We start from the raw sequence: 56,250 nt of genomic DNA, 5'->3' as shown, positions 1-56,250 counted from the left end.
TCGCCAATCGCCGCAGTCCTGCGCTGGCCGGCCGCATCAGGCCCACCGTGCCGAGGATCGGCGCGGCGATCACCGCCCACCGGAAGATCAGGAAGCCCAGCAGCACCAGCAGCGAGGCGGTCAGGTCGAACATCGCGAAGAGCACGGCGGCCAGCACCGCGATGAACCCGGCGCCCACCCGGTCCATGTCCCGGACGCCCTGGAGATACTCGTACGCCTCCGGATCCTCGGTCTCGATCTGCTGCGCGACGCGCGCCCACTGCTGCTGCTTCGCCTTGATGGTGGCCTCTCGCGTGGCCGGATTCGACCGGAGCTTCGCCGCCTCGTCCCAGGAGAGCGACTTCGCGTCGTAGAGCGCCGGCCCGTACTTCTTCGCGGTCTCGCTGTCCGCGGAGCCGAGCACGCCTCGTAGCCAGTTGCGGTAGAGCATGGCCTCCGTCGCCGTGTCACTGGCCCGAACGGCGGGCGGACGCTTGTCGATGCAGGCATTCGGATTGGGCAGTGCGCACTTATCTGCGGGAATGTCCTTGGTGGCGGGGCCGACCGCGTCGTGGACCACGCCCAGAGTGGTGACCAGGGTGCCGTCGGCGATGTTGGCCGACTTGACCGGCCAGGCGGCCAGGGCGGTCACCGCAACCATCACCAGCAGGGCCCAGCCCGCCGTGGTCATCGCGTTGCTCATGTCCGACTGGCGGGAGCGCCAGAGCAGATACAGGCCGACCACGCAGAGAGTGACGATGCCGAAGACACTGAACACCTTCTGGTAGACGGCCTTGGTCGCCTGGTCCACCAGCGGGTCGGCCCAGCCCCACATCGAGCCCGGATCCCAGGCGCGTTCCCGCAGCGCGTTCGAAGCGCCCACGATCGCCGTGGCGATCATGAACTCGCCGTTGGCCACCGTGTTGGTGAACTTGTAGTCGGGATGCAGCACCGCGGTCGCGCAACCGCTGTCGACGTCGTACGTGGAGTAGCTGTATCCGGCGTAGCCGTAGTCGCTGTAGAGGCCCTTCGGGCCCAGTTGCTTGGCCGAATCCGGGCGTGACGCGAACCAACCGGCGAGCCCGGAGTCGGGGGTGCCGGGAGTCGGAGCGTTGCGGCACTTGACCTCGGAGTCGGCGACTTCCTTCAGTTTGGCGACGCAGGCGCGGAAGTCGGCCTGCCACTCCGGGGTGGTGCAGAGGCCGGCGTTCGCCTGGGCCGTCAGCGGCGCGGGCGCTGCCGCCGTGGCGCCGACGGCCGGCCAGCCGATCGTGGCCCCGGCGAGTACGCCGACCGCGAGCAGGAACGCCGCCAACCGTGCCGGGGCCCGCGCCATGTCACGCCTCCATGTTCGGCAGGATGGCCGGCAGCACCCCGGCGGCCGCAGCGATCGCGGCGGGGGTGGTGTCGAGGTGGTCCAGCAGCCCGTCGACGTACGAGACGTCGACCCTGACCTTCTGCACCCGGCCGTCGACGTCCCGCATGACGAACTCCCGGAAGCCGAGCCGGGTAGCGCTGGTGGCATCGGCGGTGGAGAGGGAGGCCAGGGTGGCCTCGTAGCCGTCGTTGACCGGTACTCGCAGCAGGCGGAGCGCTTCGGAGGCGATCTCCGCGTCCTCGGCGATCCGGCCGACGAAGACGGTCGAGACGAGGTTCTGCACGTCGAGGCCGAGGATGTCGCGCGGGTTCTGCGAGGCGACCAGCGCGGCGAGGTTCCACTTGCGGGAGTCGCGCGCGAGCCGCACCAGGAACGACCGTCCGGAGCGCCATCCCTCCATGAAGTGCGCCTCGTCCAGGCCGACCAGCTTCCGCGACGACATCGAGCCGCCGTAGCAGCGGCGTACGGCGAGCCGGTGCGCGGTGTGCAGCATCGGCAGGGCCAGCGACTCCTCGGCGGACCAGTATTCGCGCTCGATCTTCAGGTCGGGCAGTCGGAGCCCGGCCATGGTGATCACGGTGAGGGCGGCGTCCGCGCCGAGCAGTCCTTCCGGCGGTCGGCCGAAGAAGAGCATGGCCAGCGGCATCTCGGCGGTGTCCAGCAGCAGGTTGGCCAGTTCCTTGCCGGCGTCGTCGTCGAGCTGGCTGAGGCAGGCGACCACGTCGTCCAGGGTGGAGGTCTCCTCGGCCGGCACCTGGCGTACGGCGTGGCGGAAGAGGGTGGCGGTGGACGCCTCCCGGGCGACCTGCGGGGGCACCAGCATCATGCAGATGTCCTGCACCAGCATCCGCCGCTCGGCGCGGGCGTTGGAGACCGCGATCTCGAACTCCCGGTCGCCCGGGGCCCCGGCGCCGAACTCGCTGCGCAGCGGCGTCGGAATGAGAGAGTACGGGGCCAGGGTGCCGTGCTCGGAGCCGGTCAGGTTCAGCACCCGCGCGTACGGTCGCAGTTCCGGCATGGCGCAGAGCCGGGCGAGCGGGCCGGACGGGTCGAGCAGCGTCACCTGGACCCCGCGCCGGGCGGCGAGGTAGCCGAGCGCGCCGAGCAGGGTGGACTTGCCGCCGCCCGGTTCGGCGACGAAGACGGCGAGCCCGGAGCGTTCGCGTACCTCCATCGGGAAGTGCAGGTCGAGGAAGACGGGCCGGCGGCAGGTGCCCGCGGTGCGCCCGATGAGGTCGCCGCGTCGGTCGCCGACGGTGGAGGCGGCCTGGGGGAGCGCGGCGGCGAGCAGGTTGACCGGCATCCGCCGGACGTAGCCGGTGTTGGCGATGGGCTCGCCGGGGATGAACTCGCGGGCCAGCCAGTCCTGGTTCTTCGGGTGTTGCAGCGAGATCCGCAGCTCGCGGGCGTAGAGCTGGATGAGTCGGCGGGCCCGCTCCAGGCACTCCTCGCGGTTGCGGCCGCCGACGGCGATCCGGTGCCAGCCGTGCGCCCGGGCGGAGTCGACCGGCAGCCCGGTGGTCATCTCGTCGCCGATCACCAGGGCCCGCTTGGCCAGCCGCTCCAGCTCGGGCGGGGCGTCGATGCCGTGTTCGGCGTAGTCGAGCTGCTGGGAGCGGATCATCCGGAGCCGGTGTTCGAGGTTACGGAAGGAGTCGCCGGAGCCGAGGATGTCGACGCGGGTGGAGAGTTCCATCGGCCACGGCAGCCGCTCGTGGAAGTGCAACCAGGGCTCGTGCCGCTCGGGAATCTCGAGCGGTTCCATCCGGCCGACCGCCAGCACGGCGACGTGCCGTTCCTCGCCGGTCATCCGGTTGACCAGCTTGACGGTCGAGCCGTACGGGGTGCGGTAGCGCTCGACCTGCTCGGTGAGGGCGAGCAGGTCGCCGCGTTCCCACCGCCCGTCGGTGAGCGGGGAGAGTTCCCCGGGCGGCGCCATGCAGAGCGCCACGGAGCGGTAGAGCAGCCACTCCAGCTCCTGCGCGGTGACCCGCCGGCCACGCATGCCGAACGCCCCCAGCACCTCGTCGAACTGCTCGACGGTGCGGCCGAGCTTGCGGCGCTCGCCCTCGGCGACGCCCCTGCCGAAGGTGCGCAGCAGCCGCTCGGTGAGCGAGTCGCCGAGGGACCGGCGGGCGAAGGTGACGCCGAGGTAGGTCTGCCCCTCGGCGTGGTTGACCGAGAGCAGGTGCCGCTGCGCGGCCACCAGGTGGTCGCCCCAGCCGACGGTGCCGGCGACGTCGGGCAGCGGCGCGCGGGTGTGCGCGTCGATGGTGCGGGCCCACTCGTCGGCCGGGAAGGGCCGGGTGGTGCGTCGCAGGTGCAGCCGGAAGCCGGCCAGCCCGGCGTACTGCTCGGAGATCGCCGAGAGCAGCGCCTCCCGTTCCGCGTCCGGCCGGAACGCCCAGCGCACCTCCGGCAGCCAGTACCAGGCGGTGACCGTGTTGGGGGTGAAGGTGAGGTGGCCGGCGATCTCGGTGATGGCCAGCTCGACCGCCGGGTCCCGGTCACCGAACTTGATCTTCGGCGGTTTCACCCGGACGGGCTTGGTGGGCTGGTTGTGGCGGCCGGCGGAGCGCTGCCGCGGCGGCACCACCTCCCGGCCGGTCCGCTCCGTCGGACGTTCCCCGCTGCGGCCGGACGACGGCTCGGACACCGGTTCCGGGGCGGGCGGTTCGAGTGGCGCCGGCTCCGGAGGTGCGGGGTGGGACGGCGGCGCCGGCACGAGGGGCGGCGCGGCGGCGGTCGCGTCCTGCGCCGGTGGGCGGAGCGTGGGCAGCCGGTCCCCGGGCTGGTGCGGCACGCGGGACCTGGCCGGGCGGGCGGGCTGCTCGTAGGCGGCGGCCGGTGGCTGGTCGGCGGCCGGTGTCACCTGGGAGGGCGTCCGGTCGGCGGCGTCGCCCGGGTGGCCCTCGTCGGTCCGGTGGCCGGCCCGTACCGGCGGCGGCGGTGGCGGGGGAACGGGAGCCGAGGGGAGCGCCGCCGGGGCGGCCGGCTGCGGGGCGGTGGCGTGTTCCCGCCCGCTGGTCCGCTGCGAGGGGGCCGCCGGCCGGCTCGCGCCGGGGCGCGTACCACCGAACAGGTCGAGGAAGGGCGAGTCGATGTCGGCGCTGTCGCCGGCGGCCTGCGGCTCGGCCGGCGGCATGCGGCGTGGTGCCGGCCGGGGTGCCTGGAAGACACCCACCCCACCGTGCCCGGGTGTCGTCACCAGCGCCGGGTCGAGGGCGACCTCGTCGGCCTCGGGATCGTCCGGGTAGTCGAACGACCGCGCACGGTTACCGTGCGGGACGATCGGACGCCCTGCCGGGGAACCCGGCGTGGAACTGCGATTCATGCGACCGCCTCATCCGCGTCGTTCGACTGCCTGGTCGGGGTGCGACCGGTCATGCCAGTTCCTCCCGGATCCTGATCCGACTGCCGACCAGGCGGGGGTCCCGCTGCTCCGCGGCCGGCTCCCGGGTCCGCCGCCAGTCGGTCAGCGCGGTGCGGATCACCATGCGCGCGGGCCGGTCCGGGTCGACGTACCGGAAGATGAACGAGGTGCTCACGATGGCGAGGGCGATCTCCCAGGCGGGGAAGAGCTCGACCTGCAACGTGAACAGCCAGTGGATGAACATGTAGAGGGGGACGAGCAGCATGAACAGCCCGTACTGGGCGTACGGCAGGTGGACGGGAAGGGTGTAGCCGGGCGGCCCGAGGTAGACCAGGCGAGCCCGGTAGATGTCGTCGTCGGTGCGCAGCCGCATCTCGTGCCCGCGCCTATTCGAAGATCAGGTCGATCAGGTAGTCGCCGATGAAGAAGAGTGTGGCGGCTCCGGCGATGAAGGCGAGCCCGACGATCGCGATCGCCGAGCTGGTGAGGACCTTGGAGATCTCACCCCGGCTGGCCCGTCCGATGAAGATGACGCCCAGCACGGCCAGCAGGATCGGTGCGATCTTGCTGGCGAAGAACGTGACGACACCCTCGGTGTCGATGCCCTTGGGTGCGGGCTCGGCGAGTGGAGTCGCCGCCAGAGCGGAGAGCGTGTGGGCGGCGGCGGACGTCGCCGTCTCCATCAGCTCGATGGCGATCACTGGAACCTCCCCAAGTCGCGGCCGGCGGCGCCGCGGTGGTGCAGTAGGCATGTCTGGCGGGAACGGTGCTCCCTGTGCGCAGCGTCGGCGACCCTGCGTTCGTTACCCACCACGGAGGGTGGTGAGCTTTGGGCGGATTTTCCCGCTTTGGCCCCTCCCTCCGGGCTTCGCCATCTCGATGCCGGGCAGTTCCAAAGCGTACGGGCACCCACTGTTTGCGACAAGCCGCGAGGACTCTGCCCGATTCGGCGCAGGCGACCGATCGTACACCTGTTCGAATGCGCATGTCACCGCCCTCGACCCGGGCCGCTCGGGGCGCTGCGGTCGACCGGTACCGTCAAGCCGTGACCGATCTGGTACGGGCCCCGGCCCCGGTGGTGATGGGCGTCCTCAACGTCACGCCCGACTCCTTCTCCGACGGCGGACGGTACGCCGACCTCGACGCCGCCGTCGGACACGGCGTGCGGCTGCGGGCCGAGGGCGCCCACCTGGTGGATGTCGGCGGCGAGTCCACCCGGCCCGGCTCCGACCGCGTCGACGCGGCGACCGAGACGGCCCGGGTGGTCCCCGTCATCCGGGAGCTGACCGCGGCCGGCGTGCCGATCAGCATCGACACCACCCGCGCGCGGGTCGCCGAGGCGGCCCTCGCCGCCGGCGCGGCGGTGGTCAACGACGTCTCCGGCGGCCTCGCCGACCCCGACATGGCCCGCGTGGTGCGCGACGCCGGCTGCCCCTGGGTGCTCATGCACTGGCGGGGCCACTCCCGCGAGATGGGGGAGTTGGCCCGCTACGCCGACGTGGTCGCCGACGTACGCGCCGAGCTGGGTCGCCGTGTCGACGAGGCCCTGCGGGCCGGGGTCGCCGCCGACCGCATCGTCGTCGACCCCGGGCTGGGCTTCGCCAAGACGGCCGCGCACAACTGGGAGTTGAGCACCCGCCTGTCCGAACTGCTGGACCTCGGCTTCCCGCTGCTCTTCGCGTCCAGCCGCAAGTCCTACCTGGGGCGGCTGCTGGCCGGCCCGGACGGCACCCCCCGCCCCACGGACGAACGCGACGTGGCCACCGTCGCCACCAGCCTGCTCGCGGTGGCGGCCGGCGCCTGGGGGGTTCGCGTGCACGACGTCCGGGCGACCGTGGACGCCCTCGCCGTCTGGCAGGCCACCGGCGGGCCCTGCCTGGCACCCGCCGCCACGGGCGGGGCCCGGCCGACCCACGCGAGCGCCGGCCGGCCGGACCGCACCGCCGAGCACGGAGGAGACCGATGACCGACCGGATCCAGCTGACCGGCCTGCGGGCGCACGGCCGGCACGGGGTGTACGACTTCGAGCGCGAGCGGGGGCAGGACTTCGTCGTCGACGCCGTCCTGGAGCTGGACCTCGCCCCGGCGGCCCGCTCCGACGAGGTGGGCGACACCGTCCACTACGGCGAACTCGCCGAGCGGCTGGTCGCGGTGGTGACCGGCGAGCCGGTCAACCTGATCGAGACGCTCGCCGACCGGCTGCTGGCGGTCTGCCTGGCCGACCCCCGGGTCGAGGTCGCCACGGTCACCGTGCACAAGCCGGAGGCGCCCGTCCCGCACGCCTTCACCGACGTGGCCGTCACCATGACCCGGCGGCGGGACCGGTGACCCGCGCCGTCCTCTCCCTCGGCAGCAACCTCGGCGACCGGCTGGCCCACCTGCGCTGCGCCGTCGCGACGTTCGGCGACAGTGTGCTGCTGGTCTCCGGTGTCTACGAGACTCCACCGTGGGGGGACGCGGACCAGCCCGCGTACCTGAACGCCGTGCTGCTCGCCGAGGACCTGACGGCGAACCCGTACGACTGGCTGGAGCGGGCCCGGGCGGCGGAGCGCGCCGCCGGACGGACCCGCGACCCGCAGCGGCGCTTCGGGCCACGGACCCTGGACGTGGACGTCATCGCGGTGTGGACCGACGGCGACGAGCCGGTGCTCAGCGACGACCCCGAGCTGACCCTGCCGCACCCCCGGGCCCACCTGCGGGCCTTCGTGCTGCGACCGTGGATCGATCTCCAGCCGTACGGGCGGCTGCCCGGGCACGGTTGGCTGACCGACCTGCTCAACACCCGCCCCACGGCCGACGACGCGTTGGATCTGCGCCCCCGGCCGGACTTGGCGATAGAGTCGACGGCATGACCCAGCGGATCCGGCCGGCATGACGCAGGCGCAGTCCCCACGACCCGGCGGGACGGGCCCCGAGCGGTCCCGGATGGGTCCCACCCGGATCTCCACCCTGCTGGTGGCCGCCCTCGCCGCCGCCGCGGTGGCGTGGTTGCTGATCAGCGCCCTCTACTACGACTACCTGCCGGAGCTGCCCTGGCTGCCGGTGGTCACCCTCGCCGCGCTGGCCGTGCTGGAGGCGTACGCCGCCGTGAACACCCGGGGGCGCATCGAGCGCCGGCCGGGCCGCGACCCGGTCAACCCGCTGCTGGTGGCCCGGTTCGTGGTGCTGGCCAAGGCGTCGGCGCTGGCCGGCGCGATCTTCGTCGGCTTCTACGCCGGGCTGACCGGCTGGCTCTTCGTGGAGCGCACCGACGCCGCGATGGACGACCGGCCGATCGCGGGCGCCGGCCTGCTCGCCGCGCTGGCGCTGGTGGTGGCGGCGCTCTGGCTGGAGCGCTCCTGCCGGGTCCCCGAGCAGGAGGACGACGAGGACCGCGAGCCCGGCGGGCGGGAGGGCCGCCCCAACCGAGGCTGATCCCGGGGGGTTACGCCCGGCCTTGCACGCGGGTACGGTGCCTGCGACCGGAGAGCAACGCCGCCCCGGTCCGCCCGCGCGTCGGACCCGGCTGTACGGGCGGCCACGTGGGAGGCGGCGTCATGCGGTACGACGAACCGGGGCGTGAGTCGTCCCCCGAGCCCTCGTCCGGCATCCCCGCCTCCGTCCTGGAGAACGTCTTCGACGACCCCGCGCACGGCGAGCCCGGCCGCGACCGGTTCTCCGTGCACGTCCTCTGGGAGTTGCTGCTCCTGATCGGGCTGGGCTTCCTCACGTACCTGCTCTGGGCGGAGGACCCGGCCGCGCTGCGCGGTGGCGGGCTGCGCTCCCTGCTCCTCGACGCCGTCGTGCTCGGGCTGCTCGCGCTGGCCGCCGGGCTGACCCTGCGTACCGCCGCGGTGAACCTGGCCGTCGGCCCCGTGGCGGTCGCCGCCGCGCTGCACGTGGCCGAGCAGGGCGACCGGGGAGTCAGCGCCGCCGCCGGCCCGGCCCTGCTGGTCGCCGCGCTGGGCGGGCTCGCCCTGGCGCTGGTCGTGGTGGTGCTGCACGTCCCCGGCTGGGCCGCGTCCCTCGCCGGCGCGGCCGGGGTGGTCGTGTACGTCGAACAGCGTTCCGCGGCGGTCCTGCCGCAGGGGGACTACGACCCGGAGCGCGGCGCCCTGCACCTCTTCGTGGGGTTCGCGGCGGTCGCGGTGCTCGGCGGCCTGTTCGGCTCGGTGCGGGCCGTCCGCCGGGTGGTCGGCCGGTTCCGCCCGGTCGTGGACCCGGCCCGCCGCCGGGGCGCGGTGGCGGCGGTGGTCACCTCCGGCGCGCTCGTCGGCTCCACGGTGCTGGCCGCGCTGGCCGGCATGCTCACCGCCAGCCGGGACACCGCCCCGGTCGCGCCGGACCCGGGGCTGGACTGGACGGTGCTCGCGGTCGGTCTGGCACTGCTCGCCGGCACCAGCGCCTTCGGCCGGCGGGGCGGCGTCTTCGGCACCCTGCTGGCGGTCTGCCTGGTCACGGTCTTCCTGGCGTACGCGGGGGAACGGGGCTGGACGGTGAGCCGATGGGCGGTCGGCGCGGCGGTGCTCGGCGTCGGGCTGCTGGCCACCCGGCTCGTCGAGGCGTACGGACGGCCGGCGGCCGGGGCGGCGGCGGAACCGGTTCCCGTGGGGGACGCCCGGATCGGCGCGGGCTGGACGGCGTCCCCGGGGCACCCGGTCGGCGACTGGCCGCCCGCCGTGCCGAGGCGCTCCTCGGAGAGCCCCGTGGACCCCTGGAGCGACCCGGGCTGGGAGAGCGGCCCACGCCGGTGGGACGCCGGCGAGCGGTGAGCCGGCACCGCGTCCACCGAGCCGGGAGTGATCTCGCCGGTTAGGCTCGGCGGCATGACCGACACACCATCGACCTCCGCCGGCCCGTCGTTCGAGGAACTCGACGCGCTGTCCACCGAGGAGCTGCGGGAGCGGGCGTTCGCGGTCGCCCGGGAGCGCCGCGACGTGCGCTTCTTCTGGTCCGTGCTGCGGCACCTGCCGAACGCGGACGAGGCCGCCGTCCTCGACGGCGCGCCCAACTCCGTCGGGCCGACGATCGACGAGGCCGCGGCGCTGTGGCGGCAGCTGACCGGGCACGGTTACGGGGAGTCGGCGCCGCTGCTGCGGGCCGCGTTCATCGACTACCTGATGAAGCACCGGTGACGGGGACCGCCGGCCCCGGGCAGGTTTGTCTCCCGCGGTCCGCCGGGAACTGATCCGATCATGGCGCTCACCAACCCGTCACGGACCGGCGGTCGCTACGGGACGGCGGCGGGCACGGGCGCGCTCGCGGCCCTCCTCCTGGTCGCGGTCTGCGGCAGTCCGGCGTACGTCGGCTGGGCCGCCGGCACCGACCCGAACTCCGCCGGCGGCTGGTACCTGCAACTGCTCTCCTGGCCGGCGTGGCACTTCAGCGGCAACGGGGCCACCGGCGGCCTGTTCGTGGCGAACCTGCGGGCCGTCCTGCTGGTCATCTTCGCGGCGATCTTCCTCTACCTGCTGCCCGCCTCGCAGGTCGCCCGGGTGCAGGGGTCGCAGACGCAGTTCTTCTCCGGCTGGGCCGCTTACGTCCTGGCCAGCGGCTTCGCCTCGCTGCTCGCCGCCGTCCTCGGCCCGGAACCGTCGGTGCTCACGGCGATCCAGGCGGGCGGCGCCGGCGCGACGTACGGCTTCCTCGCCGGCTGGATCATCGGCACCGCCAGCCTCGGCGGCCGCGCCTGACCGGGCCGCCTCTCGCCGCTCCGGGCCGGACCCGGTCGTCCCTCACCCCTCGGGGTCACCCAGTTCGAGCAGCCGCGACCGGCTGAGCACGCCGACCGCCCGACCCCCGTCGGTCACCACGACCCGGTCGGCGGCCGAACTCAGCAGCACCCCCAGCGCGTCGTACGCCGAGCCGCCGAGCGGCATCGTCGGCAGCCCGGTCACCCCGGTCTCCGGCAGCGGCTCGACGGCCTCGCCGGTGACGGGGGTGACGGCCAGTCGGCGGATGCCCCGGTCGGCGCCCACGAACTCGCGGACGAAGGGCGTGGCGGGCGTGCCGAGCACGGCGGCAGGGGTGTCGTACTGCTCCAGGTGCCCGCCCTCGGAGAGCACCGCGATCCGGTCGCCGAGCCGGACCGCCTCGTCCAGGTCGTGGGTGACCAGCACGATGGTCTTGCGCATCTCGGCCTGCAGGCGGAGGAACTCCTCCTGCAACCGGGTGCGCACGATCGGGTCGACGGCCGAGAACGGCTCGTCCATCAGCAGCACCACCGGGTCGGCGGCGAGGGCCCGGGCCACCCCGACCCGCTGCCGCTGCCCGCCCGAGAGTTCGTGCGGGTAGCGGCGGCCGAACGTGGCCGGGTCGAGCCCGACCAGTTCCAGCAGCTCGTCGACCCGACGACGGCTGCGCTGGCGGGGCCAGCGGAGCAGCCGGGGCACGGTGGCGACGTTGGCGCTGACCGTCTGGTGCGGAAAGAGTCCGACGTTCTGGATCACGTAGCCGATCCGGCGGCGCAGCCGGACCGGGTCGACCCGGGTGACGTCCTCGCCGCCGAGCAGGATCCGGCCGCCGGTCGGCTCGATGAGGCGGTTGACCATTCGGAGCACCGTGGACTTGCCGCAGCCCGACGGTCCGATCAGCACCGCCAGCTCACCGGCGGCGATGTCAAGGCTCAGCTCGCGTACGGCCTCGGTGCCGTCCGGGTAGCGCTTGCGGATGCCCTCCAGCGTGATCGACGCCGCACGCGGTTCGGCGGGGGCGGTGCCCTCCGGGGTAACGTCCACACATGTCCTTCCGCCTGAGCTACCGGGCCGACCCGGGTAACCCCTGGTTCTCCTGGCAGTACGTGCGGGACAACTCTGACACGATCCTCGCGGCCGTGCGTGAGCACGCCTCGCTGACCGTACGCGCGGTGCTGATCGCCGCCCTGATCGCGCTGCCGCTGGCGGTGGCAGCGTACTGGTACCGCTCGCTCGCCGGGCCGGTCATGGCCCTCACCGGGGTGCTCTACACGGTGCCGTCGCTGGCGCTCTTCGCGTTCATCGCCCCCTACCTCGGCATCGGCGCGCTGACCGCGCTCAGTGTGGTGGTCCTCTACGCGCTGCTGGTGATCGTCCGCAACGCCGTCGCTGGGCTCAACCAGGTGCCCCCCGAGGTCCGCGAGGCGGCCGAGGGGATGGGGTACGGCCGCTGGGACCGACTGTTGCGGGTCGAGTTGCCGCTGGCCCTGCCGGGCATCCTCACCGGGCTGCGGCTGGCCACCGTCTCCACGGTCGCCCTGGTGACCGTGGGCGTGGTGATCGGGCGCGGCGGTCTCGGGCAGCTCATCTTCGCCGGCTTCCAGAACAACTTCTACAAGGCCCAGATCATGACGGGGACGCTGCTCTGCGTGCTGCTCGCCCTGGTGCTCGACCTGGCCCTGGCCGGCGCGGGACGGCTGCTGACCCCCTGGCTGAAGCGGGCCCGGTGAGCGCGAGGAACGTAGCGCAGCGGAGTCCCGTAGTCGTGAACGGAGAGGTGGCTCGGTGAGCGCGAGGAACGTAGCGCAGCGGAGTCCCGCAGTCGTGGACGGAGAGGTGGCTCGGTGAGCGCGAGGAACGTAGCGCAGCGGAGTCCCGCAGTCGCGAAGGGAGGGCGGGCCCGGTGAATCCGGTCGAGGCGGCGCTGGTCTGGCTCAACGATCCGCTGAACTGGACGAACCCGGGCGGCATCCTGGAGCGGCTCGGCGAGCACCTGTCGATGTCGGCGGCGGCGGTGGCGCTCGGCTGCCTGATCGCCTGGCCGATCGGGCTCTGGCTCGGGCACACCAACCGGGGCGGCGGCCTGGTGGTGCTGGTGTCCAACGTGTCGCTGGCCGTCCCCACGCTCGCCCTGCTCACCATCCTGCCGCTGACCTTCCTCGGCTTCGGCCGGCCGTCGGTGGTGGTCGCGCTTGCCGTCTTCGCGGTGCCGCCGCTGCTGGCCAACGCGTACACGGGGGTGCGGCAGGCCGACCCGGAGGCCCGGGACGCGGCGCGCGGGATGGGCTTCTCCGGCTGGCAGTTGCTGCGCCGGGTCGAGCTGCCGCTGGCGGTGCCCTACCTGGCGGCCGGGTTCCGCACGGCGGCGGTGCAGGTGGTGGCGACCGCGGCGCTGGCGTCCTTCGTGAACGGCGGCGGCCTCGGCCAGATCATCCGGGCGGGCTTCGGGCTGGACATCGCGGCTGGCGGCGGTCAGATCATCGCCGGCGGTGTGCTGGTGGCAGGGCTTGCCATCCTGCTGGAACTGGTGCTGGCCCGGGTCGAGCGGCTGGTGACGCCGCACCCGCTGCGGGCCGACCGCCGTCGGGCGCGCCGCCGGGCGGCGCAGGCGGTGGCCGGCGGCTGAGCGGGTCCGCCCGCCCCGACGCCGCGCGGACGGCGAATCCGGCTCACCTCTGGTGACGATCCGGTGACAAACTCCGCCCCGGGTTGTCGGCCCCGCGTGGAAAATGTTGGGGTGGGAATCCGGGCGGTCGCAAGCGGGCCGTCCGTGGGACACAGCGGGCGGCCGGACCGGAGATCGCCCGTCGGACACGCGGCCGGCCCGGCAGGGCCGCGCCGGGACACGGAAGGCGGGCATCGATGCGCGCACGTAGAAGCCTGGTCGTCGGTGCGGTGGGAGCCCTCGCCGCGGCGGGGCTGCTGACCGGCTGCGGCGACGCCGGTTCCTCCGGCACGGACGCCCCGGAGCAGGCGGCCTCCGGGGCCGGCTGCGCGCCGGTCGCCGGTGACCGGCTCGTCGTCCTCGACGACGACAAGAAGCTCCAGAACACCGACAACGTCATCCCGGCGATCAACGCCGACGCGGCCAACCCGCAGTTGATCGCGGCGCTGGACAAGGTCTCCGCCGCGCTCGACACGCCAAAGCTGGTCCAGCTCAACAAGGCCGTCGACGTCGACCGCAAGACGGCGCAGAAGGCGGCCGAGGAGTTCGCGGCGGCCAACGGCGTCACCGCGGGCATCGCCAAGGGGCCCGGCGGGCAGATCGTGATCGGCGCGGCCAACTTCACGGAGAACCAGATCCTGGCCGAGCTCTACAAGATCGCCCTGACCGCCGCCGGCTACGACGCCAAGGTGCAGCAGATCGGCAACCGCGAGCTCTACGAGCCGGCCCTGGAGAAGGGCGAGATCCAGGTCGTCCCCGAGTACGCGGCGACCATGGCCGAGTTCCTCAACACCAAGGAGAACGGCAAGGACGCCGCGCCGGTGTCCTCGCCGGAGCTGGAGAAGACCGTCGCGGCGCTCAAGACGGCCGGCGACAAGGTCGGCCTCGTCTTCGGCACGCCGGCCGCGGCGCAGGACCAGAACGCGTTCGCCGTGACCCAGGCGTTCGCCGACAAGTACGGCGTCCGCACGCTCTCCGAGCTGGCCGACAAGTGCTCGGGCCAGGCGACGGTGCTGGCCGGGCCGCCGGAGTGCCCGCAGCGGCCGAAGTGCCAGGCGGGGCTCGTCCAGGTCTACGACTTCAAGGCCGGCTCGTTCAGCTCGCTGGACCAGGGCGGCCCGCAGACCAAGAACGCGTTGAAGACCGGGGCCGCGAGCGTGGGCCTGGTGTTCTCCTCGGACGGCGCGCTGGCCGTCGGCTGATCCCCGGCGGGGCCCCGTTCACCCTTTCCCGGGCGGCAGGAGTCTCGGTAGGCTGCGGACCCATGCCAGCCCCGGTCGCTTCCGCCGACAAGCGCAGCCTGTCGCTGCTCACCGTGCTCTTCTGGGTCGGTGTCGCCCTGGCGCCGGTGGCGGCCTTGATCCTGCTCGTCGCCGACAGCAACGGTCCGCTGCGGTTCGCGGCCGTGCTCGCCATTCTGGCCGTCGTCCTCATCGGCCTGTCGATCGCGCTGCGCGCCGACGGCGCGGGCCCGGCCCGGACCGACGAACTGCTGGACGAGATCGAGCACCTCCGCCGCGAGTTGCGTGGCGAGATCGTGGCCGCCGCCCAGCGCGGCAACCAGGCACTCGACCACGCCCAGCGGGCCCAGGAGGAGGTCACCGCGCTGCGTCGGCGGCTGGACGCCAGCAGCGCCGCGCTCGCCGGGGTCGACGCCCCGGCCGCCTCCGGCCGGGCCCGGGCGTCCGTCGACGACGCGGTCGCCGGCCGGAGGCGGGTGCCGGACCAGGACGACGCGGCACCCCGCCCGGGGCGTACCGACCGGGACGACGAGGAGCCCGCCCGCAGGCCGCGGCCGGCTCCGCGCGCCGAACGGCCCGCGCCCGGCCCGGCCGGCGGGTACGGCGCGGACCGGCCGGCCGGGGGAGCGGCTGGCGGGTACGGCGCGGAGGAGCCGGCCCCGGCACCGGCCGGCGGGTACGCGCACCGGCCGGCGGCCGGTGGCAAGGCCGGGGTCTACGGGGCGGCCCGGCCGGCGGAGCCGGGAAGTCAGCCCGTGGCCCGCCCGCTCGGGGTGGTGCGGCACACCGAGACCGTGCACGTCACCACCCGGCACACCGTCGTCGACGGTGCCGCGTCCGATCCCGGGGACCGGGGCGCGCGGTACGGCGGCGGGTACGCGGGGCGCTGGGCGCCGACGCCGGAGGAGCGGCCGTGGTCGGGCGAGCCGGACGACCGGTCCTGGGCCGGCCACGGGCCCGCCGACGCGGACGACGGGCCCCGTCACGACGACCGGCCCCGTCACGACGACCGGCCCCGTCACGACGACCGGCCCCGGGACGACGACCGGTCACGCCGGGACGACGACGGGGCACGGCCGGGGCCGGGGGGCGCCCCGGACGACCGGGCCCGTTCGGACCAGCCCGGTGACGCGGAGTGGTCGGTCCAGCGCGACGGCCGGGGGTGGTCCACCCCGCCCGGTGCGCGGGAGTGGTCGGCCCAGCGTGGCGACCGGGAGTTCCCGGGCCGGCACGACGAGCGCGGGCAGCAGTGGGACGCCCCCGCACGGGGCAGCGCGGGCGGACCGGGCTGGGGGGCGCCGGCCGGACCGCCCGGGCGCGGCCGGTCGTACCCGCCCGACGAGGCGGGGGCGGAGGGCGGGGAGTACTGGTCGCAGCTGCGCGCCGGGGACCGGTGGGCCGCCGTGCGGGACGACGAGCGGGGTCGTGAGCTGCGGGTCGGGGAGCGGCGTGCCGAGGTGCACGCGGACGACAACGGCACCGAGTACCGGGTCGCGGGCCGTTGGGCGACGGTCCGGCGGGACGAGCCGCGCCGGGGCCGGGACCGGGCGGACGACGGGTGGCGCGGCGGCTGGCCGGAGCCGGACGACGCCCCGGCCCTGCCGGCCGGCGGGGTGCCGGTGCCCGACGAGTGGCGCCCGCCCCGCCAGCGGGAACTCCAGCCCGAGGGGCGGTACGACGCCCGCCAGCCCGAGGCACGCCACACCCGCCGGGCGGAGCCCGAGCCGGAGCGGTACGGCCGGCGGCAGGACGAGCACTACGGCTACCCGCCGCAGGACGACGAGCCCTCGGCGGGCGGCGTCCGCTCCGCCGACCGCTGGCGTTGACCGCGCCGGCCGCCCCGGGCGGGGATCACTTGTCGATGTCGCCCACCACGAAGAACATCGAGCCGAGGATGGCGATCAGGTCCGGGACCAGGCAGCCGGGGAGCAGGGTGGCCAGCGCCTGCACGTTCGCGTACGAAGCGGTGCGCAGCTTCAGCCGCCACGGCGTCTTTTCGCCCCGGGAGACCAGGTAGTAGCCGTTGATGCCGAGCGGGTTCTCCGTCCAGGCGTAGGTGTGCCCCTCGGGAGCCTTGAGCACCTTCGGCAGCCGGGTGTTGATGGGCCCGGTGAGCCGGTCCACCCGGTCCAGGCACTGCTCGGTGAGGTCGAGTGAGGCGTACACCTGGTCGAGCAGCACCTCGAAGCGGGCGTGGCAGTCGCCGGCGGTCTTCGTCACCACCGGCACGTCCAGCTGGTCGTAGGCCAGGTAGGGCTCGTCACGGCGCAGGTCGAGGTCGAGGCCGGAGGCCCGGGCGACGGGCCCGGACGCGCCGAACGCGGCGGCGTCCGCCGCGGAGAGCACCCCGACGCCGACCGTACGGGCCAGGAAGATGTCGTTGCGCCGGATGAGGTTGTCCAGGTCCGGCATCCGTCGGCGGACCTCGGCGATGGCGGCCCGCACCCGGCCGGTCCAGCCGGCCGGCACCTCCTCCTTGAGCCCGCCCACCCGGTTGAACATGTAGTGGATCCGGCCGCCGGAGACCTCCTCCATGACCGCCTGGATGGTCTCCCGTTCGCGGAACGCGTAGAACATCGGCGTGATCGCGCCGATCTCCAGGGGGTAGGAGCCGAGGAACATCAGGTGGTTGAGCACCCGGTTCAGCTCGGCCAGCGCCATCCGCAGCCAGGTGGCCCGTTCCGGCACCTCCATGCCCATCAGCCGCTCCACGGCGAGCACCACGCCCAGCTCGTTGGAGAACGCCGAGAGCCAGTCGTGCCGGTTGGCCAGCACGATGATCTGCCGGTAGTCGCGGACCTCGAAGAGCTTCTCCGCGCCCCGGTGCATGTAGCCGACGACCGGCTCGCAGGCCACCACCCGCTCGCCGTCGAGCACCAGCTTCAGTCGGAGCACGCCGTGCGTGGAGGGGTGCTGCGGCCCGATGTTGAGCACCATGTCGGTGCCGAGTTGCTCCCCGCCGGCCCCGGTGCCGACGGTCAGCTCGCGGAGGTCGCCGGCGTCCGTGGTCATGACCGTCATCGTGCCATGAACCGCCCGGGGTCGACGCCGACCGGTTGCCGCAGCCACCAGTGCCCGCCCAGGCCGGCCGGATCGGTCAGCTCGGCCACCGCCGACGCGGCGGCGAGCGCCCGCACGTAGCCGGCCGGGTCGCCGACGGCCAGGCTCAGCGGCGGTCGCCCGCCGTCGGCCCCGAGCGCCCGCAGCGCCTCCCGCTGCGACACCAGGTCGTACGCGCACCGGGCGACCGTGGCACCGGCGGAGGCGACCGAGTCGACGGCGACGTGCGCGGTGACGTCGCGGCTCCCGTCCGGCACCGGCGGCACCTGCCGCCCGCCCCGGTACCCGGTCAACGTCCCGTCCACGGGTCGGCCGTCGCGCAGGTGCCCGTAGTCCACGGCCAACGCCAGCCCCCGGTCGACCCTGTCGACCGCCTCGGCCCAGGCGTCGTCGCGCGTCCGGCCGATCTCGGCCCGCACCGCCGCAGGAGGTTCCGGGCAGCCCGACCCGGTCGGACCGGTCCCGTCGACTCCGGCCGCCGGCACCGGCCACCATCGGGCCAGCCAGTCCGCGTCGGCGGGGTCGACCGGGTCACCGACGGTCTCCTCGCCGGTGGCCGGGTCGACCAGCAGGTAGCGCCAACCCTCGGCGGTGTGCACCGCGACGTCGAGCGGCACGTTGTCCAGCCACTCGGTGGCCACCAGCAGCCCGGTGATCCCGGCGGGGATCTCGTCAAGCCAGTCGATCCCGTCGGGCAGGTCGACCGGTCGGGAAGCCTTCTCGACCGCGGTGAGGCGTACCCGGAAGGCGAGCGGAACCGACGCGGAGGGAGCGGGACCGGCGGACGACGGGCCGGACGGGGCCGAGGGCCGGGCGGCGGCCGGGGGAGTCCCCAGCGCGGCGGAGAGCGCGCGCAGCAGCTCACCGCGGCCGGCACCCACGTCGACGACGTCGAGCCGGTCCGGGTGGCCGAGGGCGGCGTCGACCTGCCCGACGAGCCGCAGCAGCGCGGCGGCGAAGGCCGGCGACGCGTGCACGCTGGTGCGGAAGTGGTCGGCCGGCCCCGACCCGGCGACGAAGAAGCCGCCCGGCCCGTAGAGCGCCCGTCGCATCGCGTCCCGCCAGCGGATCGACATCGGTTCCTTCCTCGTGCGGCGTGCGTCACCCCGGGCCGACCCTACGCAGCCGCCCGGGGTCGACCGCCCGTCCCCGGGCCGGCGGTGCCGTCGGTGAACGTTTTCACACATCCTTGTCCCGCTTCCGTGGCCCCGGCGCATACTTGCGATCGACCGGTACCCCTTCTCGAGGACTGGATCGTCGCCATGAGCGCAACCCCGCGCCCGCGCCCGGCCGCCCCCCACGGGGCCGCCGCACCGCCGGCCGCCACCCCCCGTTTCCTCACCGCCGGCGTCGTCGGCTCCGGCCGGGTCGGTGCCGTACTGGGCGCCGCCCTCGTCGCCGCCGGCCACCGGGTCGTCGCCGCCACGGCCGGCTCCGGCGCCTCCCAGGCCCGGGCGGCGCTGCTGCTTCCCGGGGTGCCCCGCCGCTCCGCCGACGCCGTGGCGCGGGCGGGCACCGACCTGCTGCTGCTCGCCGTGCCCGACGACGCGCTCGCCGGGGTGGTCGCCGCCCTGGCCGGCTCCGGCGCGCTGCGCCCCGGGCAGGTGGTCGCGCACACCTCCGGCGCGCACGGGCTGGCCGTGCTCGCGCCGGCCGCCGCGGCGGGGGCCCGGCCGCTCGCCCTGCACCCCGCGATGACCTTCACCGGTACGCCGGACGACCTCGCCCGGCTGGCCGGCATCTCGTACGGGGTGACCGCCCCGGCGGAGCTACGCCCCCTGGCCGCCCGGCTGGTCGCCGACCTCGGCGGGGTGCCGGAGTGGGTCGGCGAGGCGGACCGGCCGCTCTACCACGCGGCGCTGGCGCACGGCGCCAACCACCTGGTGACCCTGGTCAACGAGGCGGCCGACCGGCTGCGCGACGCCGGGGTGACCCAGCCGGAGAAGGTGCTCGCCCCGCTGCTGCGGGCCGCCCTGGAGAACGCGCTGCGCCTCGGCGACGACGCGCTGACCGGGCCGGTGTCCCGGGGCGACGCCGGCACGGTCGAGCGGCACCTGGTCCGGCTCGCCGCGACCGCCCCCGAGTCGGTCGCGCCCTACCTGGCCCTGGCCCGTCGTACGGCCGACCGGGCCATCGCGGCGGGCCGGCTGCGGCCGGTCGACGCGGAGTCGCTGCTCGGCGTGCTCGCCGGCGACCGGCGGGAGGTGGCGGCGTGACCGGGCCGACGGTGGACGGAGGGGACCGCGTGACGGAAATGGTGCACGGCCGCGCCGAGCTGGCGGCGGCCCGGGACGGGCTGAAGGGCACCGTCGGCGTCGTGATGACCATGGGCGCGCTGCACTCCGGGCACGAGGCGCTGCTGCGGGCGGCCCGGGAGCGGGCCGACCACGTGATCGTCACGATCTTCGTCAACCCGTTGCAGTTCGGCCCGAACGAGGACTTCGACCGCTACCCGCGCACGCTCGACGCCGACCTGGAGATCTGCCGGCGGGCGGGCGCGGACCTGGTCTTCGCCCCCTCGGTGGCGGACATGTACCCGGACGGCCAGCCCCGGGTCCGGGTCGACCCGGGCCTGCTGGGGGAGGACCTGGAGGGGCAGAGCCGCCCCGGGTTCTTCCACGGGGTGCTCACCGTGGTGCTGAAGCTGCTCCAGCTCACCCGCCCCGACCTGACGTTCTTCGGCGAGAAGGACTACCAGCAGCTGACCCTGGTACGGCGGATGGCCCGGGACCTCGACGTGCCGGTCGAGGTGGTCGGCGTGCCCACGGTTCGGGAGCCGGACGGGCTGGCCCTGTCCAGCCGCAACCGCTACCTCTCCCCGGCCGAGCGGGCGGCCGCGCTGAGCCTGTCGGCGGCGCTGCGCGGCGGGGCCGCGGCGGCCGACGGGGGCGCCGACGCGGGGGCGGTGCTCGCCGCCGCGCACGCGGCCTTCGGCACCGGTACGCCCGGCGTGCGTCTCGACTACCTGGTGCTCACCGACCCGGACCTGGAGCCGGGGCCGGTCTCCGGGCCGGCGCGGCTGCTCGTCGCCGCCTGGGTGGGCGCCACCCGGCTGATCGACAACGCGGCGATCCGGCTCGCCCCCCGTTCCTGAACCTGGCCCCCGCCACCCTCCGCGAAAGGCACCCCGATGCTGCGCACCATGCTCAAGTCGAAGATCCACCGCGCCACGGTGACCCAGGCCGACCTGCACTACGTGGGCTCGGTGACCGTCGACGAGGACCTGCTCGACGCCGCCGACCTGATCCCCGGCGAGCAGGTGGCGATCGTGGACATCACCAACGGGGCACGGCTGGAGACGTACGTGATCCCGGGCGAGCGGGGCAGCGGCGTGATCGGCATCAACGGCGCCGCCGCCCACCTGGTGCACCCGGGGGACCTGGTGATCCTCATCTCGTACGGGCAGATGGACGACGCCGAGGCCCGGTCGTACCGGCCCCGGGTGGTGCACGTCGACGCCGACAACCGGGTCGTCGAGCTGAACACCGACCCGACGACCGCCGCCCCCGGCACCGCCGGCGCTCCCGTCCCGAACCCCCTCGCCGCCGCGGTCTGACCCGGGCGCCCCGCCACCTCGCGCGGCGTTCTGTGGCCGTTCGTCCATTTTCGTGCCCCTGGAGGCGGCCGATCGCCGAAGTGGGCGTGCGTGCGATCTGTCACCGGAAGGTCGTCCCTGGGTAGTCTGGTTGCCCGTCGACAGACGCGGGTGGCTGGGGGAGGCCGCGATGCGCCGTGCGATGAGTGCCCTGCTCGCTGCCGTCGCCACGGCCTCGCTCCTGGTCGGGTGCGCCGACGGCGGCGGGCTGGACGGCGACCTGGTCGACGACTGGGCGGCCCCGCCCGCCGCGGGGCCCTTCACCCCGGCCGCCGGGGTGTGCCAGGTCGCCGACTTCGTCGAGGTGGTGACCCTGGCGGCGTACGCGCCGGTGGACTGCGCCGCGCCGCACCGGGTCGAGACCGTGCACGTGGGCGCCTTCCCGGCCGGACGGCCCGCCCCGCCGCCGGGCGGCTCGGCCGAGTTGCGGGGCGCCTTCGCCGACTGCGACACCCGGGCGACCGGTCACGTGGGCGCCGACTGGCGGGCGGGGCGGCTCCGGCTGGCGGTGGCGGTGCCGTCCGGGGCGGGCTGGGCGGCCGGCGCCCGCTGGTACCGGTGCGACCTGACCGAGGTGAGCACCGTCGAGGCCGCCGCCACGGTGGTGGTCCGCACCGGCAGCCTCCGGGACGCGCTGCGGGGTCCGTCCCCGCTGCGCCTGGGCTGCCAACGGGCCCGCTCCGGCGGCGGGTCGGTACGGACGCTGCTCCCGGTCGACTGCGCCACCCGGCACGACGCCGAGTTCGTCGGGGTGTGGCGGGCACCCGACCGTCCGTACCCGACCCGGGCCGCCGACTGGGCCCCGCTGTACGCCGGCTGCCGCTCCGTGCTCGGCCGCTACGTGGGGGTGCCCGACGACGCCGACCTGCGCTTCCGCAGCGGCGTGGTGGTCCGTCCGCCGGGGGCCGGCCGGTGGCGCGTCGGCGACCGGGGTGTCCGCTGCTACCTCTGGCTCGACGACCGTACGGTGACCGGCTCGCTACGGGGCGCGGGGCCGGCGGCCCTGCCGGTCCGGACGAGGTAGCGCCCACCGGGCCGGACCCCATGGCCCAAACCACTCGTCCCGCCCCCGCCGCCCCTCGCGAGGGCCCTTCGGGTTGACTGTGGGCATGGAACTTCCGACCGTCGACCTGCCGGCGCTGCCCAGACTGCTGGCCGCCCCCGCGCCCGGCTGGGTGGAGACCACCGACGTGATCGTGGTCGGTTCCGGGGTGGCGGGCCTGACCGCCGCGCTGCACCTGCGCGAGGCCGGGCTGCACGTCACCGTGGTTACCAAGGTCAACATCGACGAGGGGTCGACCCGTTGGGCGCAGGGCGGCATCGCCGCCGTGCTCGACCCGCACGACACCCCCGCCGCGCACGCCTCGGACACCGAGATCGCCGGGGTCGGGCTCTGCGACCCGGCGGCGGTGCGGGTGCTTGTGGAGGAGGGCCCGACCCGGCTGCGCGAGCTGATGCGGATCGGGGCGGAGTTCGACCGCAACGCGGACGGCTCGCTGATGCTCACCCGGGAGGGCGGGCACCGGGCCGACCGGATCGTGCACGCCGGCGGCGACGCGACCGGGGCGGAGGTGCAGCGCGCCCTGCACGCCGCCGTGCGCCGCGACCCCTGGATCCGGCTGGTCGAGCACGCCCTGGTGCTGGACCTGCTGCGCGCCCCAGGGGAATCCCCGGACGGGCTCGGCCCGGCGTGCGGCATCACCCTGCACGTGCTCGGCGAGGGCAGCGAGGACGGCGTGGGCGCCATCCTGGCCCGCGCGGTCGTCCTGGCCACCGGCGGGATGGGCCAGATCTACGCGGCCACCACCAACCCGGCGGTGTCCACCGGCGACGGGGTGGCCCTCGCGATCCGGGCCGGCGCGGCGGTGACCGACGTGGAGTTCGTCCAGTTCCACCCGACCGCCCTGATCACCCCGGCCGGTGCCGGCGTGCCCGGCGCCGGGCACGCCCAGCAGCCGCTGGTCTCCGAGGCGTTGCGCGGCGAGGGCGCCCACCTGGTCGACGGCGACGGCAGGCGGTTCATGGTCGGGCAGCACGAGCTGGCCGAGCTGGCGCCCCGGGACGTGGTGGCCAAGGGCATCCACCGGGTCCTGCTGGCGACCGGGGCGGAGCACGTCTTCCTCGACGCCCGGCACCTGGGCGGCGACTTCCTGGCCCGGCGCTTCCCGACCATCGTCGCGTCCTGCCTGGCCATCGGGGTCGACCCGGCGACGGACCTGATCCCGGTCGCCCCGGCCGCGCACTACGCCTCCGGTGGCGTCCGCACCGACCTGCGCGGCCGCACCTCCATCCCCGGGCTGTACGCGTGCGGCGAGGTCGCCTGCACCGGCGTGCACGGCGCGAACCGGCTGGCCAGCAACTCGCTGCTGGAGGGGCTCGTCTTCTCCCGGCGGATCGCCGAGGACATCGCGGCCGGGCTGCCCGAGCAGGCCCAGCCTGCCCCGACCGGCGCCTGGGTGGGTGGCGAGGGCTGGGTGGTGCCGGCCGATGCGACGCCGACCCTGCAACGGGCGATGACCCGGGGCGCGGGCGTGCTCCGCTCGGCGGACACCCTCGCCGGGACCGCCGGTGTGCTGACCGGGCTCGGTGAGGGCCGGGGCCGGCCCCGGACGGCCGACTGGGAGGCGACGAACCTGATCACCGTGGCGTCGACGCTGGTCGCCGCCGCGTACGCCCGCCGGGAGACCCGGGGCTGCCACTGGCGGGAGGACTTCCCGGCGGCCGACGAACGGTGGCACGGCCACCTGGTCGGCGCGGTCGGGGCGCAGGGCCGGCTGACGCAGACGTGGGAGGGGACCCGATGACGGAGTCGACGCAACGGGCACTGCGGGACGCGGGACTGGACCCGGCGCAGGTGCGGCGGGTGATCTCCGACGCGCTCGCCGAGGACCTGGGGCCGGACCTGCTCGACGTCACCAGCGTCGCCACCATCCCGGCCGGGCAGACCGACACGGCCGACCTGGTGGCCCGCGCCGACGGCGTGGTGGCCGGGCTGGCCGTGGCGGCGGCCGTGTTCGAGCTGGTGGGCGAGGCGACCGGCGCCGGCCGTACGGCCGAGGTGTCGGTGGTGGCCCAGGACGGCGCGCGGGTGGCGCGCGGCGACGTGCTGGCCACCGTGACCGGCCCGACCCGGCTGCTGCTCACCGCCGAGCGGACGGCGCTCAACCTGCTCTGCCGGATGTCCGGGGTGGCCACCCACACCCGGGCCTGGGCGGACGCCCTGGCCGGCACGAAGGCGATGGTGCTCGACACCCGCAAGACCACGCCGGGCCTGCGCGCCCTGGAGAAGTACGCGGTCCGTGCGGGCGGCGGCACGAACAAGCGGATGGGCCTGCACGACGTCGCGATGGTCAAGGACAACCACAAGTTCGCGGCGGGCGGCATCACCGCGGCCTTCCGCCGGGTCCGGCAGACCTTCCCCGACGTGCCGGTGCAGGTCGAGGTCGACACGGTCGCCGAGGCCGTGGAGGCGGTCGAGGCCGGGGCGGACTTCCTGCTGCTGGACAACATGACCCCGGAGATGCTCACCGAGGTGGTCGCGTCGGTGGGGGACCGGGCGGAGCTGGAGGCCACCGGCGGGCTGACCCTCGACGTGGCGGCGCGCTACGCGGCGACCGGCGTCGACTTCCTGTCCGTCGGGGCCCTGACGCACTCCTCGCCGATCCTCGACATCGCCATGGACCTGCGCACCGGGTGAACCGGCGGTCGGCCGTTGTCTAGGCTGCGTGCGTGCTGCTCTGCATCGACATCGGAAACACCAACACCGTGCTGGCGACCTTCGACGGCGACAAGCTGGTGCACTCCTGGCGGATCAAGACCGATGCGCGCTCGACGGCCGACGAGCTGGGCCTGAAGTTCCGCGGGCTGCTCGCCGGGGACGCGGTCGAGATCACCGGGGTCGCGGCCTGCTCCACCGTGCCGGCCGCGCTGCGCTCGCTGCGCACCATGCTGGCCCGCTACTACGCGGACCTGCCGAGCGTGATCGTCGAGCCCGGGGTGCGCACCGGGGTGCAGCTCGCCATCGACAACCCGAAGGAGGTGGGCGCCGACCGGGTGGTGAACACCCTGGCCGCCTACACCCTCTACGGCGGGCCGTCGATCGTGGTCGACTTCGGCACCACCACCAACTTCGACGTGATCAGCGGCCGGGGCGAGTTCCTCGGCGGCGCCTTCGCCCCGGGCATCGAGATCTCCTTCGACGCGCTCGCCGCCCGGGCCGCCCAGCTGCGCAAGGTGGAGGCGACGAAGCCCCGCTCGGTGATCGGCAAGAACACCGTCGAGTGCCTCCAGTCCGGCCTCTACTTCGGCTTCGCCGGGCAGGTGGACCGGATCGTCGAGCGGATGATCGAGGAGTTGGGCGAGGTGAGCGCCGTGATCGCCACCGGCGGGTTGGCCTCGCTCGTGATCAACGAGTGCCGCACGATCACCCACCACGAGCCGATGATCACCCTGATCGGCCTGCGGATGGTCTACGACCGTAACGTCTGAGCCCCGGCCGCCACCGGGTCGGGCACCGACCGGGCCGCGGCGCCGTCGGGCCCGACGCACGGACGTTCGGTACGGCGACGAGGTCGCGCGGGACGGCCGGAAGTGGGGCCGGTCATGCGGGCCGGTCATCCCGTAACGCCCCGCGAGCGCCTTGAGTACGCTCGGGGCCTGACCCCGCCCGAAATCTCCTCCTGAGGAAGCGTGCCGTGACCGAGCAGAACCCCGTGCCAGTCGATCCCGCCGACGACCTTCCCGAGCAGATGAAGGTCCGCCGGGAGAAGCGGGACCGGATGCTCGCCGAGGGCGTCGAGCCGTACCCGATCGGGTTCCCCCGCACCAGCACGCTGGCCGACATCCGTGAGAAGTACGCGGAACTGCCCACCGACACCGCCACGGGCGACCGGGTCTCGGTCACCGGCCGGGTGATCTTCGTACGCAACACCGGCAAGCTCTGCTTCGCCACCCTCCGCGACGGCGACGGCACGGAGTTGCAGGCCATGCTCTCCCTCGACCGGGTCGGCGCCGACCGGCTCAACGACTGGAAGCGCCTGGTCGACCTCGGTGACCTCGTCGGGGTGACCGGCGAGGTGATCACCAGCCGGCGCGGCGAGCTGTCCGTGCTGGTCGAGCAGTGGGCGGTCACGGCGAAGGCGCTGCGCCCGCTGCCGGTGGCGCACAAGCCGCTGAGCGAGGAGGCGCGGGTCCGGCAGCGCTACGTGGACCTGATCGTCCGGCCGCAGGCCCGCCAGATGGTGCGCACCCGGGCCGCGACGGTGCGCAGCCTGCGCGACTCCCTGCACGGCCGGGACTTCATCGAGGTGGAGACCCCGATGCTCCAGCTGCTGCACGGCGGCGCGGCGGCCCGGCCTTTCGTGACCCACAGCAATGCACTCAGCACCGATCTGTATCTGCGAATCGCGCCGGAACTGTTTCTCAAGCGGGCCGTCGTGGGGGGCGTCGACCGGGTCTTCGAGATCAACCGCAACTTCCGTAATGAGGGTGTCGACTCTTCGCACTCGCCCGAGTTCGCGATGCTCGAGGCATACGAGGCGTACGGCGACTACGACACGATGGCCGAGCTGACCCGGAATCTCGTGCAGCAGGCGGCGATCGCGGTCGGCGGGTCGACCGTGGTGACGCACGCCGACGGCCGGGAGTTCGATCTGGGCGGCGAGTGGCGCTCGGTGACCCTCTTCGGGGTGCTTTCCGAGGCGCTCGGCGAGGAGGTCACCGTACGCACCGAGCGCGCCCGGCTGGTGGCGTACGCCGACAAGGTGGGGTTGGCGGTCGACCCGAAGTGGGGGCCGGGCAAGCTGGCGGAGGAGCTGTTCGAGGAACTGGTCGTGCCGGGCCTCGATGCGCCCACCTTCGTCCGTGACTACCCGGAGGAGACGAGCCCGCTGACCCGGGCGCACCGCAGCGAGCCCGGACTGGCCGAGAAGTGGGACCTCTACGTGCTCGGTTTCGAGCTCGGCACCGCCTACTCCGAGCTGGTGGACCCGGTGGTGCAGCGGGAGCGGCTGGTGGCCCAGGCCCAGCTCGCCGCCCGCGGCGACGACGAGGCCATGCGGCTGGACGAGGACTTTCTCCGGGCGATGGAGTACGGAATGCCGCCGGCCGGGGGTATGGGAATGGGAATCGACCGGCTGCTGATGGCGCTCACCGGCCTGGGAATTCGGGAAACCATCCTCTTCCCCCTGGTTCGCCCGGAGTAGTCGCGCATCTCCACCGGGTCGTTACCGCATCCTATTGACGCGGCAAGCGTCGCACGGGTTATTGTGCTTGCAGTTTGCAGGAGCACCCTGCTCGAAAGGAATGTGCGACGTGGCCAAGCAGATCATTCATAAGCTGGTCGATGACCTGGACGGCGGGGACGCTGACGAGACGGTCAAGTTCGCGCTCGACGGCGTTCAGTACGAGATCGACCTGTCGAGCTCGAACGCCGAGAAATTGCGCGACGTATTCGCTTCGTACATCGCCCACGGCACCAAGGTGGGCAGGGGCGGCGTCGTCGTCGGCGGTCGGGCCGCACGCGGTCGGGGTGGCGCCACCGCCGACCGGGAGCAGAACAAGGCGATCCGCGCCTGGGCCAAGAAGGCCGGCAAGGACATCTCCGACCGGGGCCGGATCCCCCAGGAGATCGTCGACGAGTACCACGCCAAGGCCGGTCACTGACCGGGACCAGTGACGGGCGACACCGACGCCGGACCGGAGCGCGACTCCGGGCCGGCGTCGCCGTATCCGCCCGGGACCGCGCCCGAGGGGGAAGAATTCCGTCCCGACGGTCGTTGTCCACAGCCGGTGGAGAGTCTGTCCACAGCCTGTGGACAGGCTCCCGGGCGGTCCGGATCCGGGCCGTGTCGGCGCTGGCGCGACCCCCGTGACGGGTTCCGCGACCGTGCCGAATTTCGCTCTGCGCGTACAGGTAGGGGTACCGGAACACCCCCTGAGCGCGGACGGTTGTCCAAAACGACGCGTACACGGCCGCCGGCGGGGACACACGACCTCAGCGGAGTCGGTTCGCGGCGATAGAGTAAGGAGGCACGGACGCCCGTCCCGGTCGTCCGCGCACCGGCCCCGCCACGACTTCTTGACCATCAAGATCGAGTGCGCACGGCACGTGAGGAGCACGAGGGCATGTTCGAGCGGTTCACCGACCGAGCGCGACGGGTTGTCGTCCTGGCCCAAGAAGAGGCCCGGATGCTCAACCACAACTACATCGGTACGGAACACATCCTGCTGGGCCTGATCCACGAGGGTGAGGGCGTCGCCGCCAAGGCTCTGGAGAGCCTCGGCATCTCGCTGGAGGGCGTGCGACAGCAGGTCGAGGAGATCATCGGCCAGGGCCAGCAGGCGCCGAGCGGGCACATCCCGTTCACGCCGCGGGCCAAGAAGGTGCTGGAGCTGTCACTGCGCGAGGCGCTCCAGCTCGGCCACAACTACATCGGCACGGAGCACATCCTGCTGGGCCTGATCCGCGAGGGTGAGGGCGTCGCCGCCCAGGTGCTGGTCAAGCTCGGCGCCGACCTCAACCGGGTCCGCCAGCAGGTGATCCAGCTGCTCTCGGGCTACCAGGGCAAGGAGCCGGCCGCGGCGGGCGCCGCGCCGGGCGAGGCCGCGCCGTCCACCAGCCTCGTGCTGGACCAGTTCGGCCGCAACCTGACCCAGGCCGCCCGCGAGGGCAAGCTCGACCCGGTCATCGGGCGCGAGAAGGAAATCGAGCGGGTCATGCAGGTGCTCTCCCGCCGTACCAAGAACAACCCGGTCCTGATCGGTGAGCCCGGCGTCGGCAAGACCGCCGTGGTGGAGGGGCTGTCCCAGAAGATCATCAAGGGCGAGGTGCCCGAGACGCTGAAGGACAAGCAGCTCTACACGCTCGACCTCGGTGCCCTGGTCGCCGGTTCCCGCTACCGCGGTGACTTCGAGGAGCGCCTCAAGAAGGTGCTCAAGGAGATCCGCACCCGCGGCGACATCATCCTTTTCATCGACGAGATCCACACTCTGGTCGGCGCGGGTGCCGCCGAGGGCGCGATCGACGCGGCGAGCATCCTCAAGCCGATGCTGGCCCGCGGCGAGCTGCAGACCATCGGCGCGACCACGCTCGACGAATACCGCAAGCACCTGGAGAAGGACGCCGCCCTCGAGCGCCGCTTCCAGCCGATCCAGGTGGGTGAGCCGTCGCTGGCCCACACCATCGAGATCCTCAAGGGCCTGCGCGACCGCTACGAGGCGCACCACCGGGTGAGCATCACCGACGCCGCTCTCGTGGCCGCCGCGACGCTGGCCGACCGCTACATCTCCGACCGCTTCCTGCCGGACAAGGCGATCGACCTGATCGACGAGGCCGGTGCCCGGATGCGGATCCGCCGGATGACCGCGCCGCCGGACCTGCGCGACTTCGACGAGCGCATCGCCCAGGTGCGTCGCGACAAGGAGTCCGCGATCGACGCGCAGGACTTCGAGCGCGCCGCCCAGCTGCGCGACAAGGAGAAGCAGCTCCTCGGCCAGAAGGCCCAGCGGGAGAAGGAGTGGAAGGCTGGTGACCTGGACGTCGTCAGCGAGGTCGACGACGAGCAGATCGCCGAGGTGCTCGGCAACTGGACCGGCATCCCGGTCTACAAGCTGACCGAGGAGGAGACCTCGCGCCTGCTGCGCATGGAGGACGAGCTGCACAAGCGCGTCATCGGCCAGGAGGACGCGGTCAAGGCGGTCTCGAAGGCGATCCGGCGCACCCGGGCCGGCCTGAAGGACCCGAAGCGCCCCTCGGGCTCGTTCATCTTCGCCGGCCCGTCGGGTGTCGGTAAGACCGAGCTCTCCAAGGCGCTGGCCGAGTTCCTCTTCGGCAGCGAGGACGCCCTCATCCAGCTCGACATGTCCGAGTTCCACGACCGCTACACGGTCTCCCGGCTGGTGGGTGCCCCTCCCGGCTACGTCGGCTACGACGAGGGCGGCCAGCTGACCGAGAAGGTGCGGCGTCGGCCGTTCTCGGTGGTCCTCTTCGACGAGATCGAGAAGGCCCACCCGGACGTGTTCAACACGCTGCTGCAGATCCTGGAGGACGGTCGGCTCACCGACGGTCAGGGCCGGATCGTGGACTTCAAGAACACGGTCATCATCCTGACCACCAACCTGGGCACCCGCGACGTCGCCAAGGCGGTATCGCTCGGCTTCCAGGCGTCGGAGGACTCCGAGTCCAACTACGACCGGATGAAGCAGAAGGTCAACGACGAGCTCAAGCAGCACTTCCGGCCTGAGTTCCTCAACCGGATCGACGACACCATCGTCTTCCACCAGCTGCGCCAGCAGGAGATCCTCTCGATCGTCGACATCATGATCCAGCGGATCGAGGGCCAGCTGCGCAACAAGGACATGGGTCTGGAGCTGACCGACAACGCCAAGAAGTACCTGGCGAAGAAGGGCTTCGACCCGGTGCTCGGTGCGCGTCCGCTGCGTCGCACGATCCAGCGCGACATCGAGGACAACCTCTCCGAGCGGATCCTCTTCAACGAGCTGACCCCGGGTCAGATCGTGGTGGTGGACTGCGAGGGCGACCCGGAGAACACCGACAAGTCCAAGCTCATCTTCACGGGCGCGGAACGACCGGCCACCGTGCCGGACGCCGTCCCGGCCGACCTCGGTGGCACCGCCGCCGCCGGCGCGGACGAGTAGGGCTCAGCAGCAGGAAGGGCGGCGGCCCGGTGGCAAAGCCACCGGGCCGCCGCCCTTTCTTCTGCCCTCGGCCCCGCACCCCCAGTCACCTGCCCCACGGACCGCTCCCCGCCCCAACCGGACCGCCCCACCCGTTTCACCCGCCCCGCCGCACCCCACCCGGCCCGCCCAAGCCCGCCCTCACCGCCCGCCCGTGCCCGGGCTCAACCCACACCTCGGGTCGGTCATGCAATCGTGGTGCCGTTGGTGGCCCATTCGGGCGTTCTGCGGTACACCACAACCGCATGGTCGAGGCGGGCGTAGGGCAGCAGGTCAGGTTTGGCTTGTTTGTGAACGTATGTCCGGCTGTGTCGGCTTCGCGGTGGCGGTCGCCACCGGCCCGGCGGGCATGGGCCGGGGGGCCGGGGCGTTGTAACCATCGTGAGCGCGTGGACTCCGGCCGCTCGGCCGGTCGGCGGCCGGAATGCCGGCCCGCCCCGCGTCGTTACACCCCCCGACACGGATGGGCTGGAGCGTGGCCGCCGGAATGCGTGGCCCGCCCGGCCGGTTACATCCCCCGGGACGCGCCCCGGCCCCGCGCCGGGGACATGCCTGACGTAGAACCTTTCCTCGCCTGTGGCACACCCGCCCCCCTTCCGGCGTGTGTCCAGGTACCCCCGATCGAAAGGTGCCTTGTCATCATGCGTACCGACATCCTGCGTAGGACCGCCCTGACCGCTGCCGGGCTCGCCTTCACCGGCGGCGCCATCGCCGGCCCCGTCACCACCGCGCACGCGGCCCCCGTCGACAACAAGCCCGCCTCCACCGCCCAGGACCGCAAGGGCGGCGAGCGTGAGCTCGGCGTGCGCTACGAAGCCCAGCCCAACTTCTACTACTGCGGCCCCGCCGCCGCCCGCAACGCCCTCAGCGTCCAGGGCAAGAACATCGACGTCGACGCCATGGCCAAGCTCATGGGCACCACCGAAGCCGGCACCAACTCCATCAACGACATCACCCCCGTCCTCAACAAGGAAACCGGCCGCGACGCCTACCAGTCCGTCGAGATCCGCGACCCCGCCGCCGACGACACCCAGACCGACAAGCTGCGCGCCGACATCGTCACCGCCATCGACGAAGGCCACGCCGTGGTCGCCAACATCGCCGGCACCGCCACCGACACCGACGGCACCACCCACTCCTTCGAAGGCGGCCACTACATCAGCGTCGTCGGCTACCGCGACAACGGCAACACCGTCACCATCGCCGACTCCGCCGACCCCGACCAGGCCACCTACCGCATGAGCATCGACAACCTCGCCGACTGGACCGCCACCCGCGGCTACACCGCCTGACCCGACCGCGACCACACGCACCACGACAGGAACGACGACAAGGGCCGGCCCCGACACGGGGACCGGCCCTTTCGTCTTGCCGATGTCGCCAGCGCGGCTTGGGGCGGGCCGCCTCGGGTCGTGCTGACCTGAGCTGTGCCGGGGCGCCGGGTCGCGCCGGTCGCGTCGGGCCGGTTCGCGTCGGGCCGGGTCGCCTTGGGTCAGGCCGCGTCGGGCCGGGTCGCGTCGGGCCGGGTCGCGTCGGCCCGGGGTCAGCCCACCGGGACCGGTGGCCCGTCCCCGACGAGGCGGAACGAGGATCCGCCGACCGGCTCCACGAGACCGTCCCGCACCAGGCCGGTGAGGGCCCGGGAACGCTGGACGTCGTCGGCCCACACCTGGTCGAGCCGCTGGTGTGGCACCGGCCCGATCGCCTCCCGCAGTACGCCGAGCAGCAGCCCGCGTACCTGGCGGTCGGTGCCGGCGTACCGCTGGGGGCGGCGGGTCGGGCCCGCGGGCGCCTCGCGTCCGGACGCGCGCCAGGCGCAGACCGACTCGACGGGGCAGGCCCCGCAGCGCGGCGACCGGGCGACGCAGACCACCGCGCCCAGTTCCATGAAGGCCGCGCTGGCCAGTGCGGCGGCGGCTGGCTCGGTGGGGAGCAGCTTCTCGGTGGCGACCAGGTCGGCCGGTCGGGTCACCGGGCCGGCGTCCGGCTCGCCGGCGATCGCCCGGCAGACCACCCGTCGTACGTTGGTGTCGACCACCGGGTGCCGCTGACCGTAGGCGAACGCGGCCACCGCCCGGGCCGTGTAGGTGCCGACGCCCGGTAGGGCCAGCAGTTGCTCCAGCCGGTCCGGGACCCGGCCCCCGTGGCGCTCGACGATCGCCGCCGCGCAGTCCCGTAGCCGCACCGCGCGGCGGGGGTAGCCGAGCCGCCCCCACATCCGGATCGCCTCGGCGGGGCTGTCCGCCGCCAGTGCGGCCGGCTCCGGCCAGCGCGCCAGCCAGGCCTCCCAGGCGGGGAGCACGCGTACGACCGGCGTCTGCTGGAGCATGACCTCGCTGACCAGGATGGCCCACGGGCTCACGTCGGGCCCGCGCCAGGGCAGGTCGCGGGCGTTCTCGTCGTACCACCGGCTGACCAGGGTGGCGAAAGTGGGCTCAGTCATCGCGCCGCCGATGATGTCACGCGATCCGTCGGCCGGGCGGTGCGGGCGACGACGCCGCGACGGGTGCGTGCGGCGTACCGTCCCGCTGGCTGGGCGGGACGGGCGGGGTGCTGTGGCGGTGGCGGACGGATCGGGCAGAATGCCCGGATGAACGAGCTCGCGATCACCGTCATCGGCCGGGACCGGCCGGGCATCGTGGCCGACGTCGCCGAGGTGCTGGCCCGGCTCGGCGCGAACCTCACCGACAGCACGATGACCCGGCTGCGGGGGCACTTCGCGATGACCCTGATCTGTGTGGGACCGGCCGCCGCCGACGTCGAGGCCGCGCTGGCGCCGCTCTCCGCCGACGGCCAGCTGCTGGCGACCGTACGCGCGGTCACCCCCGACGGTGAGACGGCTCCCGCCGGCGAGCCGTACGTGATGGCGGTGCACGGCGCGGACCGGATGGGCATCGTGGCGGCCATGACCCGGGTGCTCGCCGATGCCGGCGGCAACGTCACCGACCTGAGCACCCGGCTGGCCGGTGCGCTCTACGTGGTGGTGGCCGAGGTGGAGTTGCCGCCCGGTACGGCGGACGAGCTGGCCGGCCGGTTGACGACGGCGGCTGCGGAGCTGGGCGTCGGGGTGACCCTGCGCCCGGCAGATCCGGACGTGCTGTGACCGCCGGCGGGCACGGCCCGGAGGGCGGGACGTACGCCGGCCTCGGCGACTGGAGCCCGGATTCCCTGGGCGTGCCGGGGGAGGTGCGGCCGGTGGTGTCCGCTCCGGAGCCGGTGCTCACCTACGTCGGCGGCGAGGTGGATCCGACCGCTGCGGAGACCGTACGGCTGGCCGCCGACCTGATCGCCACCATGCGGGTGTCGCCGGGCTGCGTCGGGCTGGCCGCCCCGCAGATCGGCGTGGCCGCGCGGGTCTTCGCGGTGGACGTGGTCGGCCACCCGAAGGCGCTCACCGTGCACGGCACCTTCGCGCTCTGCAACGCGCGGGTCGTCGAGGCGAGCCGGTGGAAGGTGGCCCGCGAGGGCTGCATGTCGGTGCCCGACCTGACCGGGGACGTCAAGCGGGCGAGCCGGCTGGTGGTGGAGGGCGTGCTGCCCGGCACGGGCCGGTCCGTACGGCTGGTGACGGACGGGTTCGAGGCGCGGGCCCTCCAGCACGAGATCGACCACTGCGCCGGCCTGCTCTTCCTCGACCGGGTCGCCGGCGCTCACGCCATCTACCAGCGCAAGGTGTACCTCTGAGTGGCGCCGCTGTGGGGACCGAGCGTCGTCGACGGGACACGTTCGGCAGGCAACGCGACCTTCGGGCCCTCGGCGGCGGCCAGCTTGACCGTCGCAGGTGGAGGGTGGGCGCGGTGAGCCTCGGCGGACTCGGCGCGTCGCGCGGCGCTGGCGTGCCCCGCGCCGCTACGGTGGGGGCATCATGCGTCTGACGGTCGGCCCCCTGCCACCCGCCGTTTACTGGCGGCGTCGCGCCGTCGTACTCGGAGCGGGGCTTCTCTTCCTGATTGTCCTGCTCTATTCGTGCACCGGTTCGAGCCGGAACGCGAACAAGGGCGGCGACGCGCAGCCCTCCGCGGGTGCGACGTCGTCCGGTGCCTCGCCGGAGCCCACCGGCTCGGTGCTCACCCCGCAGACCGGGGCACCCCCGCCGGGAGCGTCGGACGGCCCTGACGCCGGCGGCCCGTCGGGCGGTTCCGCCGGCGATCCGCCGGGCGGCGCCAGCACCGATTCGCCGCCGGTGGCGCCGGTCGTGCCGGCGGCCGACGACGGCACCTGCACCGACGCCGAGCTCACGGTGACCCCGGTGGCCCAGCCCGCCTCGGTGGTCCGGGGGGCAGTGGTGAACCTCCAGCTCAAGATCAAGAATCGTTCGGGGCGGACGTGCAGCCGCGACGTCGGCGCCGACGTGCAGGAGTTGTTCATCAAGTCGGGGGCCGAGAAGATCTGGTCCTCCGACACCTGCGGCACCGGCAAGGGCTCCGACGTGCAGTCCTTCACGCCGGGCTTCGAGCGCTCCTACCAGGTGGGCTGGAACGGCCGCGACACCACCAGGTGCGCCAACGGGGTGGCGGCGGGCCCCAACCCGCCGGCCGGCACCTACCAGGTCTTCGCCCGGGTCGGCACCAAGCACAGCGAGCCGGTCAAGCTCACCGTCACCGGCTGACCGCCCGTACGCCCCGCGGTGCCCTCGGCCCGGCCGTCAGCGGGCGCCGGGCGATCAGGAACGACCCGCCTCGGCCGGCTGGTCGGCCCAGCGCCGCCAACTGCTCGACGCTGCCGGTGCCGGGCCGCTGGGCACCACGGCCTGCGGCCCGCCAGGACACGGGCCGCTCCGGTGCGTGCGCCGTTCGCCGCCGGGGCGGGTCGAGGCCCCGGCCGGTCAGACGTAACGTTCGAGGATCGACGCCTCGGCGAGGCGCGACAGCCCTTCGCGGACGCCCCGGGCGCGGGCGTCGCCGACCCCCTCGACGGCCTGGAGATCCTCGACCGTGGCCCCCAGCAGGCGCTGGAGGCTGCCGAAGTGCACGACGAGACGGTCGACCACGGTCACCGGCAGCCGGGGCACCTTGGCCAGCAGCCGGAAGCCGCGCGGGCTGACCGCCGCGTCGAGCGCGTCGGACGCGGCCGGGTAGCCGATCGCCTTGGCGACCGCGACCAGGTCGATCAGCTCGGTCGCGCCGAGCAGATCCAGCTCCACCAGCGCCTCGTCGAGGGTGCGGGACTTCCGGCCGGCCGGCAGGTAGTCCCGGATCACCAGGGTGCGGTCGGCGTCGACGCCGGCCATCAGCTCGTCGAGCTGGAGGGCCAGCAGCCGGCCGTCGGTGCCCAGCTCCACCACGTAGCCGGCGATCTCGTCGGCGATCCTGCGGACCATCTCCAGCCGCTGCACCACCGCGACCGCGTCCCGTACGGTGACCAGGTCCTCGATCTCCAAGGCGGAGAGGGTGCCGGAGACCTCGTCCAGCCGGAGCTTGTAGCGCTCCAGCGTGGCGAGTGCCTGGTTGGCGCGGGACAGGATCGCCGCCGAGTCGTCCAGCACGTGCCGCTGGCCGTTGACGTAGAGGCTGATGATCCGCATCGACTGGCTGACCGAGATCACCGGGTAGCCCGTCTGGCGGGCGACCCGCTCGGCCGTGCGGTGCCGGGTGCCGGACTCCTCGGTCGGGATGGTCGGGTCGGGCATCAGGTGCACGGCAGCCCGCACGATGCGGGTGCCGTCGCTGGAGAGCACGACCGCGCCGTCCATCTTGCACAGCTCCCGGACCCGGGTGGCGGAGAACTCGACGTCGAGCGGGAACCCGCCGGTGCAGAGACCCTCGACCACCTTGTCGTAGCCGAGGACGATCAGCGCGCCCGTCCGGCCGCGCAGGATGCGCTCGAGGCCGTCGCGCAGTGCGGTGCCCGGAGCCATCAGGGCCAGGTTCGCCCGCAACGGGTCGCCGGCGCCCCCGGCGCCCCCGGTCACGCTCACGCTGATCGGGCGGGCGGGGGAGCCCACGGCGCCGGTGCGGGCGTGGGGTGTCGCGCCGGCAGGCTTGGCGGTGTCGCGGTCGATCGGCACGGGCACAGTCTACGGACTGCCCTGCGGTGGGTGCTGTCGTGGTTACTGTGATGTGTCACGATGCCCCACCTCGCCCGGACCATGGGCTGTCGCCCGAGCTGTCCGGTATCGGGCTGTGCGTTCCGCCGGAGGCCGTCGGCGGTCACTCGGCGGACGCCCGGGCGACGGCCTGGAGCGCCGCACGTACGTCGGTCACCTCGATCACCCGCATGTGCTCGGGGGTGACGCCGGTGCTGTCGGGGCCGCAGCCGGTCGGCACCAGCGCGAGCCGGAACCCGAGCCGGGCCGCCTCGGCCAGGCGGCGCGGCACCGCGCCGACGCGGCGTACCTCGCCGGTCAGGCCGACCTCGCCGATCGCCACCAGGTGCGGCGCGATGGCCAGGTTGAGCCCGCCGGAGGCGACGGCGAGGGCGACGGCGAGGTCGGCCGCTGGCTCCACCACCCGGATGCCGCCGACGGTGGCCGCGAAGACCTCCCGGTCGTGCAGGGTCAGGCGTTCCGTGCGCCGCTGGAGCACCGCCAGCACCATCGCCAGCCGGGCCGAGTCGAGGCCCGACACCGTCCGCCGGGGCGAGCCGGCCACGGTCGCGCCGATCAGCGCCTGCACCTCGGTGACGAGCGCCCGGCGCCCCTCCATCGCAACCGTGACGCAGGTGCCGGGCACCGGTTCCGAGTAGCGGGTCAGGAAGAGCCCGGACGGGTCGGCCAGGCTGCTGATGCCGCCCTCGTGCATCTCGAAGCAACCCACCTCGTCGGCGGCGCCGAACCGGTTCTTCACCCCGCGCACCATGCGCAGCGAGGAGTGCTTGTCGCCCTCGAAGTGCAGCACCACGTCGACCAGGTGCTCCAGCACCCGGGGGCCGGCCACCTGCCCGTCCTTGGTGACGTGGCCCACCAGCACGGTGGCGATGCCGCGTTCCTTGGCCACCGCGACCAGGGCGGCGGTGACCGCCCGCACCTGGGTCACCCCACCCGAGACCCCCTCGGCGCCGGTGGTGGAGATGGTCTGCACCGAGTCGAGCACCAGCAGGCCCGGCTTGACCGCGTCGAGGTGACCGAGCACGGCGGCGAGGTCGCTCTCGGCCGCGAGGTAGAGCTGGTCGTGCAGGGCGCCCATCCGCTCGGCGCGCAGCCGGACCTGGCTGACCGACTCCTCGCCGCTGACCACCAGGGAGGGGCTGCCCGCGCCGGCGGCCCACTGCTGGGCCACGTCGAGCAGCAGGGTGGACTTGCCGACCCCCGGCTCGCCGGCGAGCAGCACCACCGCGCCGGGGACCAGACCGCCGCCGAGGACCCGGTCGAGCTCGCTGACGCCGGTGGGGCGGGCCCGTGCCGGTGCGGCGCTGATGGTGGCGATCGGCCGGGCCGGCTCGGCCGGCATCCGGGAGCTGACCACCTTTCCGGAGACCGTCGGGCCGGTGACCGTGCACTCGACCACCGAGCCCCATTCGCCGCACTCCGGGCAGCGCCCGACCCACTTGGGCGGTTGGTGCCCGCAGGCGTCGCACTCGTAGGCCGGCCGGGGCTCGCGGGCGGCGGCGCGGCCCCGCCCGGTTCCGCCGGCGCGGGAGGGGGTCGATCGGGAGGTGGTCACATGGGGACGTTAGTCCCCGGGTACGACGAAGACACCGTCGGCGTGGCGGTCACCACGCCGACGGTGTCGTCGGTCTGAACGGGGCGGGGTCAGTGCCCGCCGCCCTCCTCCTGGCCCTCGTAGCCGCCCTCGCGCTCGATGATCGGCGACGGGCGAGCGGCCGGGGTGAGCGGCACGGCGACGGGCGCCGGGCCGGTGAGCGTGACGCCGTTGCCGAAGTCGAAGGTCACGAAGACGTTCTGGCCGGAGCGCAGCGACTCGTCCAGCCCGATGAGCTGGAGGACCCGGTCAGCCTCGGTGTTGAGCTGCACGTAGCTCAGCGGCGCGACCTCGATCCGGGCCGGCTCGCCGGCCGGCGCGGCCGGGCTCTCCGGTGCCGACGGGCTCTGCGGGGCCTCGGGGCTGGCGGAGCCGGAAGGGCTCTCCGGGGCACCCGGGCTGGCCGGCTGCGACCCGGACGGGTCGGGCGACGGCGACCCGCTCGGGGACGCCGGCGGGCTGGCCGTCGCGCCGGTGCCGGTGATCACCACCTCGCGGGCGCTGTCGGTGGTCACCGTCACGGTGACCGGGTTGCGCGAGTCGTTGTAGATCACGGCGTTCAGGACGGCGTTGGCGCCCGCCGGGTATCCGTCGGTGCCGGGAAAGTCGACCAGCAGGCCGCGGACCGCGTACTCGCCGTTGGGGGCCGACAGGTTGACGCCCTGGACCGACGGCTCCTTGTTGGCGGTCTCGGAGACCTGGCCGGCGCCGCAGCCGGACAGCAGCAGCCCGGTCGCCGCGGCCATCCCGGACAGCAGCAGGGCCGCCCGCCGGGAACCCCTGATCGAGCGCGTCACGTCGGTCCTCCTCGTCACGATCCCACCCGGTGCTCACGCCGGGCGTGGTGGCCATGCCCGCGCAGACCGCGCTCCAGGGTAGTTGGGCCTGATCCACCTCCGCACGCCGACCCGGAGATGCCCTCCGAGGGGGCTCGCCTCACACCAGTCGGCCGCTGGTGACCAGCAGGACGACGTCGATGAGGGCGATCAGCATCACGGCCCGGAAGGCGGCCACCTGCCGGCCTCCGGCCCGGGTGGCGGTGCGCCCCGCGTACCAGCTCAGCGGCGGCACCACGACGGCGGCCGCGACCGCGGCGAGGCCGACCCCCGACGGCGGCCCGGGTGGCCCGAGGGCCAGCGTGGCGGTCGCCGCGAGCAGCAGCAGCGCGGCGGCGGCGCGGCTGCCGGCCGGGCCCAGCCGGTGCGGCAGCCCGCGCACCCCCGTCCGGGCGTCGTCGGCCAGGTCGGGCAGGACGTTGGCGAAGTGCGCCCCGGCGCCCAGACAGGCCGCGGCGGCGACCAGCCAGACCGGCGGGGCCACCGGCCCGGGCAACGCCAGCACGGCGAAGGCGGGCAGCGAGCCGAAGGAGACCGCGTAGGGCAGCACCGAGACGGGGGTCGACTTCAGCGGCCAGTCGTAGAGCAGCGCGCAGACCAGCCCGAGGGTGGCGCACAGCGCGGCGGTCGGGCCGGTGGCCAGCGCCAGCGCCGGGGTGGCGAGCGCGGCCACCGCGGCGGCCACGGCCGTGACGCGCCGGCCGACCGCGCCGGCGGCGACCGGTTTGTCGGTACGCCCCACCGTGGCGTCCCGCTCGGCGTCGAGCGCGTCGTTGGCCCAGCCCACGGCGAGCTGGCTGGCCGCCACGGTGAGCACCACGGCGAGGATCCCGGCGGGCCGGTGCCCGACGCCCCACGCCAGCAGCCCGGCCACCGTGGTGACCGCGGCGGCCGGCTCCGGGTGACTCGCCCTGACCAGCCCTAGCACCGTTGGCGACATGAGGAAAGTCTGGTCGTTACCGGGCAGTCGTGCCACGCTCGGTCCATGTCAGACGCGGGCCGCACCCTGCCACGCAACGATCCGCGCCAGTACGACGACCTGGCCGGCGAGTGGTGGCGACCCGACGGCGCGTTCGCGATGCTGCACTGGCTGGCCGAGGCCCGCGCGGCGCTCGTGCCACCAGCGTCCCGTCCCGGCGCCCTCCTGGTCGACCTCGGCTGTGGGGCCGGGCTGCTCGCCCCGCACCTGGCCGGCAAGGGCTACCGGCACGTGGGTGTCGACCTGACCCGGTCGGCCCTGGAGCAGGCCGTCGCGCACGGGGTCACCGCCGTCAACGGCGACGTCACCGCCGTACCGCTGGCCGACGGGTGCGCCGACGTGGTCGCCGCGGGCGAGTTGCTGGAGCACGTGCCGGACTGGCGGCGCGCGGTGGCCGAGGCGTGCCGGCTGCTGCGGCCCGGCGGCCTGCTCGTCCTGGACACGTTGAACGACACGGCGCTGAGTCGGCTGCTCGCCGTGCGGATCGCCGAGCGGCTGCCCACCGTACCGAGGGGCATCCACGATCCACGGTTGTTCGTGGACGCCCGGGCGCTGGTGGCCGAGTGCGCCCGGCACGGGGTCGACCTGCGCCTGCGGGGCGTCCGGCCGGGGATGCCCGGCCTGGTCGGCTGGCTGGTCCGCCGGATGCGTGCCGCCGGCCGTCCGGGTGCGACGCCGGACGACCGTCCGGACGCGACGCCGGGCGACCGTCCGGGCGCGACGCCGGGCGACCGTCGAACCGCGACGGCTGCCGGCCCGACGCCGCGGATCGTGCCGACCTGGTCGACCGCCGTGCTCTACCAGGGGCGTGGCACGCGGAGCGGATAGCGGTGCCCGTCCCTGGGTAGGGAGAGGGCCGAGAAGGGGGCTGTATGACGCAGCACGCGCTCCAGGCGGCTCGCCGCCTGGCACCGAGGCTCGCCGCCCGGGCGGCGGAGCACGACCGGGAGGGCTCCTTCCCGACCGAGGACTTCCGGGACCTGCGCGAGGCGGGGCTCTTCGGCCTGATGGTCCCCACCGCGCTCGGCGGAGCGGGCGCCACCTTCGCCGAGTACGCGGCGGTCGCCACCGAGCTGGCCCGGGGCAACGGCGCGACGGCCCTGGTGTTCAACATGCACGCCTCGGTCACCGGTGCGCTCGGCGCGGTGACCGAGGACCTGGCCGAGGCGCTCGGGGTGCCGGACGAGGCGCTGGCCGCCCGGGACCGGCTGCTCGCCGCCGCCGCCCAGGGCTCCTGGTACGCCGTGGCGATGAGCGAGCGCGGCGCTGGTGCCCGGCTCTCCCGGCTCAGCACCGTCTACGAGCCGGTCGACGGCGGCTGGCACCTCAAGGGCAGCAAGACGTTCTGTTCCGGGGCGGGGCACGCGGACGGCTACCTGGTGGCCGCCCGCAGCGCCGCCGACCCGTCGGTGGTCTCCCAATTTTTGGTGCCGGCCGGCAACGGGCTGACCGTCGAGCCGACCTGGGACTCGCTCGGCATGCGCGCGACCTCCTCACACGACCTGCACCTGGACGTGACCGTGCCGGCCGACCGGCTGCTTGGCGGCGTGGAGGGGCTGGCCCTGGTGGTCGCCCAGCTCATGCCGCACTGGCTGGTGGCCAGCTACGCCGCCGTCTACGTCGGGGTCGCCCGGGCGGCGGTCGACGCGGCGGCCGAGCACCTGAACGCCCGCAACCTGGCCGGCCTGCCAGCGGTCCGGTCCCGCCTCGGCCGGGCCGACGCGGCGGTGGCGGCGGCCCAGCTCGTGGTCGCGGAGGCGGCCCGCCGGGTCGACGAAGCGCCGGGCGACGCGGAGACGAACCGTTGGGTGTGGCGGGCCAAGCTGCTGGCCGGCACCACCGCCGCCGATGTGGCGGCGTCCGTGCTGGAGGCGGCCGGCACGTCGGCCACCCGGCGGGGGCATCCGCTGGAGCGGCTCTACCGGGACGCCCGCTGCGGCTCGCTGCACCCGGCGACGTCGGACGTCTGCGCGGACTGGCTCGGCATCGCCGCGCTGGGCGGCGACCCGGACCGCGACGGAACGGTCCCTCGTTGGTGAGCGTGGGGAGTCCGCCGAGGCGGCGGACGCGCGGGCGCACGGTGCGGGAGGCCCTTTCAGGGGCGGGATCTGCCGCCCGGTGCGCAAGGCCGGACGAGAGGTGGGCATGGTGGCCGTACCGGTGATCGCGGGGCTGGGAGCGGCACATCCGCCGTCGGCCGCGCAGGACGACCTGTGGGAGGGCTTCTTCTCGAAGCACTTCTCCGGCAGCACGCGGGCGTTGGCGCAGCGGATCTTCACGCACTCGGGGGTCACCCGCCGGCAGGCGGCCGTGAACCCGTTGCTGGAGGACGTCTCCGACTGGCCGACCGAGCGGCGGATGCGCCGCTACCTGGTGGAGGCGCTGCCGCTGGGCAAGGAGGCGGTGGGCCGGGCGCTGACCGCCGCCGGCCTGTCCGCCGGCGACGTCGGGCTCTTCGTCGTCTGCTCGTGCACCGGCTACGCCACCCCGGGGCTGGACATCCTGCTCGCCCGGGACCTGGGCATGGCACCGGACACGCAGCGCATGTTCGTCGGGCACATGGGCTGCTACGCGGCCCTGCCGGGGCTGGGCGCGGCGAGCGACTTCGTCACCGCGCGGGGCCGGCCCGCGCTGCTGCTCTGCGCGGAGCTGACCAGCCTGCACATCCAGCCCTCCAGCGCCCGGGTGGACACCCAGCAGATCGTCTCCCACGCGCTCTTCTCGGACGCCGCGGTCGCCGCCGTGGTCGTTCCGGGCGGCCGGGGGTACGTGCTGCGCGAGGTCACCTCCGTCACGGACACCTCGACGGCCGACCACATGACCTGGGACGTCACCGACACGGGTTTCCGGATGGGGCTGTCGCCGAAGGTGCCGCAGGTGCTCTCCACGCACGTCCGGGGCCTGGTCGAAGGGCTGCTGGCCCGGCACGGCTCGACGCTGTCCGAGGTGGACGGCTGGGCGGTGCACCCGGGCGGCCCGCGCATCCTCAACGTGGTCGAGCGGGAGCTGGCCCTGCCGCCGGAAGGGCTGGCGGCGTCCCGGGCGACGCTGGACGAGCACGGCAACTGCTCGTCGCCGACGGTGCTGCTGATCCTCGACCGGCTGCGCCGGGCCGCGTCGCAGCCGCGGCGGGTGGTGATGCTGGCGTTCGGCCCCGGCCTGACCCTCTACGCCGCGTTGCTCGAACGACAGCAGTGATGCGTTCGCGAGGCGCGGTTACCCTCTGCTGATGGACGCCGATGCGGCAGACCGGCCGGAATCCGGCCCCGATCCGGGTGGGCAGGCGACTCGCGGCGGAGCCGGCGTCGACCGGCTGCGCACCGTCGTGCTGGCCGTGGCGGGGCTGGCCGCGCTGATCGGCGGCGGGTGGTGGTGGCAGGTCGAGGCGCCCCGCACCGGGCCGGTCGGGGCCGCTTCGAGCGCCGCACCGCGGGTCGGGAACGGGGCAGACGGGCCGGCGGCGGCCCGGGCCCGGGCCGTCTCCCCGGAAGGGCCCGGGAGATCGAGCAGCTTCTGGCTCGTCGATCCGGGGACCGGCGAGGCGACCAGGACGGACCCGCGCAGCGGCCTCGTCTTCCGGGTCGACCCGGGCAGCGGCGACGCCGTCCGGGTCGACGTCGGACCCGGCGGCCGGGACGCCCGCCGGCGGATGGAGCAGGGGCTCGACGAGGTCACGCGGCACAGCGGGCTGGCCAGACTCCCCGACACGGTCTGGACCGCTCGGGGCCTGCTCCGGTCGACGGAGGGGCTCGTCAAGCGGGCCTCCGCCGAGGGCGGGGCACGGCATTCACTCCAGTTCCGTTGCGTCGGCCCCGGCGAGCTGCTGATCGTGATCGACGGGGCGCGGGCGGCGGACCCGATCACCAGCGCCTGCGACGGCTCGGTCACCGCGACGGAGGTCACCGGGCAGGGCGGGCTGTTCCAGGTCTCGTTGTCGAGCGCCAACGCCGAGCCGCTGCGGGTCGAGGCGCAACTGGTCGCCCTGCCCTGACCTCCTCCCACTCAACTGCCTGGCAAGCGTTAGGAAGGGCCCCCTGCACATCAGATCCTGATAGGAAGGGGCCCTTCCTATCAGGCGACCGGTTCCGGGGCGGTCTGCCGCGTCTCGGCGCCGGTCGGGCGCGGCCCGAGGTGGGCGCTCGTGGTGCGGTGTGGCTCAGGCGGCGAGTCGGGCCAGGTCGGCGCGGTAGTCCTCGGCGGAGCGGATCTCGGGCACCACCTTGACGAGGACGCCGGACCGGTCCACCAGCAGCGCGGTGGTGGCGCCGGGACGGGCCGGCAGGTGCAGGAACGCGCGCAGCCCGCCGGCCGGGTCGGCGAGCGGTCGTACGGTTGCCCCGGCGGGCGGCGTGGCACGGACGGGCCGGGCTCCGGCGACGGTGACCACCGTGACGCCGGCCGGTGCCAGGGCGGCGGCGGTGGCCACGTCCTGTGGGCAGGGGCAACCGTCCACGAGGATGATCATCGCCGGCACCAGCGCGCGCAGGGGCACCGGTGACTGCCCCGGATCGACCAGGTCCAGTGCGGGCAGCGGTCGACCGGCCAACTCGGCGGGCGACGCGTGCGGGGCGGGGGTGGGCTCGGGGGTGAACCGGTCGGGCCGGGGCCAGGTGACCGCCGCGAGGCCGGCGAGGGTGGCCAGCACCGCCACGAGCAGCACCAGCATGGGCAGGGCGAACGGGGGCCGGGCCGCCGGGCGCGGGACGGCGTGACGGGGCGTGCGGCGCAGTTCGCGGCGGATCTGTTCGGCCTCGGCGGTCAGCGCGGAGGCGTCGTCCGGCACGACCACCCGGCCCCACTCGGGTGGCAGGTCGGGCAGTTCGGGGCCGTCTGCGTCGGGCTTGCCCATCGCACCCCCAGGGACGTGTCGGTGAGCGTCCGCGGCTCGACCTCCAGCGTCCCGCACGGAACGGGCTGCCGCTACACCTGGGCGAGTTCCGGGCCGGACGGCTACCATGGGAAGAGCGCATAGCCCTTGATCTCGACGTTCGCGTCACTCGTACCGGGACGTCATCTGAGCGTTACGGAGCGTGTTCAAACCACTGGTTTGGCGGTCTGTCAAGCTGAAGAAAGACCTCTCACAGGGCCCCTGAGCTGCGCCAACGGTCAGGACAGCGGTGAGACATCGGTGCCTGAGCGTGTTACCCTAGACACAGCGAAAGGGGTTTCGAACCTATGGTTTTCAGTGTCGGCGAGACCGTTGTTTACCCCCACCACGGGGCCGCACTCATCGAGGCAATCGAGACTCGGGTCATCAAGGGCGAGCCTAAGCAATACCTCGTCTTGAAGGTCGCGCAGGGTGACCTGACGGTCCGGGTGCCTGCCGAGAACGCCGAGATCGTGGGTGTGCGCGAGGTGGTCGGCGAAGAGGGCCTCGGCAAGGTCTTCGACGTGCTCCGTGCACCGCACACCGAGGAGCCGACCAACTGGTCGCGGCGTTACAAGGCGAATCTGGAGAAGCTGGCCTCCGGTAACCCGCTGAAGGTCGCCGAGGTCGTGCGCGACCTGTGGCGGCGGGAGCGGGAGCGCGGTCTCTCCGCGGGTGAGAAGCGCATGCTCGCGAAGGCCCGCGACATTCTCGTCGGCGAGGTCGCGCTGGCCGAGAAGAGCACCAAGGACGAGGCGGAGACGCTGCTCGACAAGGTCCTCACCGAGGCCTAGTTCCCACAGCATCGTCGTACCCGATTCGTAGCGAACAAACCACCGAGGACCGCGACGTGACCGCGCAGCTCAATCCGTGCGGTGACGTCGCGGTCCTCGTGCCTGCGGCCGGTGCCGGCGTACGGCTCGGCCCCGGCCGACCCAAGGCATTGCGTCTGCTCGGCGGGGAACCCCTGCTGGTGCACGCGGTCCGGCGGCTCGCCGCCGCGCCGTCGGTGCACACCATCGTCGTGGCCGCCCCGGCCGCCGAGGTGGCGGCGGTGCGCGACCTGCTCGCCCCGGTCGCCCCGGTGACCGTGGTGCCCGGTGGTGCCGAGCGGCAGGCGTCGGTGGCCGCCGCCCTCGCGGCGGTGCCTGCCGGCCCGCAGATCGTCCTCGTACACGATGCCGCCCGGGCACTGACCCCGCCCGACCTGGTGGAGTCCGTCGCGGCGGCCGTCCGCGCCGGCCACGACGCGGTGATCCCGGTGCTCCCCGTCGTCGACACGATCAAGGAGGTCGACGCCGACGAGGTCGTCCTCGGCACCGTCGACCGCTCCGCCCTGCGGGCGGTGCAGACCCCGCAGGGCTTCCGTCGGGCGGTGCTGACGGCCGCGCACGCCGCCGCCGGCGATCCGCTCACCGACGACGCCGGCCTGGTCGAGAAGCAGGGCGTCCCGGTGTCCTGCGTCCCCGGCTCGGAGTACGCGCTGAAGGTCACCCGCCCGTTCGACCTGGCGTTGGCCGAGCACCTGCTCGCCACCGGCGCCTGACGCGTACCCTCTTCGCATGATCGTTCCCCGGGTGGCCATCGGCACCGACGTGCACGCCTTCGAGGCGGGCCGGCCGTGCTGGGTGGCCGGCCTGCACTGGCCCGACCAGGACGGCCTGGCCGGGCACTCGGACGCCGACGTGGCCGCGCACGCCGCCTGCAACGCGCTGCTCTCGGCGGCCGGCCTCGGGGACCTGGGCGCCAACTTCGGCGTGGGCCAGCCCGAGTGGGCCGGCGCGTCGGGCGTCGCCCTGCTCACCGAGAGCGCCCGCCGGGTGCGGGCCGCCGGCTTCGCGATCGGCAACGTGTCCGTGCAGGTGGTCGGCGACCGACCCAAGATCGGCCCGCGCCGCGAGGAGGCCCAGCGGGTGCTCTCCGAGGCGGTCGGCGCGCCGGTGACCGTCTCCGCGGCGACCACCGACGGCCTCGGCTTCACCGGTCGCGGCGAGGGCCTCACCGGCATCGCGGTGGCCCTGGTGTACGAGGCTCCGGCAGCCTAGGCTCGCCGCGATGTCCAGCGACGCCACCTCCGACCGGTCCGCCGCCGACGGCTACGTCCAGCGCGCCCAGCTCCTCGCCGAGCTGGGCCGCTACGACGAGGCCGCGGCCGAGGTCTCCTACGCCGTCGCCCTGGACCCGGCCGACGCCGCGGCGCTGACCCTGCTGTCCCGGGTCCACCTCGCGGCCGGCCGGCCGACGGAGGCGCTCACCGCCGCCGACGCCGCGGTCGCCGCCGCCCCGGACGACGTGGCGGCACTGGTCGCCCGTGCCCTCGCCCTCGGCGACCTGGAGGAGTACGCCGAGGCGGCCCGCACCGCCGACCGGATCCTGGCGCTGGGCCCCGACGACGCGTACGCCCAGAGCAGCGCGGCGGCGATCCTGGCCGGCTCGCGCAACGGGCAGCCGGCGCTGAACGCGGCCTGGCGTGGGGTCGAGTTGGCACCCGAGGACCCGCAGGCGCACCTGGTGCTCGGGCTGGTGGCGGCGAACATGCAGATGTTCGACCTGGCCGAGCGCGCCTATCGGGAGGCGCTGCGGCTGGACCCCCAGCTCGCCGAGGCCCGCCACGACATCGGGGTGCTGCGGTTGGAGCAGCGGCGCTGGAGCGAGGCGCTGGAACATCTCGCCGAGGCTGCCGCGATGAGCCCAGGTCGGGTCGACTCCCGGCGGACCATCTCGCTCGGCCTGCGCCAGCTCGTGGTCTACGGAGCGGGCTGGACGATGATCACCGCCGTGCTGATCGCCTGCATGGCTCCGGGCAGCGCGGGACTGTCCCGCTTCGCGGCGGCGTTCGCGGCGCTCGGCGGGGCCCTGGTGGTCTGGCGCTTCGCCGCCCGGCTGCCCGGCCTGTCCCGGACCATCCTGCCGAGCCTGCTCCGCTCGGACCGGACCCTGGCGCTGGCCGTCTACGCAGCCGCCGTCGCGCCCGCACTGATCCTGCTCTACGCCCTGGTCGGCACCCCGTGGCCGCTGGTTCTCGCCATCGGGGTCGCGACCGCCGCCGAACTCGCCGTGCTGTCCCGTACGACGGCCTAGGCGCCTGTCACCCGATCGACGCTCCACCCCAGGCACCAGGTCGAGCGCCGGACGGGGGGCGGTCCGGGTCGGGTACAGGTGGCCTACCCGAAGTCCTGGACCGAACGCCCGCCCGCACCGCTCGCACACATCGTCCGACCGGAGATACCGCCTCCCGCGTTCATCGTCCACACCTGGGGCGGACGCCTCACCGTGGAGAGGAGCACTCGTGCAGGACCGGATTGCGGCAGGCGTAGGGGCGGCCTACCTGCTGCTCGTAGGGATGCCGTTCGTCGTGGCTGTCGGCTTCGCCGTGGCTTCCCGCAGCGAGAAGAAGCGCGCTGACGCCCACAGGGTCGCGGTGAAGTTGGCGGTGATGCTGATGCGACCGGTCGACGCGCTAGGGACGGCGGGCCCAGGTCCAGGCGTATCCCTCGTCCTCGCACGCGGTCGCGGCGTCGCAGAGGTCGAGGGGCCGGAAGGTGTCGACCATGACGGCCAGCTCGTCGAAGAAGTCGGCGCCGATGGAGCGCTCGGCGGCGCCCGGCTGCGGGCCGTGGGTGAAGCCGGACGGGTGCAGCGAGATCGAGCCCTGCTCGATGCCGGAGCCGCGCCGGGCCTCGTAGTTGCCGCCGGTGTAGAAGAGCATCTCGTCGGAGTCGACGTTGTGGTGGTTGTACGGCACCGGGATCGCGTCCGGGTGGTAGTCGACCTTGCGGGGCACGAACGAGCAGATCACGAAGTTGGGGCCCTGGAACGTCTGGTGCACGGGCGGCGGCTGGTGGATCCGGCCGGTGATCGGCTCGAAGTCGTGGATGGAGAACGCCCACGGGTACATGTGGCCGTCCCAGCCGACCACGTCGAACGGGTGGTGGGCGTAGACGTAGCGCGTCCAACCCCGCCGGTGCCGGACGAGCACCTCCACGTCCTCGTCGTCGACGAGCAGTGGCGCGTCCGGTCCCCGGACGTCGCGCTCGCAGTAGGGCGAGTGCTCCAGGAACTGGCCCCGCACGGAGAGGTAGCGCTTGGGCGGGCCGACGTGGCCGGCCGCCTCGACGGCGAGCAGCCGGGTCGGCGCGTCGCCGGTGGGCACCAGCCGGTGGATGGTCGAGGTGGGGATGACGACGTAGTCGCCGGGCACCGCGTCGAGCACGCCGAAGGTGGACTCGACGCGCAGGGTGCCCGACTCCACGTACAGGCAGTGGTCGCCGGTGGCGTCGCGGAACAGCGGGGACGGCCGGTCCGCCAGCACGTACGCGATGCGCACGTCGTCGTTGGCGAGCAGGTACCGCCGGCCGAGCAGCGGGTCGGCGCCGGTGCCGTCGAGCTTGTGGGTGCGCAGGTGCCGGGGCTTGAGCGGCAGGTTCGGCACCCGGGTGAACGCCGGCGGGGTGAACTCCTCGGCCGCCACGATCGCGGTCGGCGCGTGCCGGTGGTAGAGCAGGGACGAGTCGGAGGAGAAGCCCTCCTGGCCCATCAGCTCCTCGGCGTAGAGGCTGCCGTCGGGCTGGCGGAACTGGGTGTGGCGCTTGCGCGGCACCTCGCCGACGCTGCGGTAGTACGGCATCTCGCCTCCCGGTTCGTCCCGTTCACCGATCCACTGACGTCCGATTATCGGACGCTGTTGTCCGTTCCTTGTAGCGTCCCGTACATTCTTGTCTCGTGTCAACGCAGGTGCCCGCGCTTCTCGACGGCCTCGTCGACGACGCCGCCGTCTTTCCGCCCGGCAGCGCGCCGCTGCCCGACGCCGTCGCCGCGCACCGGCGGCACCGCAGCGCCTGGTACGCGGGCCTGGTCGGCCCGCTCCTGGTGCCGGCCACCAGGCTGCCCGAGCTGGCGGGCCTGCTCGCCGCCGACGAGCGGATCGCCGTCGGCGTGATCGGCGACGTGCCGCTCGACCGGCTCGACGAGGTACGGGCCACGGCCGACCCGCGCATCCGCGTACGCCAGGTGGAGGCGGCGGCGGCCAGGCGCGGCGAGGACCCGCTGCCCGGCCTGGCCGAGCTGGTGGCGCTGGCCCGCCGCTCGGGCGCCGGCTCGGCCCCCCTCGACGCCGTCTACGCCGAGCTGCCGCTCACGTTCGGGCTGATGGGGGCGCTGGACGCGCTCGCCGCCGCCCGCGCCGACGGCGTGCCGGTCGCCGCGAAGTTCCGCACCGGCGGGTTGGCCGCCGAGCTGTTCCCCAGCCCGGCGGAGCTGGCCGCGGTGATCTGCGCCTGCCGGGACCGGGGGCTGCCGTTCAAGCTGACCGCCGGGCTGCACCAGGCGGTCCGGCACCTCGACGCGGAGACCGGCTTCACCCACCACGGCTTCGTCAACGTGCTGGCGGCGACACTGGCCGCCGCCGGAGGTGCCACGGTGGCGCAGGTGGCCGAGCTGCTGACCGTGGCCGACCCGCGCCCGCTGGTGCCGCACGCGGAGGCCGGGCTGGACGGGCCCCGCCCGCTGTGGATCGGCTTCGGCTCGTGCAGCATCCTGGAACCACTGACCGATCTGATCCGGCTGGGGCTGGTGAACGGGGGCTTCGACGTATGAGCGAGCGTCAGCGAGCGAATCATCTTTGCCGGCCGGTGGTGCCTCAGGCCGGTCCGGAGCGAAGCGGAGGGCCGGCATGAGCTGGGTGACGGGTGCCGAGGGTTCGCCCTACGGGGTGACCAACCTGCCGTACGGGGTGTTCCGCCGCGCGCAGGGCGTGCCGTGCGTCGGCGTACGCATCGGCGACTTCGTGTTCGACCTGGCCGGCGCGGAGGAGGCCGACCTGGTGCTGGCCGCCGGGACGCTGGGCCGGCCCACCCTCAACGACTTCATGGCCCTCGGACGCCCACAGTGGACGGCCGTCCGGCAGCGGGTGACCGAGCTGCTCACCGACGCCGCCCACCGGCCGGCGGTGGAGCCGCTGCTGGTCCCGCTGGCCGAGGTGGGGATGCAGCTGCCGTTCGAGGTCGCCGACTACGTCGACTTCTACTCCTCCGAGCACCACGCGGCCAACGTGGGTCAGATCTTCCGGCCCGGCCAGCCGCCGCTGCTGCCCAACTGGAAGCACCTGCCGATCGGCTACCACGGCCGGGCCGGCACGGTCGTCGTCTCCGGCACCCCGGTGGTGCGGCCGAGCGGGCAGCGCGCCACCCCGCAGGGGCCGGTCACCGGCCCGTCCGTACGTCTCGACATCGAGGCCGAGGTCGGCTTCGTGGTCGGCGTGCCCAGCCCGCTGGGCGACCGTGTCCCGACCGACGACTTCGCCGACCACGTCTTCGGCGTCGTGCTGGTCAACGACTGGTCGGCCCGCGACATCCAGGCCTGGGAGTACCAGCCCCTCGGCCCGTTCCTGGGCAAGTCGTTCGCCACCTCGGTCTCGGCCTGGGTGACCCCGTTGGACGCGCTGGGCGACGCCTTCGTCCCCGCCCCCGAGCAGGACCCGGCGGTCGCCGACTACCTGCGCGACGTGCCACACCTCGGCCTGGACCTGCGCCTGTCGGTGCGGTGGAACGGCGAGCTGGTCAGCGAGCCGCCGTTCGCCACCATGTACTGGACGCCGGCCCAGCAGTTGGCCCACCTCACCGTGAACGGCGCCGCACTGCGCACCGGCGACCTCTACGCCTCGGGCACCGTCTCCGGGCCCGAGCGGGGACAGGTCGGTTCGTTCCTGGAACTCAGCTGGGGCGGGACCGAGCCGGTCAAGCTCGCCGGGGGCGAGACCCGCACGTTCCTGGAGAACGGCGACACGGTCACCATCACCGCCACCGCGCCCGGCCCGGACGGCACCACCATCGCCCTCGGCGAGGTGACCGGGAAGATCCTCGCCGCGCGCTGATCCGCCTTCCGATCATCGACGGTCCCCGGTCGCACCAACTGTGCGACCGGGGACCGCGTCTTTCGCGTTGATCGTCGCGGATTCCGTCGCCATGCCGCGCCGGGCCGGCCCGGACTCCCCTTCCGGTTCCGGACCCGGCCGCCGGTTGGCGCACCGACGACAGGAAGGTGACGACGATGAACGATCTCGCGGGCGCGGTCTGGCGCACCAGCAGCCGCTCCAATGACCAGGGTCTCTGCGTGGAGGTGGCGGACAACCTGGTCGACGCCCTCGGCGTGGTGGGCGTACGCGACTCAAAGGACCAGGCGGGCCCCACGCTGGCGGTCAGCCCGCCGGGGTGGACGGCCTTCGTCGGCGCGATCCGCGCCGGCCAGTTCGGTCGCTGACGCGTCGAGCAGGATCGGGGCTTCCGGCGGTGAAAGTTCCGCTCAGGGGCCCCGATCCGCGCTCACCCGGCGTACCGTCGAGGCCACGGGAGGTGGCATGTCGACGGTCGCGGTCACGGAGTTCGTGCAGGCGCACGACGTCGACCTCTGGCGGCTGCTGACCGACCTGACCACCCGCACCCGGCGCTTCACCGGGCCGGTGGAGGTGCTCACCCCCGGCCCGTTCGGCCCGGGCACCACGTGGCGCGAGACCCGTTCCCAGCCCGACGGCACCGCGCTGCTCGAGGAGTTCGTCGTCATCGAGGCCGAGCCGCCCCGACGGCTGGTGCTCGGCTCGCGGGGCGCCGGGGTGGATTACCAGATCACCTGGACGCTGCGCCCGGTCGAGCGGCGTCGCCGGGGCTGCACCGCCGTCACGGTCGAGCAGGAGGCGGTGCCGACCGCCCCGTACAGCCGGATGGTGGCCCTGCTGCTCGGCGGGCTGGCGGCCCGGGCGGTCGAGCGCGCGCTGCGCCAGGACCTCGCCGACCTGGCCGCCGCCGCGACCACCGGCGCGACCGAGGCGGCCTGAGGCGCCCGCCGGGGCAACCGTCCGCCGGCGACCTGACCGGGCCCTGACCGGCCCTGCTGGGTAGGGTGCCGGGCGGAGGTGTGGCATGGGGTTCCCGAACGGCCGGCGGCGGATCGCGGTGGCGGTCGCGGCGCTGCTCGCCACCGTCGCCGTCGCGGCGACGGTCTACCGGGTGCTCGCCCCCGCGGAGGTCGTCACGCCCGCCCGCGCCGAATACCCGGCCGCCGCGTCCCCCGCCGTCGGCGTGGTCGGCCGGCTCCCCGTCGCCCCGCTCATCGTGGACGGGCGGCTGCGGGTCTACGCGGCCCACCGCCAGGTCTACGCCGACCGCCCGGTCGACGGCCGGCACCGGACGACCCCGTACTGGTCGTACCGCCGTTGGCCGGCGACGCTCGACGGGGTCGTGGCGAGCGGGACGACGGTGGTCACCCGCTGGTCGGACGGTCGACTCGTGGCGCTGGACGCGCGGACGGGCCGGGTCGCCTGGCGGGCGGACGGGCCGGCGCCGGTCGGGGAACGGACGGTCCGGCGCACCGGCGCGGCGACGGTCTGGGATCCCCGGGGGATCTTCGTGGCCGCCGCGTCCGACGGCCGGCACGTGGTGGTGGCGGCCGGGGCGGACCGGGTGCGGGCCGTCGACCTGGCCGACGGGCGCGAACTGTGGCGGGCCGAGGTGGACTCGGGGTGCCATGAGACGGTCGGCAGCACCGCGTCGGGGCAGTTGATCGGCGTCGACTCCTGCGCCGGGCCGGCGGTCGTGGAGTTCCGCGACGCCGTCACCGGCGCGGCGGGTGTCCGCTGGCGGCCCCCGGGAGCCGGTGCCGATCTGGTGGCGGCCCCGGTCGGCTGCGGGACCGGCCGGACCGGGTGCACCGGCCTGCGGACGGCCGCGCCGGGCGACGACGCGGGTCGGGGCTGGCTGCTCGGCACCGGTGATCCGGTCGCCGCCCCGGCCCTGGACCGGCCGGACGCCGAACTCGTCGGCGAGACGGCCGTGGCGGTCGTCGACGGCGTGCCGGTCGGCCGGTCGGCGCGTACGGGCGCGGAGCTGTGGCGCCGTACCGGCCTGCCGCAGGTGCGGCTGCTCGCCGTCCAGCCCGACCGGGTGCACCTGCTGACGGAGACGAACGACCTGGTGACGCTGGACCCGGCGACAGGGGCGCAGCGGTCCTTCTTCGCGCTCAACGTGGGCTCGGACGGCATCGGCTGGGCGCCCGGCGCGGCGTACGCGGCCGACGGGTTCGTGGCCGTGGAGCGGCTCCGCAAGCCGGTCGATCCGACGGGCGACGACCGGCGCTACTACCTGACCTCGGAGCCGCTCATCCTCGCCGCCACCTGACGCCACGCCAGGACGACCTATTCGACAAAAGGGACAAAGGGAACTTATAGTCTCGGGTGTGCGTCTGTTTGCTGCCCTGTTCGGGGCGATCCTGATCCTGTTGCCGGCCACGCCGGCCGACGCGGCCGCCGCCGGCCGGGTCTTCGCGCTGCGGGCGACGGTGGGTGTCGACATCACCACTCCGGCGTCGGTCAGTCTGGGGGCCACCTTCCCGGGCGCCACCCTCACCGGCCAGCTCGGCGTGGTGGCGGTGCGGGACACCCGAGGGGGCGGGGCAGGGGAGCAGAGAACCTGGGTGGCGACAGTTTCCGCCACGTCCTTCGTCACCGGGGCCGGCGGCCCGGAGCAGACCATCATTCCGGCGCAGATCTCCTACTGGTCGGGGCCGGCGGTGCGGGTCACCGGTGGTGGCGCGGTGGTGCCCGGTCAGCTCACCTCGGCGCAGGCGGTCGCGCTGGACGTGACGCGTCAGGCGTTCAGCAAGGTGTCGGGCAGTGGCAACAGCACCGTCGAGTGGAACCCGACCATTCGGATCGCGGTACCGAACACCGCTACAACGGGAACCTACCTGGGGACAATCACCCACTCTGCAGCCTGAAGAGTGATTTGTCCGGAAACTAGCTGTCTCGGGTTGTTATGCGAATAGCGTGGGGTGCATGAGGAAGCCACTACTTGCCCTGACCGTCGCCACGGCCGCCGTGGTGGCACTGGCATCGCCCGCCGCAGCGGCGCCCACCGACGAAACCGTCGTCACCTTCACGGTGGGCGCCGCCAACCTGGACATCACCGCGCCGCCCGCGGTGAACCTCGGGGCCACCTTCGCAGACGGGGTGATCGAGGGAAACATCGGCCCGGTGCAGGTCGTCGACCAACGTGCGGCGCTCACCGCCACCTGGGTCGCGACGGTCACCACGACCGCGTTCACCACCGGAGCCGGCGCTCCTGAGGAAACCATCGTGCCCTCCCTGGTCGAATACTGGTCGGGGCCGGCCACCGCCACCACCGGCACCGGCACGTTCGTGCCGGGACAGCTCACCGCGGCCGAACGGGTCACCCTCAACCTCCCCCGGACGGCCTTCTCGAAGACCTCCGGCAGCGGCAACAACTCGGCCACCTGGAGCCCGACACTGCGGGTCAACGTGCCGGCGACCGCCGTCACCGGTACCTACACTGCGACGGTGACCCATTCGGTGGCCTGACCCGGCCCGCGTCGTCGCCCTGGCCCTGACCCTCCTGGTCGCGGCCGGGGCCCCGGCCGCGACCGCCGCCGCGTCCGCACCCGCCGTCCGTGAGCCGGGCCAGCCCAGCGTCGACCAGCCCGCCACAGAACCCCGGCGCGACGCACCCCGTGGGTCACCGGGCACCAGCCCGAGCCCGGTCGGCGAGGCCCCGGCCGTCGGTATCCGGCTGCTCGACGCACCCGTCGACCGGCGGGACGACAGCCGGGCACACAAGTACGTCGTCGACCACGTCCGGCCCGGCACCACCATCGAGCGGCGCGTCATGGTGCAGAACATCACCGAGGCCCGCCGTCCGATAGCGGTCTACGCCGCCGCAGCTGACGTCACCAAGCACGGTTTCGTCTTCGCCCCCGGCCGCACCGCGAACGAGCTGAGCAGCTGGACCAGCGTCAACCGTCCGAAGCCGGACCTGGAAGCCGACGAACAGACCGAGGTGCTGGTGGTCATCCAGGTGCCCCGCGACGCGGAGGCGGGCGAGCGGTACGCGGTGCTCTGGGCGGAGGTGGCCAGCGCCGACGGGCAGACCATCCGCAACGTCGGCCGCGTCGGCGTGCGGATCTACCTGTCCGTCGGGCCCGGCGGCGAGCCACCGTCCGGCTTCGAGATCGGCCCGTTGACCGGCAGCCGGGAGGCCGACGGCACCCCGGTGCTGACCGCCGAGGTGCGCAACACCGGCAAGCGGGCACTCGACCTCGCCGGTGACCTGCGGCTCACCGATGGGCCGTCCGGCCTGTCCGCCGGACCGGTCAGGACCGAGGCGCACACCCTGCCGCTGGGCGGCACGACCACGATCCGGGTGGCGCTGGACCGGCGGCTGCCCGACGGTCCGTGGACCGCCGAGCTCGCTCTGGCCAGCGGCTG

General features: G+C 74.1%; 54 protein-coding genes and 1 pseudogene (2 of these 55 only partly in view). 41 read left to right on the top strand and 14 right to left on the bottom strand.

Annotated features, from left to right (window positions below):
• From KBX06_RS04520 to KBX06_RS04505, 4 genes and pseudogenes are all read right to left on the bottom strand, one after another.
• Positions 1-1,315 carry the 5' portion of an MFS transporter gene (locus tag KBX06_RS04520; protein WP_210832841.1) on the bottom strand. It extends 653 nt beyond the left edge of the window, so 1,315 of the gene's 1,968 nt are visible here — the first part of the coding sequence; it begins with the start codon at positions 1,313-1,315; its stop codon lies off the left edge, out of view.
• A 1-nt stretch (position 1,316) separates the two neighbouring features.
• Positions 1,317-4,691, bottom strand: a pseudogene (locus tag KBX06_RS04515) (ATP-binding protein).
• A 49-nt stretch (positions 4,692-4,740) separates the two neighbouring features.
• Positions 4,741-5,103, bottom strand: coding sequence for a hypothetical protein (locus KBX06_RS04510; protein WP_089003089.1), 363 nt, complete (start codon positions 5,101-5,103; stop codon positions 4,741-4,743).
• 13 nt (positions 5,104-5,116) lie between these two features.
• A complete protein-coding gene (locus KBX06_RS04505; protein WP_210832839.1) occupies positions 5,117-5,431 on the bottom strand; it encodes a hypothetical protein in 315 nt (104 codons plus the stop codon).
• A gap of 344 nt (positions 5,432-5,775) precedes the next feature.
• On the opposite strand from KBX06_RS04505, the gene folP reads away from it, so the two are divergent.
• From folP to KBX06_RS04470, 7 genes are all read left to right on the top strand, one after another.
• Positions 5,776-6,696 (top strand): dihydropteroate synthase, encoded by a 921-nt coding sequence (gene folP, locus KBX06_RS04500; RefSeq protein ID WP_210832838.1) that lies wholly within the window; start codon positions 5,776-5,778, stop codon positions 6,694-6,696.
• Complete coding sequence (gene folB / locus KBX06_RS04495) at positions 6,693-7,058, top strand: dihydroneopterin aldolase (RefSeq protein ID WP_210832837.1); 366 nt, start codon at positions 6,693-6,695, stop codon at positions 7,056-7,058. Before folP ends, folB begins: the two co-directional genes overlap by 4 nt.
• A complete protein-coding gene (folK, locus tag KBX06_RS04490) occupies positions 7,055-7,582 on the top strand; it encodes a 2-amino-4-hydroxy-6-hydroxymethyldihydropteridine diphosphokinase (RefSeq protein WP_210832836.1) in 528 nt (175 codons plus the stop codon). The genes folB and folK overlap by 4 nt, the downstream gene beginning before the upstream one ends.
• Before the next feature lie 19 nt (positions 7,583-7,601).
• Entirely contained in the window at positions 7,602-8,144 is a 543-nt protein-coding gene (locus KBX06_RS04485) for a DUF3180 domain-containing protein (protein WP_210832835.1), read from the top strand.
• A 122-nt stretch (positions 8,145-8,266) separates the two neighbouring features.
• Positions 8,267-9,481: an ABC transporter permease gene (locus KBX06_RS04480; RefSeq protein ID WP_247685008.1), complete on the top strand. Its 1,215-nt coding sequence runs from the start codon at positions 8,267-8,269 to the stop codon at positions 9,479-9,481.
• A 54-nt stretch (positions 9,482-9,535) separates the two neighbouring features.
• Positions 9,536-9,844, top strand: a complete 309-nt coding sequence (locus tag KBX06_RS04475; RefSeq protein WP_210832833.1) for a hypothetical protein — start codon at positions 9,536-9,538, stop codon at positions 9,842-9,844.
• A gap of 60 nt (positions 9,845-9,904) precedes the next feature.
• Positions 9,905-10,402: a hypothetical protein gene (locus KBX06_RS04470; protein WP_210832832.1), complete on the top strand. Its 498-nt coding sequence runs from the start codon at positions 9,905-9,907 to the stop codon at positions 10,400-10,402.
• 42 nt (positions 10,403-10,444) lie between these two features.
• Here the strand turns inward: KBX06_RS04470 and KBX06_RS04465 are convergent, their stop codons facing one another.
• Positions 10,445-11,446 carry an ABC transporter ATP-binding protein gene (locus tag KBX06_RS04465; RefSeq protein WP_210832831.1) on the bottom strand — a complete coding sequence of 334 codons (1,002 nt, stop codon included), beginning with the start codon at positions 11,444-11,446 and terminating at the stop codon, positions 10,445-10,447.
• A 2-nt stretch (positions 11,447-11,448) separates the two neighbouring features.
• Between KBX06_RS04465 and KBX06_RS04460 the strand changes: the two genes are divergently transcribed.
• The 4 genes from KBX06_RS04460 (at position 11,449) to KBX06_RS04445 (ending at position 16,134) form a co-directional block, all read left to right on the top strand.
• Positions 11,449-12,132 carry an ABC transporter permease gene (locus KBX06_RS04460; protein WP_210832830.1) on the top strand — a complete coding sequence of 228 codons (684 nt, stop codon included), beginning with the start codon at positions 11,449-11,451 and terminating at the stop codon, positions 12,130-12,132.
• A 173-nt stretch (positions 12,133-12,305) separates the two neighbouring features.
• The gene (locus KBX06_RS04455; RefSeq protein ID WP_210832829.1) at positions 12,306-13,028 is read left to right on the top strand and encodes an ABC transporter permease; all 723 of its coding nucleotides are present in this window, start codon (positions 12,306-12,308) and stop codon (positions 13,026-13,028) included.
• 236 nt (positions 13,029-13,264) lie between these two features.
• Positions 13,265-14,269: a glycine betaine ABC transporter substrate-binding protein gene (locus KBX06_RS04450; RefSeq protein ID WP_210832828.1), complete on the top strand. Its 1,005-nt coding sequence runs from the start codon at positions 13,265-13,267 to the stop codon at positions 14,267-14,269.
• A 62-nt stretch (positions 14,270-14,331) separates the two neighbouring features.
• Complete coding sequence (locus tag KBX06_RS04445) at positions 14,332-16,134, top strand: hypothetical protein (protein WP_210832827.1); 1,803 nt, start codon at positions 14,332-14,334, stop codon at positions 16,132-16,134.
• 25 nt (positions 16,135-16,159) lie between these two features.
• On the opposite strand, the gene KBX06_RS04440 is transcribed toward KBX06_RS04445, so the two are convergent.
• On the bottom strand, positions 16,160-17,329 hold the full coding sequence (locus KBX06_RS04440; RefSeq protein WP_210832826.1) for an NADH-quinone oxidoreductase subunit D: 1,170 nt from the start codon (positions 17,327-17,329) through the stop codon (positions 16,160-16,162).
• On the bottom strand, positions 17,326-18,444 hold the full coding sequence (locus KBX06_RS04435; RefSeq protein WP_210832825.1) for an SAM-dependent methyltransferase: 1,119 nt from the start codon (positions 18,442-18,444) through the stop codon (positions 17,326-17,328). Before KBX06_RS04435 ends, KBX06_RS04440 begins: the two co-directional genes overlap by 4 nt.
• 186 nt (positions 18,445-18,630) lie before the next feature.
• Here KBX06_RS04435 and KBX06_RS04430 point away from each other — a divergent pair, with 186 nt between their 5' ends.
• From KBX06_RS04430 to KBX06_RS04380, 11 genes are all read left to right on the top strand, one after another.
• On the top strand, positions 18,631-19,584 hold the full coding sequence (locus KBX06_RS04430) for a Rossmann-like and DUF2520 domain-containing protein (RefSeq protein WP_210832824.1): 954 nt from the start codon (positions 18,631-18,633) through the stop codon (positions 19,582-19,584).
• A 29-nt stretch (positions 19,585-19,613) separates the two neighbouring features.
• Positions 19,614-20,462 (top strand): pantoate--beta-alanine ligase, encoded by an 849-nt coding sequence (panC, locus tag KBX06_RS04425; protein ID WP_210832823.1) that lies wholly within the window; start codon positions 19,614-19,616, stop codon positions 20,460-20,462.
• 36 nt (positions 20,463-20,498) lie between these two features.
• Entirely contained in the window at positions 20,499-20,924 is a 426-nt protein-coding gene (gene panD, locus KBX06_RS04420) for an aspartate 1-decarboxylase (RefSeq protein ID WP_210832822.1), read from the top strand.
• Positions 20,925-21,093: 169 nt separating this feature from the next.
• Entirely contained in the window at positions 21,094-21,987 is an 894-nt protein-coding gene (locus tag KBX06_RS04415; RefSeq protein WP_210832821.1) for a septum formation family protein, read from the top strand.
• An 85-nt stretch (positions 21,988-22,072) separates the two neighbouring features.
• Entirely contained in the window at positions 22,073-23,767 is a 1,695-nt protein-coding gene (locus tag KBX06_RS04410; protein ID WP_210832820.1) for an L-aspartate oxidase, read from the top strand.
• A complete protein-coding gene (gene nadC, locus KBX06_RS04405; RefSeq protein WP_210832819.1) occupies positions 23,764-24,660 on the top strand; it encodes a carboxylating nicotinate-nucleotide diphosphorylase in 897 nt (298 codons plus the stop codon). The genes KBX06_RS04410 and nadC overlap by 4 nt, the downstream gene beginning before the upstream one ends.
• Before the next feature lie 32 nt (positions 24,661-24,692).
• Positions 24,693-25,451, top strand: coding sequence for a type III pantothenate kinase (locus KBX06_RS04400; RefSeq protein WP_210832818.1), 759 nt, complete (start codon positions 24,693-24,695; stop codon positions 25,449-25,451).
• A 206-nt stretch (positions 25,452-25,657) separates the two neighbouring features.
• Complete coding sequence (gene lysS, locus KBX06_RS04395; protein ID WP_210832817.1) at positions 25,658-27,166, top strand: lysine--tRNA ligase; 1,509 nt, start codon at positions 25,658-25,660, stop codon at positions 27,164-27,166.
• A gap of 109 nt (positions 27,167-27,275) precedes the next feature.
• Positions 27,276-27,626 carry an Lsr2 family protein gene (locus tag KBX06_RS04390; RefSeq protein ID WP_165947879.1) on the top strand — a complete coding sequence of 117 codons (351 nt, stop codon included), beginning with the start codon at positions 27,276-27,278 and terminating at the stop codon, positions 27,624-27,626.
• A gap of 462 nt (positions 27,627-28,088) precedes the next feature.
• Positions 28,089-30,620: an ATP-dependent Clp protease ATP-binding subunit gene (locus KBX06_RS04385; RefSeq protein WP_210832968.1), complete on the top strand. Its 2,532-nt coding sequence runs from the start codon at positions 28,089-28,091 to the stop codon at positions 30,618-30,620.
• A gap of 680 nt (positions 30,621-31,300) precedes the next feature.
• Positions 31,301-31,951, top strand: coding sequence for a C39 family peptidase (locus tag KBX06_RS04380; RefSeq protein WP_210832816.1), 651 nt, complete (start codon positions 31,301-31,303; stop codon positions 31,949-31,951).
• Between the two features lie 251 nt (positions 31,952-32,202).
• Here KBX06_RS04380 and KBX06_RS04375 read toward each other — a convergent pair whose 3' ends face one another.
• On the bottom strand, positions 32,203-33,102 hold the full coding sequence (locus tag KBX06_RS04375) for an A/G-specific adenine glycosylase (RefSeq protein WP_210832815.1): 900 nt from the start codon (positions 33,100-33,102) through the stop codon (positions 32,203-32,205).
• Between the two features lie 147 nt (positions 33,103-33,249).
• Here KBX06_RS04375 and KBX06_RS04370 point away from each other — a divergent pair, with 147 nt between their 5' ends.
• The 3 genes from KBX06_RS04370 (at position 33,250) to KBX06_RS04360 (ending at position 35,268) form a co-directional block, all read left to right on the top strand.
• On the top strand, positions 33,250-33,762 hold the full coding sequence (locus tag KBX06_RS04370) for a glycine cleavage system protein R (RefSeq protein WP_210832814.1): 513 nt from the start codon (positions 33,250-33,252) through the stop codon (positions 33,760-33,762).
• Entirely contained in the window at positions 33,759-34,343 is a 585-nt protein-coding gene (locus tag KBX06_RS04365) for a peptide deformylase (RefSeq protein ID WP_210832813.1), read from the top strand. Before KBX06_RS04370 ends, KBX06_RS04365 begins: the two co-directional genes overlap by 4 nt.
• A 181-nt stretch (positions 34,344-34,524) precedes the next feature.
• Positions 34,525-35,268 carry a hypothetical protein gene (locus KBX06_RS04360; RefSeq protein ID WP_210832812.1) on the top strand — a complete coding sequence of 248 codons (744 nt, stop codon included), beginning with the start codon at positions 34,525-34,527 and terminating at the stop codon, positions 35,266-35,268.
• 216 nt (positions 35,269-35,484) lie between these two features.
• Here the strand turns inward: KBX06_RS04360 and disA are convergent, their stop codons facing one another.
• From disA to KBX06_RS04340, 4 genes are all read right to left on the bottom strand, one after another.
• The gene (gene disA / locus KBX06_RS04355) at positions 35,485-36,666 is read right to left on the bottom strand and encodes a DNA integrity scanning diadenylate cyclase DisA (RefSeq protein WP_210832811.1); all 1,182 of its coding nucleotides are present in this window, start codon (positions 36,664-36,666) and stop codon (positions 35,485-35,487) included.
• Positions 36,667-36,808: 142 nt separating this feature from the next.
• Positions 36,809-38,260 carry a DNA repair protein RadA gene (gene radA, locus KBX06_RS04350; protein WP_210832810.1) on the bottom strand — a complete coding sequence of 484 codons (1,452 nt, stop codon included), beginning with the start codon at positions 38,258-38,260 and terminating at the stop codon, positions 36,809-36,811.
• 89 nt (positions 38,261-38,349) lie between these two features.
• Positions 38,350-39,096 (bottom strand): hypothetical protein, encoded by a 747-nt coding sequence (locus tag KBX06_RS04345; protein ID WP_210832809.1) that lies wholly within the window; start codon positions 39,094-39,096, stop codon positions 38,350-38,352.
• A 139-nt stretch (positions 39,097-39,235) separates the two neighbouring features.
• On the bottom strand, positions 39,236-40,075 hold the full coding sequence (locus KBX06_RS04340; protein ID WP_210832808.1) for a UbiA family prenyltransferase: 840 nt from the start codon (positions 40,073-40,075) through the stop codon (positions 39,236-39,238).
• 45 nt (positions 40,076-40,120) lie between these two features.
• Between KBX06_RS04340 and KBX06_RS04335 the strand changes: the two genes are divergently transcribed.
• From KBX06_RS04335 to KBX06_RS04320, 4 genes are all read left to right on the top strand, one after another.
• Positions 40,121-40,942 (top strand): methyltransferase domain-containing protein, encoded by an 822-nt coding sequence (locus tag KBX06_RS04335; RefSeq protein WP_210832807.1) that lies wholly within the window; start codon positions 40,121-40,123, stop codon positions 40,940-40,942.
• A 44-nt stretch (positions 40,943-40,986) separates the two neighbouring features.
• Entirely contained in the window at positions 40,987-42,153 is a 1,167-nt protein-coding gene (locus KBX06_RS04330; protein ID WP_210832806.1) for an acyl-CoA dehydrogenase family protein, read from the top strand.
• Positions 42,154-42,253: 100 nt separating this feature from the next.
• A complete protein-coding gene (locus tag KBX06_RS04325) occupies positions 42,254-43,312 on the top strand; it encodes a type III polyketide synthase (RefSeq protein WP_210832967.1) in 1,059 nt (352 codons plus the stop codon).
• A gap of 31 nt (positions 43,313-43,343) precedes the next feature.
• Entirely contained in the window at positions 43,344-44,105 is a 762-nt protein-coding gene (locus tag KBX06_RS04320) for a hypothetical protein (protein WP_210832805.1), read from the top strand.
• A 165-nt stretch (positions 44,106-44,270) separates the two neighbouring features.
• Here KBX06_RS04320 and KBX06_RS04315 read toward each other — a convergent pair whose 3' ends face one another.
• Positions 44,271-44,963: a hypothetical protein gene (locus KBX06_RS04315; protein WP_210832804.1), complete on the bottom strand. Its 693-nt coding sequence runs from the start codon at positions 44,961-44,963 to the stop codon at positions 44,271-44,273.
• A 326-nt stretch (positions 44,964-45,289) separates the two neighbouring features.
• Between KBX06_RS04315 and KBX06_RS04310 the strand changes: the two genes are divergently transcribed.
• From KBX06_RS04310 to KBX06_RS04295, 4 genes are read left to right on the top strand one after another with little or no spacing between them, the layout of a single operon-like run.
• Positions 45,290-45,775 carry a CarD family transcriptional regulator gene (locus tag KBX06_RS04310; protein WP_091626665.1) on the top strand — a complete coding sequence of 162 codons (486 nt, stop codon included), beginning with the start codon at positions 45,290-45,292 and terminating at the stop codon, positions 45,773-45,775.
• A 56-nt stretch (positions 45,776-45,831) separates the two neighbouring features.
• Positions 45,832-46,527, top strand: a complete 696-nt coding sequence (gene ispD / locus KBX06_RS04305) for a 2-C-methyl-D-erythritol 4-phosphate cytidylyltransferase (protein WP_210832803.1) — start codon at positions 45,832-45,834, stop codon at positions 46,525-46,527.
• 16 nt (positions 46,528-46,543) lie between these two features.
• Positions 46,544-47,026 carry a 2-C-methyl-D-erythritol 2,4-cyclodiphosphate synthase gene (ispF, locus tag KBX06_RS04300; RefSeq protein WP_210832802.1) on the top strand — a complete coding sequence of 161 codons (483 nt, stop codon included), beginning with the start codon at positions 46,544-46,546 and terminating at the stop codon, positions 47,024-47,026.
• Positions 47,027-47,036: 10 nt separating this feature from the next.
• Positions 47,037-48,062 (top strand): tetratricopeptide repeat protein, encoded by a 1,026-nt coding sequence (locus KBX06_RS04295; protein ID WP_210832801.1) that lies wholly within the window; start codon positions 47,037-47,039, stop codon positions 48,060-48,062.
• Between the two features lie 379 nt (positions 48,063-48,441).
• Here the strand turns inward: KBX06_RS04295 and KBX06_RS04290 are convergent, their stop codons facing one another.
• Positions 48,442-49,608 (bottom strand): homogentisate 1,2-dioxygenase, encoded by a 1,167-nt coding sequence (locus KBX06_RS04290; RefSeq protein WP_210832800.1) that lies wholly within the window; start codon positions 49,606-49,608, stop codon positions 48,442-48,444.
• 95 nt (positions 49,609-49,703) lie between these two features.
• Here KBX06_RS04290 and KBX06_RS04285 point away from each other — a divergent pair, with 95 nt between their 5' ends.
• The 8 genes from KBX06_RS04285 to KBX06_RS04250 all read left to right on the top strand — a co-directional run.
• Positions 49,704-50,576, top strand: a complete 873-nt coding sequence (locus KBX06_RS04285) for a hypothetical protein (RefSeq protein ID WP_210832799.1) — start codon at positions 49,704-49,706, stop codon at positions 50,574-50,576.
• 76 nt (positions 50,577-50,652) lie between these two features.
• Entirely contained in the window at positions 50,653-51,852 is a 1,200-nt protein-coding gene (gene fahA / locus KBX06_RS04280; RefSeq protein ID WP_210832798.1) for a fumarylacetoacetase, read from the top strand.
• A 176-nt stretch (positions 51,853-52,028) separates the two neighbouring features.
• Positions 52,029-52,238: a DUF397 domain-containing protein gene (locus KBX06_RS04275; RefSeq protein WP_210832797.1), complete on the top strand. Its 210-nt coding sequence runs from the start codon at positions 52,029-52,031 to the stop codon at positions 52,236-52,238.
• A 97-nt stretch (positions 52,239-52,335) separates the two neighbouring features.
• Entirely contained in the window at positions 52,336-52,809 is a 474-nt protein-coding gene (locus KBX06_RS04270) for an SRPBCC family protein (protein ID WP_210832796.1), read from the top strand.
• 85 nt (positions 52,810-52,894) lie between these two features.
• Positions 52,895-54,148 (top strand): PQQ-binding-like beta-propeller repeat protein, encoded by a 1,254-nt coding sequence (locus KBX06_RS04265; protein ID WP_210832795.1) that lies wholly within the window; start codon positions 52,895-52,897, stop codon positions 54,146-54,148.
• Positions 54,149-54,206: 58 nt separating this feature from the next.
• On the top strand, positions 54,207-54,746 hold the full coding sequence (locus KBX06_RS04260; protein WP_210832794.1) for a hypothetical protein: 540 nt from the start codon (positions 54,207-54,209) through the stop codon (positions 54,744-54,746).
• A 58-nt stretch (positions 54,747-54,804) separates the two neighbouring features.
• Entirely contained in the window at positions 54,805-55,347 is a 543-nt protein-coding gene (locus KBX06_RS04255) for a hypothetical protein (RefSeq protein WP_210832793.1), read from the top strand.
• A gap of 304 nt (positions 55,348-55,651) precedes the next feature.
• On the top strand, positions 55,652-56,250 hold the 5' portion of the coding sequence (locus tag KBX06_RS04250) for a hypothetical protein (RefSeq protein WP_210832792.1). 184 nt of this gene lie beyond the right edge of the window; the window shows 599 of its 783 coding nt (coding positions 1-599); its start codon is at positions 55,652-55,654; its stop codon lies off the right edge, out of view.

The organism is Micromonospora sp. C31, from assembly GCF_018070575.1.
GTDB lineage: Bacteria > Actinomycetota > Actinomycetes > Mycobacteriales > Micromonosporaceae > Micromonospora.
Note: the sequence above shows the minus strand (reverse complement) of the source record. Positions and strands in the feature narration are given on the sequence as shown.

What these genes read in the sequence shown, in the direction of transcription:
- KBX06_RS04510 (WP_089003089.1), bottom strand. Translation starts at nt 5,103, where the DNA reads ATGCGGCTGCGCACCGACGACGACATCTACCGGGCTCGCCTGGTCTAC.
- folB (WP_210832837.1), top strand. Translation starts at nt 6,693, where the DNA reads ATGACCGACCGGATCCAGCTGACCGGCCTGCGGGCGCACGGCCGGCAC.
- KBX06_RS04485 (WP_210832835.1), top strand. Translation starts at nt 7,602, where the DNA reads ATGACGCAGGCGCAGTCCCCACGACCCGGCGGGACGGGCCCCGAGCGG.
- KBX06_RS04480 (WP_247685008.1), top strand. Translation starts at nt 8,267, where the DNA reads ATGCGGTACGACGAACCGGGGCGTGAGTCGTCCCCCGAGCCCTCGTCC.
- KBX06_RS04475 (WP_210832833.1), top strand. Translation starts at nt 9,536, where the DNA reads ATGACCGACACACCATCGACCTCCGCCGGCCCGTCGTTCGAGGAACTC.
- KBX06_RS04470 (WP_210832832.1), top strand. Translation starts at nt 9,905, where the DNA reads ATGGCGCTCACCAACCCGTCACGGACCGGCGGTCGCTACGGGACGGCG.
- KBX06_RS04460 (WP_210832830.1), top strand. Translation starts at nt 11,449, where the DNA reads ATGTCCTTCCGCCTGAGCTACCGGGCCGACCCGGGTAACCCCTGGTTC.
- KBX06_RS04450 (WP_210832828.1), top strand. Translation starts at nt 13,265, where the DNA reads ATGCGCGCACGTAGAAGCCTGGTCGTCGGTGCGGTGGGAGCCCTCGCC.
- KBX06_RS04445 (WP_210832827.1), top strand. Translation starts at nt 14,332, where the DNA reads ATGCCAGCCCCGGTCGCTTCCGCCGACAAGCGCAGCCTGTCGCTGCTC.
- KBX06_RS04440 (WP_210832826.1), bottom strand. Translation starts at nt 17,329, where the DNA reads ATGACGGTCATGACCACGGACGCCGGCGACCTCCGCGAGCTGACCGTC.
- KBX06_RS04435 (WP_210832825.1), bottom strand. Translation starts at nt 18,444, where the DNA reads ATGTCGATCCGCTGGCGGGACGCGATGCGACGGGCGCTCTACGGGCCG.
- KBX06_RS04430 (WP_210832824.1), top strand. Translation starts at nt 18,631, where the DNA reads ATGAGCGCAACCCCGCGCCCGCGCCCGGCCGCCCCCCACGGGGCCGCC.
- panD (WP_210832822.1), top strand. Translation starts at nt 20,499, where the DNA reads ATGCTGCGCACCATGCTCAAGTCGAAGATCCACCGCGCCACGGTGACC.
- KBX06_RS04415 (WP_210832821.1), top strand. Translation starts at nt 21,094, where the DNA reads ATGCGCCGTGCGATGAGTGCCCTGCTCGCTGCCGTCGCCACGGCCTCG.
- KBX06_RS04410 (WP_210832820.1), top strand. Translation starts at nt 22,073, where the DNA reads ATGGAACTTCCGACCGTCGACCTGCCGGCGCTGCCCAGACTGCTGGCC.
- nadC (WP_210832819.1), top strand. Translation starts at nt 23,764, where the DNA reads ATGACGGAGTCGACGCAACGGGCACTGCGGGACGCGGGACTGGACCCG.
- KBX06_RS04385 (WP_210832968.1), top strand. Translation starts at nt 28,089, where the DNA reads ATGTTCGAGCGGTTCACCGACCGAGCGCGACGGGTTGTCGTCCTGGCC.
- KBX06_RS04380 (WP_210832816.1), top strand. Translation starts at nt 31,301, where the DNA reads ATGCGTACCGACATCCTGCGTAGGACCGCCCTGACCGCTGCCGGGCTC.
- KBX06_RS04375 (WP_210832815.1), bottom strand. Translation starts at nt 33,102, where the DNA reads ATGACTGAGCCCACTTTCGCCACCCTGGTCAGCCGGTGGTACGACGAG.
- KBX06_RS04370 (WP_210832814.1), top strand. Translation starts at nt 33,250, where the DNA reads ATGAACGAGCTCGCGATCACCGTCATCGGCCGGGACCGGCCGGGCATC.
- KBX06_RS04360 (WP_210832812.1), top strand. Translation starts at nt 34,525, where the DNA reads ATGCGTCTGACGGTCGGCCCCCTGCCACCCGCCGTTTACTGGCGGCGT.
- KBX06_RS04340 (WP_210832808.1), bottom strand. Translation starts at nt 40,075, where the DNA reads ATGTCGCCAACGGTGCTAGGGCTGGTCAGGGCGAGTCACCCGGAGCCG.
- KBX06_RS04335 (WP_210832807.1), top strand. Translation starts at nt 40,121, where the DNA reads ATGTCAGACGCGGGCCGCACCCTGCCACGCAACGATCCGCGCCAGTAC.
- KBX06_RS04330 (WP_210832806.1), top strand. Translation starts at nt 40,987, where the DNA reads ATGACGCAGCACGCGCTCCAGGCGGCTCGCCGCCTGGCACCGAGGCTC.
- KBX06_RS04320 (WP_210832805.1), top strand. Translation starts at nt 43,344, where the DNA reads ATGGACGCCGATGCGGCAGACCGGCCGGAATCCGGCCCCGATCCGGGT.
- KBX06_RS04315 (WP_210832804.1), bottom strand. Translation starts at nt 44,963, where the DNA reads ATGGGCAAGCCCGACGCAGACGGCCCCGAACTGCCCGACCTGCCACCC.
- KBX06_RS04310 (WP_091626665.1), top strand. Translation starts at nt 45,290, where the DNA reads ATGGTTTTCAGTGTCGGCGAGACCGTTGTTTACCCCCACCACGGGGCC.
- ispF (WP_210832802.1), top strand. Translation starts at nt 46,544, where the DNA reads ATGATCGTTCCCCGGGTGGCCATCGGCACCGACGTGCACGCCTTCGAG.
- KBX06_RS04295 (WP_210832801.1), top strand. Translation starts at nt 47,037, where the DNA reads ATGTCCAGCGACGCCACCTCCGACCGGTCCGCCGCCGACGGCTACGTC.
- KBX06_RS04290 (WP_210832800.1), bottom strand. Translation starts at nt 49,608, where the DNA reads ATGCCGTACTACCGCAGCGTCGGCGAGGTGCCGCGCAAGCGCCACACC.
- fahA (WP_210832798.1), top strand. Translation starts at nt 50,653, where the DNA reads ATGAGCTGGGTGACGGGTGCCGAGGGTTCGCCCTACGGGGTGACCAAC.
- KBX06_RS04275 (WP_210832797.1), top strand. Translation starts at nt 52,029, where the DNA reads ATGAACGATCTCGCGGGCGCGGTCTGGCGCACCAGCAGCCGCTCCAAT.
- KBX06_RS04270 (WP_210832796.1), top strand. Translation starts at nt 52,336, where the DNA reads ATGTCGACGGTCGCGGTCACGGAGTTCGTGCAGGCGCACGACGTCGAC.
- KBX06_RS04265 (WP_210832795.1), top strand. Translation starts at nt 52,895, where the DNA reads ATGGGGTTCCCGAACGGCCGGCGGCGGATCGCGGTGGCGGTCGCGGCG.
- KBX06_RS04255 (WP_210832793.1), top strand. Translation starts at nt 54,805, where the DNA reads ATGAGGAAGCCACTACTTGCCCTGACCGTCGCCACGGCCGCCGTGGTG.